Source organism: Pseudofrankia saprophytica (assembly GCF_000235425.2).
GTDB lineage: Bacteria > Actinomycetota > Actinomycetes > Frankiales > Frankiaceae > Pseudofrankia > Pseudofrankia saprophytica.
Map to the genome: position 1 here is coordinate 2,185,560 of NZ_KI912266.1, position 57,671 is coordinate 2,243,230.

Sequence of the window (57,671 nt, forward strand, 5' to 3'; positions counted from 1 at the left end):
CATCGCCGCCACCCCGACCGGTGGCGGGTACTGGTTGGTGGACGCGGCCGGCGGGGTCTACCCGTTCGGCGACGCCGGCGGCATCGCGGCCGGCGTGACGCCCTCGACCGCCGCCACCGGGTCCGCCCGCGCCGTCGGCATCGCCGCGAGCCCGACCGGCTCCGGCTACTGGACCGTCACGGCGGCCGGCGCGGTGGTGGCCCACGGCGCGGCCGGCCAGGTCGGCTCGCCCGCCTCCCCACCGGCCGCGGTGGTCGGTATCGCGGCGACTCCCAGCGGCCGCGGCTACTGGTTGGTGGACGCGGCCGGCGGGGTCTACCCGTTCGGCGACGCGGTCGCCCTGTCCGCGTCGGTCCCGGCGGGCACCCGGGTGGTGGCCGTGGCGGCGGTGCCGTGACCGGTATAGACATATTTCTCACTCGGACGCCGCGCTGCTGGCGTAGCGTCGTCGCTCCCGGTCGTCGTCGGGCGAGCCAGGGAACCAGGTCGGAGGCCGTCATGCCGCGGTTCGGGTCGCCATTTCGGTCTCGGCGGGCACAGCGGTCTCGGCGGGTGCGCGGCGCCCGCGTCGTCGCGCCGGCGCTGGCGCTGCTGGCCGGCGCGCTGTCCGCCTGCTCGGACGGCGGCGGCTCGCCTTCGCCGGAACCGGTCACGACGACCTCGGCCGCCGTGGCGTCCACCTCGGCCGGCGGGAGCGCGACCCCGGCTCCCGGAGCGTCGCCCACGTCGAGCGTCGGAGGGAACGCGCCGACCTGGTCGAGCGGCCCGACGTCGCTCACCCGCTCGACAAGCCCCTCGCCGCGGCTGGTCGAGGTGCGCGCGGCGCACAACGTCGAGGGCGGCCTGAGCTTCGACCGGATCGTCCTGGAGTTCACCGGCGGCCTGCCCGGGTACTCGGCTCGTTACGTCCAGGACGTGGTCAGGCCGGGCGAGGGCTCACCGCTCGCGCTGGCCGGCCAGGCGCACTTCGAGATCGTGCTGCACCCGGCCGACGCCCATGACGACGCGGGCCGGTCGACGCTGCGCTCGCCGGTCACCGGTGGCGGCCTGCCGGCGGTGCGCCAGGTCGCCATGGCCGGCGACTTCGAGGGCTACGTCCACCTGGGCGTCGGCCTCGACGACGTCGTCGGCTACCGGGTCACCGAGCTGACCGCCCCCGACCGCCTGATCTTCGACTTCGCCGCCTAGCCCCTCGGCACCCCTCGGCGGACGCGCTGCCCGCCGCCGGCTGGCGGGAGCTAGCCGACCGGCGGAAACGCGGCGAGGCGGGCGTTCTCGTCGGCTTGCAGGGCGGCGACGGTGTCGGCGTGGAGGCCTGACTTGATCTTGCCGAGCGCCGGCGACGCCTTGGCCGTGAGCGGGCGGGCGACGCCGAGCGCGGCGAGGAGAACGGCGCGCTGCGCGGCGACGAGGTCCGCGGCGTCCGTGAGGGTTCCGGCGGCGACGGCGTCGACGATCCCGGCCTCGAACGCGTCCACGCCGCCGTAGCGGCGGCCGGTGACCATCGCCTCGGCGGCCGTTCTGGCGGGCAGCCGCGCGGTGAGCAGTCTCGTCATCCCGGCGGTGAACGGCATGCCCAGGTCGACCTCCGGCAGGCACCAGTAGCCGCGGTCGGCGCGCATCACCTGCTGGTCGTGCGCGAGCGCGAGCATGGCGCCGGCGCCGAAGGCGTGCCCCTGCACGGCGGCGACGGTGACGAACGGCAGCGTCAGCACCCGGGCGAGCAGGGCCTGCACGGTGTTCAGATAGGAGCCCAGCTCGCTCGGATACGCCAGAATCCTGTCCAGATCGAGCCCGTTCGACCAGATCTTCCCGCGCGCGGTGGTGACCAGCGCCTTGTGCCCGTCGGCGTCCTCGACCTCGGACAGCAGGGCATTCACCGCCGTCAGCCAGGGGGTAGTGAACCGGTTCTCGCCGTCGCCGAGATCCAGCACGTACACGTCCCCGTCGTGTTCCAGGTGCGGCATCGATCGGCTCCCTTGGTCATCGGTCTCGCCATCGTCGCGCCCCCGGCCGCCGCCTGCCCACTGGACGGCGCCTGACACACCGCTCGTCACCTTCACCACTCAAGTGACTACGTTCGGTAATATTCGTGTACTGCTCGTCTGTCTCCGGGGGCTCGACAAAGCGGGGTACCGATGGATCCAACAAAGTTGCGGCCGTCATCGGGCTTGTTCGGCGGCCGGAGCGGTCCGCGACGGCGGGCGTTGGCCGCGGTGACGATGATCCCGGGCCTGGCCGCGGCCGGACTGGTCCTCGCCGCCGCGCCCGCGAGCGCCGTCGCACCTGCCAGCGACGTCACGTATGCCGGCGACGGCACGCCCGTCGACGACGTCACATATGCCGGCGACGTCACGTATGCCGGCGACGCCATGCCTGCCGGCGGCACCGGCCCGGAGCTCACCCTGACGACACACATGGCCTTCGTGGACCCGGGCGCCGTGGACCTCCTCTACACCGTCGGGAATGTCGGCTTCAGTGACCTGATCTTCGTTTCGGTCCAGGACGACCTCGCCGCCGGTGGCCTCACGCCGATCATCTGCCCGAGCTCGACGCTGGCGGCCGGGGCCTCCATGACCTGCACCGCGAGGTACTTCTACGGGGCGACCGACATCCCCCCGCAGGGGACGGTGACGAGCATGGCGACGGCCGTCGGCAGCGACGACGCGGGGACCGAGACCGTGATCTCGCCGACGGTGGCGACGGACATCCCGGTTCTTGACACAGCTGGCGGGCTCGGGTTTTCGGAGCCGCCGCCCTGGCCCACCGACCTCATCCAGCCGGCAACTACCGGCGAAGGTGTGCCTACGGTGCAGATCTACGCCAACGTAATAAACGTCAACATAAATGGCGATGTGCCGCCGTCGCCGGGCCTGGATAGTGGCTTCGGCCCGTCGGATGTCGACTGGGGTGACCCCGATCCGGGATTCCTTGATCCGGATTTCCTCGGCGCTCCGGATTACCCCGCCCCGAGATTCGACTACCAGCCTCTCGACGAGGCGCTCTGACGCGGGTCAGGTGTCGCGGGTCAGGTATGGAGCCGCTCCATACATCTGCTGACATCTCCCGCCTCTCCGGCACATCTGCGCCCGCTCTTCGCGGTTGACGCCGATCCCATCCCTCCAGGGCTGGTTCTGTCCGGACCCGCCGGGTACTTGCGCGACGGGACGAGAACGGCAGGCGAACGGAGGAGGGGCACGATGTCGACTCCATCCGGCGGGCGAGCCGCCAAGGGAACGGACACGCGTTCGAGGCCAGCGACCGGGCCGGCTCGGGGCAGGACCGCGGAGGCGGGCGCGGGCGCCAGCGACGAGGAGATGACCAGGCAGGTCGCCCGCCAGACCGCGTCCGACCGGGCGGTCGAGCCGTTCTTCGAGCGGGAGCGAGGCGGGGCCTCGACCGACGTCGAGGCGGCCAAGGCTGGCGCCGACCAGGTGAGGTAGCGCACCCGCTGAACTCGCGGGCCCGCTGAAGTGGGCGGAAACCTCCGCTGACCAAACGCGCACAACCAGCGTCGATTGGTCGCGCGCCCCTGCGGACCGAGCATTCGTCGTCGAAGGTGGGTGGGGGCGCGGTTTGCGCTGCGCCCGCCGGGAACTCACCGACAGACACCGAGCCGGACGCGCACTTCGATCGCGGCGGTGCGCGACTCGAACAGAGGATGCCCGGGCAGACGCCGGCCTCAGGGCGTGACCGGCGCCTCGGTCGAGCCGGCTCGACCCTCGTCCTGACGACGAGGGCTCCAGCGGAGGTGATGCAGTTGCCTACCAAGCAGATGCCCGCGAAGATGACCCGTACCAGCCCTACCAAGACGACGACTCCTACCAAGACGGCTTCCCGTTCCCGTAAGGCGGAGCAGGCCGACCAGACGTGCGCCGGCGTGCCGTCGACGATCACGCGGTCCGACGGTTTGGCCGTCCGCACCTGGAAGAAAGCCCACGACTCGGCGGTGGGCACCTACGGCGAGGGCCAGCGCGCGCACCGGGCCGCGTACGCCGCGCTGAAGCACACCCACGAGAAGGTCGGCGACCACTGGCGGCCGAAGTCGTCACCCGGGCCGTCCGACGCGCGGGCGAAGCAGAGCGCGCCGGCGAGCGTACGCCGGCCGCGTCCGACCGCCGAGGGCGTGAACGCGACCGCTCCGTTGACCCGGCTGCGCGAGATGGCCCGCGAGCTGGAGATCCCCGGCCGTACCCGGATGACGAGGGACGAGCTGATTTCCGCGATCAAGAAGGCCAACCGGCGCGCCACCGCCGCCGCCCGCAGGTGACCCGGCGCGTCGCGTCGGCGTCGGGAAGTCGCGCGGGGTGACGGCGGGACCGCTGGCAAGCCAGGATTCGCCATGGTCGCGCGCGGGGGTGCCCGATGATCCGCGTCCGTCGATCATCGGGCACCCCTTCAGCTCGCGATGTGAGGTTGGTGACGCGACGCGCGGCTGTGGCGCCCTGCCAGGCGCGACTTCCGCCGGGTGACGTTGCGGGGCGGTTTCGTGGCCGTGGTCGCGGTCGCGCCGCCTGCGCGCCGCCGATAGTCTCGATACAGACCTCTTCCACCTGCTGGCGAGCCGTCCGGTGGTCGGGTCGGCGTCGGCTCGCGGGTCCGCGAACCGGGGTCACAACCACATACTGTGCCGCTCACACCCGTGCGGGAGAGTCCCGGGCAAGCCAGCCCGAGGCGCCGAAGGAGCAAGATCTCCCCACAAACTCTCAGGCCCCCAACCGCCGGGTCAGGCAACTCTGGAAAGCGGATGCCGCTGGGTGTCCCGCCGACGGTGCAAACCGGGCACGAGGTTGCCCGGTGAAGCTCTCAGGCCGATGACAGAGGGGGAGGCCGAGGCGAGCGACCCCTCCGTGGTCGAACGCCTGCCGTGCCTACCGGGGGTAACCCCGGACCCCGAAGCGGGGCCGGTACCAGGCCGGTGCCGCCTGACCTGCGGAGCGACACGTGCCTGACACCACCCCGACCCCGGCCACCACCACGCTCCCGATCGCGGCGCTCCCGGCCCCCGCCTATCGCGCCTTCGTCGACCGCCACATCGGGCCAGACGCCGAGGCTCAGGCGACCATGCTCGCCGCGCTCGGCTACTCGTCGCTCGCCGCGCTGACCGACGCGGCCGTGCCGGCGGCCATCCGATCCACCGAGCTGGAGCTGCCGGCGCCGGTCCCGGAGAGCGCCGCGCTCGACGAGCTGCGCGCGCTGGCCGGCCGCAACCGGCGGGTGACCTCGATGATCGGGCTCGGATTCCACCCGACCGTGCTGCCCGGCGTGATCCAGCGCAACGTGCTGGAGAACCCGGCCTGGTACACCGCCTACACGCCGTATCAGCCGGAGATCTCGCAGGGCCGTCTCGAGGCGCTGCTCAACTTCCAGACGGTGGTCACCGACCTCACCGGCCTCGCGACCGCCGGCGCGTCCCTGCTCGACGAGTCGACGGCGGCGGCCGAGGCGATGCAGCTCGCCCACCGCGTCGACAAGAAGAAGCGCTCGACCTTCCTCATCGACGCCGACACGCTGCCGCAGACGATCGCCGTCGTGCGGACCCGGGCCGAGGCGCTGGGCCTGACGGTGCACGTCGCCGACCTGCGCGAGGGCGTCATTCCTCGCCCGGCGCCAGCCCCGGGCGAGGGCCCGGCCGAACCGCTGCCCGCCGAGCCGGGCGAGGGCCCCGCGGAGGCCGCGGGTGAGCTGCCGGCGGCCGTGCTGGCCGACACGTTCGGCCTGCTGCTGTCCTACCCCGGCGCGAACGGCGAGGTCCGCGACCTGCGGGGCGTCATCGCCCAGGCGCGCGACCACGCCGTGACGGTGACCGTCGCCGCCGACCTGCTCGCGCTCACGCTGCTCGCCTCGCCGGGCGAGCTCGGCGCCGACATCGCGGTCGGCACCACCCAGCGGTTCGGGCTGCCGGTGATGTTCGGCGGCCCGCACGCCGGCTACATGGCGGTGCGCAAGGGATTGGAGCGGATGCTGCCCGGCCGGCTCGTCGGCGTCTCGGTCGACGCCGCCGGGAAGCCGGCCTACCGGCTGACGCTGCAGACCCGCGAGCAGCACATCCGCCGGGAGAAGGCCACCAGCAACATCTGCACCGCCCAGGTGCTGCCGGCCGTGGTCGCCTCGATGTACGCCGTCTACCACGGGCCCGCCGGGCTCGCCGGGATCGCGACGACCGTGCACGCCCACGCCGTCCGGCTCGCCGCCGGGCTGCGCGCCGGCGGGGTCGACGTCGTCCACGACGAGTTCTTCGACACGGTGCTCGCCCGGGTGCCCGCGCGGGCCGGCGAGGTCGTCGCGGCGGCGCTGGAGCACGGCGTGAACCTGCGCCTCGTCGACGACGACCACGTGGGGATCTCCTGCAACGAGGCGACGCTGGACGCCGACCTGCACTCCGTCTGGGCCGCCTTCGGCGTCCCGGCCCCCAGCGAGGCGCCGCCGGCCGTGCCTGGCCTCGACGCGGCCGGCGCGCTGCCGACGGCGCTCGTCCGCTCGTCCGGCTACCTGGAGCACCCGGTGTTCCACAGCCACCGCTCGGAGACCGCGATGCTGCGCTACCTGCGCCGGCTCGCGGACGTGGACTTCGCGCTCGACCGCGGGATGATCCCGCTCGGCTCCTGCACGATGAAGCTGAACGCGACCGCCGAGATGGCGGCCGTCACCTGGCCCGAGTTCGCCGAGATCCACCCGTTCGCGCCGCTCGACCAGGCCGCCGGCTACCTGGAGATGATCGCGGACCTGGAGCGCTGGCTCAGCGAGATCACCGGCTATGCCGGGGTGTCGCTGCAGCCGAACGCCGGCAGCCAGGGCGAGCTGGCCGGGCTGCTCGCCATCCGCGCCTACCACCGCGACCACACCGCGGGCGACGGTTTCCGTGACGTCTGCCTGATCCCGTCGTCGGCGCACGGCACGAACGCGGCGAGCGCGGCGATGGCGGGGATGAAGGTCGTCGTCGTCGCCTGCGACGACGACGGCAACGTCGACCTCGCCGACCTCGCCGCGAAGGCCGCGCAGCACGCGTCGCGGCTGGCCGCGCTCATGGTCACCTACCCGTCGACGCACGGCGTCTACGAGGAGGGCATCGGCCAGGCGTGCGCGATCGTGCACGACGCCGGCGGCCTGGTCTACGTCGACGGGGCGAACCTGAACGCGCTCGTCGGCCTCGCCCGCCCCGGCCGGTTCGGCGCGGACGTCAGCCACCTCAACCTGCACAAGACGTTCTGCATCCCGCACGGCGGCGGCGGCCCCGGCGTCGGCCCGGTGGCGGTTGGCGAGAAGCTGCTGCCCTACCTGCCGAACCACCCGCTCTGCCCGGAGGCGGGCCCGGCAACCGGTATCGGCCCGATCTCCGAGGCCCCGTGGGGCTCAGCCGGAATTCTCATGATCCCGTGGGTGTACCTGCGGCTGATGGGGGCCGAGGGCGTGCGCGCGGCGACGTCGGTCGCGGTACTGAACGCGAACCACATCGCCAGCCGGCTGCGCCACCACTACCTCGTCCTCTACACCGGCCGGGGCGGCCTGGTCGCGCACGAGTGCATCCTCGACCTGCGCCAGCTCACCAAGGAGACCGGCGTGACGGTCGACGACGTCGCCAAGCGGCTCGTCGACTACGGCTTCCACGCGCCGACGATGTCCTTCCCGGTCGCCGGCACGCTGATGGTCGAGCCGACCGAGAGCGAGGACCTGACCGAGATCGACCGGTTCTGCGACGCGATGATCGCGATCCGGGCCGAGGCGGACAAGGTGGGCGACGGCACCTGGCCGGCGGACGACAACCCGCTGCGCAATGCCCCGCACACCGCCGAGATGGTCACCGGCGACGACTGGGACCACCCGTACCCCCGGTCGGTGGCCGCCTACCCGGTGGCATCGCTGCGCACCGCGAAGTACTGGTCCCCGGTCCGGCGGATCGACGGCGCGTACGGCGACCGCAACCTCGTCTGCACCTGCCCGCCGCCGGAGGCTTTCGCCGACGACCTGACGGCCGCGGACGCCGCCACCGTCCCGGGCGCTCGCTCGGCCGCCCGCCCGCTCACCCCCGTTGGCACTGCCGGTTAGCGCCGCCGCCGGAAGATCAGACCTCCATATTCAGGCTATGCTCGATCCGCCTGAATATGGAGGTCATCGTGGCACAGCTCGTGCGGCGCCGCTGGGAGAGTGACCTCGGTGCTGGGCTGTCGAGGAAGGACCGGCTGTCGTGCGAGTACGACGCCTACCTGCCGGATCCCCTCGTCGGGCGCGCGTTCACGCTGGACGGGCTGACCGCGGCCGACGTGGTCGACGCGGAGCATGCGATCGCCGCCCTCAACCGCGACGCGGTGGCGTTGCGCGGCATGGAGGTGCTGGCCCGGATCCTGCTGCGAGCCGAGTCGGTCGGCTCGTCCTGGATCGAGGGGCTCGAGGTCGGCGGTCGGCGCCTGCTGCGCGAAGAAGCCAGCCGCGAGTTCGGAGAGCCGGTGACGGACGTCACGGCCGCCGAGGTGCTCGCCAACGTGGACGCGATGGTCCGCGCGTCGGAGCTGGTGGGGGCCGGCGACCCGATCACGGTGGCGTCCCTGCTGGAGATCCACCAACGGCTGCTCGCCGGGAGCCGGCTGGAGCCGTATGGCGGCAAGGTCCGGACCGAGCAGAACTGGATCGGCGGCAGTAGCTACAACCCGTGCTCCGCGGCCTTCGTGCCACCGCCGCCGGAAGCCGTGCCCGACCTCCTGGAGGATCTTTGCGCGTTCTGCGCGGACGATGGCCTGCCGGCTGTGGCGCAGGCCGCCGTCGCGCACGCGCAGTTCGAGACGATCCACCCCTTCGTCGACGGAAACGGCCGGACCGGTCGGGCGCTGATCCACATGGTTCTGCGTCGGCGGGGCCTCGCGCCTGACGTGCTCCCGCCCGTCTCGCTGGTTCTCGCGACCCGGTCGCGGGACTACGTGGCGGCGCTGACCGCGACCCGGTACCTCGGGCCCTCGGACTCCGAGCAGGCCCGGGCCGCGGACGACGCCTGGATCGGCACGTTCGCCGGCGCCTGCGTTCGAGCCTGTGCCGACGCGGGCGACTTCGAGAGGCGAATCGGCACCCTCCAGGAGGCCTGGCGTCAGCGAGTCGGCCCGGCGCGCCCAGACTCCACCCTGGATCGGCTCCTGCGGATGCTGCCCGCCGCGCCGGTGCTCACAGTGCGCTCCGCGGCCGAGCTCACCGGGCGCAGCGTGCAGACCGCCAATGAGGCGGTGAGCCGGCTGGTGGACGTCGGCGTGCTCCGACAGATAACGGTCGGGCGGCGCAACCGGGCTTTCGAGGCCGCGGACGTGATCGAGGCGTTCACCTTCCTCGAGCGGCGTCTCGCCAGCCCGGGGGGAGACACCATGGCCAGCCCGCCGTCTCGGCGCGTACCGCGACGTCCCTGCTGAGCGGGGCACCCTGCGGGAACCGGGCATCTGGGCGCGAGGGTTGGGATACTGCTCGCCGCGGCGCGCGGCGCCAGGCGCGTGGGTGATGGCCGGGCGAGCCGGGCGCTCGGTGGGAGCTTGGAGGAGACGGATGGTCACGACGATCCAGGGGATCGAGGGCGCCAAGGCGCTGGCCGGGCAGGAATGGGGCAGCAGCGGCTGGATCGAGGTGACCCAGGAGCAGGTCAACACGTTCGCCGACGCCACCGGGGACCACCAGTGGATCCACGTCGACGTCGAGAAGGCGAAGGCCGGGCCGTTCGGCGGGCCGATCGCGCACGGGTTCCTCACGCTTTCGCTGATCCCGGTGCTGTTCCATGACGTGGTCCACGTCGAGGGCATCTCGATGGCGGTGAACTACGGCCTGAACAAGGTGCGGTTCCCCGCGCCGGTGCCGGTGGGCTCCAAGCTGCGCGCGCACATCAAGAACCTGACGGTCGAGGACGTCACCGGCGGCGTCCAGGTCGTCAACCAGGTCACCATCGAGCTCGAGGGCCAGACCAAGCCGGTCTGCGTCGCCGAGTTCATCTCCCGCTACTTCGCCTGAGACGGCTCAGGTGGTCGGGCTGGTGGCGAGGCCTGGAGCGCCTCGCCACCAGCGATCTGGTCAGCTGACGACCGCCGGCTGTTCGTCGGCTTGGTCGGCCTCGTCGGCCTCGTCGGATGGCTCGCCGCGCGGCGCGGGCAGGGCCAGCGCCGGCGCCGCGGACCTCTCGCCGTGCAGGTCGATGCGCGGGAGGATCCGGTCGAGCCAGCGCGGTAGCCACCAGTTGGCACGGCCGAGCAGGGCCATGGTCGCCGGCACCAGCACGAGCCGGATGACGGTCATGTCGACAAGGACGGCGACCGCCATGCCGAGGCCGATCATCTTCACGGTCACGTCCGGGTCCAGCGCGAAGCCGGCGAAGACGGCGATCATGATGAGGCCGGCGCTGGTGATGACCCGGCCGCTCTTCGCGAGCCCCCGCGTCACGCTGCCACGGGCGTCGCCGGTGGCCAGCCAGTCCTCCCGGATCCGGGAGAGCAGGAACACCTCGTAGTCCATGCTCAGCCCGAACAGCACCGCGAACATCAGCAGTGGCAGCCAGCTCGACATCGGCACGGCATGTGGCAGGCCCAGCAGGCCGGTGCCCCAGCCCCACTGGAAGACGGCGACGATGACGCCGTAGGCGGCGGCGATCGACAGCATGTTCATCACCGCGGCCTTCAGCGCGACCAGCGGCGAGCGGAACACCAGCAACAGAAGCAGCACCGAGACGCCGACGACGAAGGCCACGACCTCCCACAGCTGGTCGGCGAGCAGGGCGGAGATGTCGGTGAACGAGGCGGTCCAGCCGGTGATCTCGGCGCCGCCCGGCAGCACGTCGGCTCGCAGGTGGCGGACCAGCGCGGATGCCCTGGGGTCGCTCGGGCCGACCGTCGGCTCCGCGACGAGCAACGCGGTCGAGCCGTCGGCGGAGAAGATCGGGTCGGCGACGCCGGCGACATCCGGAGTCGCCCGGATCTTCGCGGCCAGCGGGCCGAGCTCGGCCTTCGGCAGCGTGCGCAGGTCCGTGGCGATCAGCAGCGGGCCGTTGGCGCCCGGCCCGAACTCGGCCGCGATCAGGTCATAGGCGCGCCGCTGGGTGAGCGACGTCGACTGGCTGCCGGCGTCCTGCGGCCAGGTGCGCATGTCGAGCACCGGGGCGGCGAGGGCGAGCAGCAACCCGAGCGCGCCCAGCGCCCAGGGCAGCGGCCGGCGGCCGACCCGGGCGGCCCAGCGCGCGGTGAGCGGCTCCCTGGCTGAGGTGGCAGCGGGTGCGCCGTCGGTGGTGCCCTGGCCGGCGTCGGCCGTGCCGCCGGCCCCGGCCCCGGCCGCGCCGCCGGCCCCGGCGGTCGCCGCGGTGGCCAGGGCACGGCGGGCCTTTCGGCCGAGCAGCCGTTGACCGGCCAGGCCGCACAGCGCCGGCACCAGCGTGAGCGACGTCGCGACGACCGCGACGACGACCAGGGCCGTGGTGAAGCCGGTCGTGGAGTAGGTCTTGAGGTGGACGAGGCGCAGGCCCATCAGCGCCAGCACGACGGTCGCGCCGGCGAACAGCACCGAGGTCCCGGACGTGGCCGTGGCCCTGGCCGCCGCCTCCCGTACCGGCAGGCCGGCGCGCAGGCCCTCGACGTGCCGGGTGACGAGCAGCAGGGCGTAGTCGATGCCCACGCCGAGGCCGACCATCGTGCCGAGGGTGGGGGCGATGGTGCTGACCTGGGTCGTAGCCGCGATCAGCGTGACGCTGCCGGAGCCGATCCCGAGCCCGATCAGGGCGACGGCCAGCGGTACGCCGGCGGCGATGACCGAGCCGAAGGCGAACAGCAGGATGACCAGCGCGGCGGCGATGCCGATCGCCTCGGCGGTGCCGTCGACCTTCTGGATGTTCTCCGCGACCTGGCCGCCGATCTCCGCGGTGACGCCGCCGGCCCGGCTGGGCCCGGCCACGGCCGCGACCAGCTCGTCGAGTGCCTTCTTGCCGCCCACGTGGGTGACCGGCCGGTCGTAGTAGACGGTGATGAGCGCCGTGTCGCCGTCGGCGGACAGCCGGGGCGGGGTGACCAGGTCGACGTGCTCGACGCCGGCGAGGTTCCTGGAGACGGCGGTCGTGACGGCGGCGTCGAGCGGGCTGTCGCGGTCGTGCAGCACGATGCGCGCGTCGGCGCCCGCCACCTCGGGGAAGCCGGCCCGCAGCAGGTCGGTCGCCGCCTGCGAGGGCAGGCCCGGGGTGTCGTAGTTGTCCTGGGGCGCGCCGCCGAACGTGCCCGCCAGGCCCAGTGTCAGTACCAGCGCTGCGACCCAGGCGCCGACCACCCGCCAGGGGTGGGCGGCGCAGGCCCCACCCAGTCGCTGCAAGAACCCGGACATCGTCTCCTCGTTCCCTTCGGGGTCGCGGTCCCGGACATGACGAGCCGGACCCGGGGACTGTGACATCCGTGGTCATCCACGGGCAGTCGCGTACCCGACCGGTGTGACGCCAGACATCCGACGGGCCGCCGTGTCGGCCGGGTTGTGGTCGGTGGCGTTGGTCCCGCCCGGCTCCCAGGCCGCGTGGGGGCGAATGCACCCTGCAACCGAATGGAACAAATTCTGGACAAGTAAGGCACATGTTCCATGGTGTGATCTATACGAAGAGCGACGACTCGATACTGTTGCGTTGGGGCTCGCGGTGCGTCGGCTCCCGGTGGCAAACAGGCACTACCGGTATGTAGGCGAACGGTTTGCCGGCGCCGTCGCGAGCACTCGCACGGCCGAGATCGCGCGCGCGACACGTCTCCCGGCGCCGCGAGACGGCGTCGCGACGACGTCGGCGGCCGTGTCCCCACGTGCGGCGGCCGCCCTGGCGCGCCGCGTCATGGCGCCCTCTGGCGAAAGGCTGCGCATGGCATCGATCGATGATCTTTGTCGAGCCGGCTCGCCGTCGCCGGCTCGGCTACCCGCGCGGGAACACGGCGCGTCCGGCGACCCGCCCGATGGCACGGCGGGCCTGGCCGGGTGGGCGGCCGCGGGCCGCGCCGCGGTGAGCCTCGTCCGCCTGCCCGTCGCGGCCGTCGAGCGGGTGACCATGCCGCCCCTGCTGTGGGCGGGCAGGCTCTGGCTGGGCTATGTGGCCTTCGGCGCCGTCGCGATCTCCAGCTGCTACATCGGCGGGTACGGCGCGGGCTCCACCACCACCAGCGGCTGGGTGGTCGCGCGGTTCACCGTCTACTGCGCCACCAGCGTTTCGGCCGCCGGCGCGGTGTTCGTCGGGCTCCTGCGGTTCCGCCCCACGCCCCGGTCGCCCTGGCTGCTCATCGGGATCTCCCAGCTGGTCTATGCCGGCGCGGGCATCGCCTTCTGCGTCGATCGTTACCTGTTCGCCTCGACGGCGTTCGTCGCGATCAGCGATGGGCTCTACTTCGCCCACTACCCGTTGCTGGTCGCCGGCCTGCTGCCGATCGTCCGTCGACGGACGCCAGGCGGCGACCTGCCGGGCCTGCTCGACGGGCTGCTGGCCGCCACCTGCGCGGCCACAGTGGCGTACCTGCACCTGGTCAGGCCGCGCCTGGACGGCGAGCTGTCCACCGCGGTCGCCGTCATGTGGGTCGCCTACCCGATCGCGGACCTCATCGTGTTCGTGATCGGTGTCCGGCTCGTTCTGGGCACCGGTAGCCGGCCGCCGGCGTTCAGCCTGCTCACCGCCAGCCTGTTCGTGATCCTCGCCGCGGATGCCGGCTACTCCCTGCGGCAGCTCAGCGATGGGTACTCATTGGGCGGCGGGCTGGAGGGCGCCTGGCTTGCCGGGAACATCGCCCTGGGGGCCGCCGCGCTGCACCCCACGATGGCCGGCATCGCCGAGCCCGCGCACCGACCCGCCGGGCTTGGCCGCGCCCGGCTGTTGGTGCTCTATCTCGCCGGCCTCATCGCCCCGCTCACCCTGGTCCTGCAGGGCGGGCGCGCTGACTCCCACACCGAGCTGGTCATCGCGTTGGCGATGGCCGTGTCGACCGCTCTGATCATGATCCGGATGCGGTGCGCCGAGGCCCAGCAGCGCCGGCTCGCCAACACCGACGTGCTGACCGGCCTGTGTACCCGGCGCTTCCTGGAGACCCGGCTGGCGCTGGCGACGGCGCGAGCGGCACCGCGCGGCTGGGCGCTCGCCCTCCTCCTCGTCGACATCGACCATTTCAAGTCGATCAACGACCGGTACGGCCACCCCGCCGGGGACCGCGCGCTGGCCGAGGTGGCGCTTCGGCTGCGTACCGCGGCCCAGTCCCGGGACGTGGTGGCTCGCTACGGTGGCGAGGAGTTCGCGCTGCTCGCGACCGGAGTCGGCCAGGACGACCTGCGCGCCCTCGGCGAGCTGCTGCGCGCGACGGTCGCGGCCACCCCCGTCCTCATCGCGGACGGAGTCCACCTCACCGTGACGGTGTCGGTCGGCGCCGCCGCGGTCGTGGCGGCACCCGCGAGCCCGGCGGAGCTGGTCGACCGCGCGGACCGAGCCCTCTACGCCGCGAAGGCCGCCGGCCGCGACTGCGTGGTCGTCGCCGACCGCGTCGAGTACGGCCACCTCGGCACCCATGGCCGGCTCAGGGTGTTCGGTTCGTACTGAGGTGAGGTCCGCCCGGCGGAGAGGTCGCGGCGGACGTCGGGCCTGGGATGGCTCGTCCGGGTAGTGCCGGGTATCCGGAAGACGTCAGGTGACGGCGGGGTGTCGGCTGCGCGTCCCGCGCATCGAACCGGCTGACCGCGGGTAATCCGTGTTGGACACTGAAAACTCCGGTACGCCCTGCCCGTCGCCATGAGGCCAACGGGCGTCAAAGTGACGATGTCGCCACCGACCACGACCGTCACCGGGGGTCGGGTGTGAGGGAGCTAACGCCCCGCGCCGTGCCCGGGTGGGAGGAATGGTCGGAAGCGGATACTGCGGATACTTTGACCAGGAGGACCTTTCGATATCGCCCGCCCCGCGCGGGCCACCACCCAGTCATCCGCGCCGCGGCGAGGACGGCTGTGGCGGACCGCGTTGTCAGCAGGGCTGGCGAGTCGCTGTTCGATACCCGTACCGCCACCGGCGGCCGGGACGGATAGAGAGGAAGTGTTCCGGCCGACGGGCGGAGCCGGGCCGGGCGGATGCCCGGGTGAGCTCCCTCGCTGTCGCGACGCACGAGCCGGAGCGGGGTGGTGCGGGTTCGGCGCGACTCGCACGCGGTGGCCGCACCCCGTTCCGACGACGTTCCAGGCGACGGGCGTGACAAAACCCATGGCCGGGTGGAGGGGATGTCCACACCACACTAGGTCACCCGAGAGGGGCGTCCGTGCAAACGCTCGATCCCACCACCCTCGACCTCGACGCGATCGAGGAAGACAGGCTCGCGCGAGGAATCACGCTGAGCCTGCTGATTCCGGCCAGGGGGCCGGAATCCGCGAAAACCCTGGGCAACATGATCGCGCAGATCCGGGATCGATGGATGCGGGACCGGCATGCCGTCGACGAGATCGGCGTGATCGTCGACCCGACCTCCGACGGTGACGAGCACGGCCTGGTAGACATCGCCGAGGACGCCGGCGCCAGCTGGGCGGTGCGCGGCGAGAGCGTGCTCGCGGCGCACGCGGGCGCGGAGGCGCCGTCGCTGGGCGGCAAGGCCGGAGCCATGCGCAGCCTCGCCTATCTCGCCTTCGGCAACCGGCTGATCTTCCACGACTCCGATCTGGAGAACTACGATCCCAACACGGTCGGCCGGCTCGCGGCGGCGGTCACCGCCGACGAGGGCCTGATGTTCGTCAACGGCAGCTCGCCCCGGCTCACCGGGAGCGGCCAGCCAGGCGGGCGCACCACCGAGATGCTGCGCTCGCTCTACTCGAAGCAGCTCTCCGGCCACGTCCCGGCCGTCACCACGACCTACCAGCCCCTGATCGGCGAGTTCGTGCTCGACGCGGACGTCTTCGCCGCGCTGGCGTTCTCCCGGGGCTACGGCGTGGAGACGTCGGTGAAGGTCCTGGCCCTGGATCTGCTGGCGCCGGAGGAATGCGCCCAGGTGGAGCTGCCGATCAAGTACCAGGTCGGCCAGCACTACCTCGACCTGGTCAAGCAGTTCCACGAGATCAGTTTCACCGTCGACGTACTGGAGGCGTACTTCCAACGCCGCCGGGTCGACCCGCGCGTGACGGTCTGCGAGATCGCGGACGACTACGACCTGCTGTTCCCGGGCCGGCAGTACGCGCTGCACCGGCCGTCGGGCTACGACCAGGCCGACTTCATGCCGCGCCTCGGTTTCTACCCGCCGCTGGCGAGCACGCCCGCCTACCAGGCGCGGCTGCCCGAGATCATGACCGCGCGGCGCGCGGCGCTCGACGCGCTCGGCCGCAAGATGCGCACCTCGGCCTAGAGGGCCAAAGGGCGTGCGAAAATGATCTTCTTTCGCACGCCCGGAGGCCGTTGTCCCGGATCACCAATAGGGGTTACCGAGCCGGATAGGCGGCGGGCTGGCTGGTGGGGGTCGAACTGCCCACCAGCCAGCCCGCCGGGGAAGGCGCGGCGGTCGTTGCCATGCTGACCGGGTGTCGGTAGCCGATGCGGATGATGACGTCCAGCATCTGCTGGTCGAACAGGTCGTCGAAGTGGCCGAGCGCCGGTGGCAGGTGGCCGAAGAGCTCCAGCGACAGGAACCCATGCAGCTGGGTCCAGACGATCAGGCAACCGGCGAGGCCCGCGGGAGAGATCGGGGCGCTCTCCTCCACCCCCCAGTCGATCAGCCGTGACCGCAGCTCCGGCTCGAGCTGCTCGTCGAGGTGGGAGGGGTCGACGGCGCCGCTGGCCATCTGTTCGCTCATGCACCGGAACAGCACCGCGGTGCCGCGGTGCATCTCGTCGCCGCAGCGCCCGGACTTGTCCAGCTCCAGGGTGCTCGGCCCGAACAGCAGCGCGTACTCCGGCTTGTTCGCATGTGCCCAGTCGCGGTACGCCCTCGCCAGCAGCAGCCAGCGCCTGGCCTGGTCCGGCTCGCCGACGCCGGCCTCGAAGGCCGCCTCGAGCGTGTCCGCGAGCGAGCCGAACGCGTCCGCGCACAGCTCGCCGATCAGCACGTCGTGGCTGTCGAAGTATCGATACAGCGCCGACGGTGTCATTCCCATCGCCCTGGCCACGCCGCGCAGCGAGACCGCCGCTACCCCGCCCTGCGCGACCTGGTCGCGAGCGGCCTGCTTGATCTCCGCGATCGTCGCCGCGCGCAGCCGCTCGCGCCGCGGTGCCAGTGGGTTCATCGGGGCCATCTTTCCAGCTTCCAGCCGAGATCGGCCACCGCGACGGACCGAGGGCGGTCGCGCGGCAAGCGTTCTTGCCGGCATTTGCTCTTGACAGCATTCGCGCTAGAGAACACTGTTCTCTCTTGAGACTATAGCTCGCAGGAGGCAACGGTGTTCTCGCGTCTCGCCGGGGCAGTCACTGGACGGCCCCGCATCGTCCTGGTCGCCACGTTGGTCTTCGTGCTCGGGGCGGGCGTGCTCGGCGTCGGTGCCTTCGGCAAGCTGCTGACCGGCGGCTTCGACGACCCGAAGTCCGACTCGTCCCGCGCCGCCGACATCGTCGACACCCAGTTCGGCGGTGCTCCCAACCTCGTCCTGCTGGTCACCGCGCGGTCGGGCACCGTCGACGACCCGGCCGTCGCCGCCGCCGGCCGGTCGCTGACCGCACAGCTCGGCAAGGAGCCGGGTGTACGCGGCGCCGCCTCCTACTGGACGGGCGCCGGCCCGGCGCTGCGCTCGGACGACTCGCGCGCGGCGCTGGTCGTCGCCTCGGTGGACGACGACCACTCGGATGACGTCGTCGAGAAGTACGAGGACGCCGTCGACCCGTCCGGCCCGGTCACCGTGCGACCGGGCGGCGCAGCGGGCGTCAACAGGGACATCGGCGTCACCGTGAGCGCCGACCTCGCCACCGCCGAGTCGTTCGCGATCCCGATCACGCTCGTCCTGCTGGTCCTCGCGTTCGCCGGCGTCGTCGCCGCACTGCTCCCGCTGGGCGTCGGTCTGATCGGGATCCTCGGCGGGTTCGCCGCGCTGTCCGTGATCGCCGAGGCGACCGACGTCTCGATCTTCGCGGTCAACCTGGCGACGTCGTTGGGGCTCGGCCTCGGCATCGACTACGCGCTGCTCACGGTGAGCCGTTTCCGCGAGGAGCTGGCCACCGGTAAGGACAGCCGCGCCGCCGCGGTCGCGACCGTCCAGACCGCCGGGCGCACCATCCTCTTCAGCGGTGCCACCGTGATCGTCGCGCTCGCCGTGATGCTGGTCTTCCCGCCGTTCTTCCTGAAGTCGATGGCGTACGCGGGAATCGCCGTCACCCTGGTCACGATGCTCACCGCCGTGGTGGCACTGCCGGCCGTCCTGCTGCTGCTCGGGGAGCGGGTCAACGCGCTGCGGGTGGGCGGCCTGATCAGCCTGTTCCGGCGTCGCCGCGCCGCCCGGCAGAGCATGGCTTCCACGCCCACGGCCGCCGCGGCCGCCGGCCCGCCGCGGGAGGCCACCGAGTCGCCGTTCTGGCGGGCCGTCGCGACCCAGGTGATGCGCCGGCCGCTGCTGACCGGGCTGCCGGTGGTCGCGTTGCTCCTGCTGCTCGCCGCGCCGCTGCTGCACGTCAGCTTCGGCACACCGGACGACCGGGTGCTCAGCGGTGACAGGTCGAGCCGGTCGGTCGGCGACGTGCTGCGGGACGACTTCGGCTCCAACATCAGCGGCGCGCTCGACGTCGTCGTCAACGGCCCGACCACGACCGACACGCTCGCCGGCTATGCCACCTCGCTGTCCAGGCTGCCGGGCGTCGGCCGGGTCGACAGCGCGGCCGGGGAGTTCCGCGACGGCGCGCTGACGACGCCGGCCGGCCCCGCCTCGGCCCGTTTCGCCTCGGCCGACGGCACCTTCCTGCAGGTGGTCCCGTCGATCGACCCGATGTCCGGCGCCGGTCAGGACCTGGTCCGCGCGGCCCGCGCGCTGCCGGTGCCGGCGAACACCGAGGTCCTCGTCGGCGGGCAGCCGGCCTACCTCGTCGACGGCAAGCACGTGATCAGCGCGAAGCTCCCGCTCGCCATCGGCCTGATCGCGCTCGCGACGTTCGTGCTGCTGTTCCTGTTCACCGGGAGCGTGATCCTCCCGCTGAAGGCCATCGTGCTCAACGGGCTGGTGCTCGGCGCGGTCCTCGGCGTCTCGGTCTGGATCTTCCAGGACGGGCACCTCGCCGGGCTGTTCGGCTTCACGCCCGGCCCGTTGGACACGTCGATGCCGGTGCTGCTGTTCTGCATCGCGTTCGGCCTGTCGATGGACTACGAGGTCTTCCTGCTCTCCCGCATCAAGGAGCAGCACGACGCGGGCGTGCCCAACACCGAGGCCGTCGCCACCGGCCTCGCCCGCACCGGTCGGATCGTCACGACCGCCGCGGTGCTGCTCGCCGTCACCTTCGCCGCGTTCGCGACCGGCTCGGTGCGGTTCATGCAGATGTTCGGCCTGGGTACGGCGCTGGCGATCCTGCTCGACGCGAGCCTGGTGCGCGGCGTCCTCGTACCTGCCTTCATGCGGGTCGCGGGCGACCTCAACTGGTGGGCGCCGGCGCCGCTTCGCTGGCTGCACGCCCGTATCGGCCTCAGCGAGGGCACCCCGGCGCCCGCTCCGGCCGAGGCGGGCGTCCCGACCATGGCCGAGATCCCGCGTCCGGGCGGCGAGCCGGAGGGCCGGGCCTCGTCGGCCGCCTCCGCCTCCAGGTCCTGATCTCCAGGTCCCTGATCTCTCGGCCCGGCTCCGCGCCGGCCACCAGCCCGACCGGTGGCCGGCGCGGTGTCCTTCGTGGCCTTGGCCGCCGGCGGCCGGCTCAGGTCGCCGGCGTCGGGCGGGGGGTGGCGGCCGGGGCGGGAGCGGGGGCGGACGCGTGGCCGTCGGGGGTGTGGGCGCGGGTGACGGCCAGGTCGAACCAGAGGTACTTGCCGGAGTCGGCGGTGACCGCGCCCCAGCTACCGGCGAGGGCGTCGAGAACGAGCAGGCCACGGCCGCCCTCGGAGTCGTCGTCGACTGTGCGGCGTTCGGGCAGCGCGGTGGAGGTGTCGGAGACCGAGGCGTGGATCAGGCCGGGGCGCAGCTCCACCAGCAGCCAGACGGGCGGCTGGCCGTATTTCACCGCATTGGTCACCAGCTCGCTGACCAGGAGCTCGGCGACCGAGGCGGCGTCCTCGTCGAGGCCGGCGCCGCGCAGCGACTCGCGTAGCACCTGGCGGGCCCGCGGTACCGCCGAAGGCAGGTAGGGCAGCTCGGCGAGGATGTGGGTCGCCGGTGGGGTGCGCGACGTCGCCCGGCGCACGACGTTCACCGGCGCCACCTCCCCATCCGGTTCCGCGAGCGGAATCGAAGGGGACCCCTGCATCGCGCTCATCGACCACCAAATCGGAACGAGGACATCCAACACGGTCTACCCAGCCGGAGCGATTCGGAAGCCTCGGTCAGGCACCGATTTTTCCGCTGTCGTCCCGTCCCGGAGCCCACGCGACCGGCTCGCCCGCGCCTCCGGCGGCCCGGGAGTGCAGGTCGCCGGCCTGTCGGCGGCGAACCCTTGGTCACGCTCCGGGTCGGTTTGCCCCGAAATGACGGTCGGTCATTACCGGGGGACTGCCGCCAGCCTCCTACCCCGCTACCCGCTGTCGCAACCACCGGGCCTTTTTGGCTACAGAGAGTCACTAGCATGTGCGGACCGCGGTCGTCAAACCGGGCGGACGGGACGGGCGGCGAGCTCGAGGTGGGCGGATCCGGTCCGCCTGCGTGTCGCTGCTGGCATGACGGGTGCCGCTGGCGTCACGTCGCTAGTGGCGTCACGCCGTCGCCAGCGTGGTGCTGGGGACCCGGATGACGACGATGGCCACGTCGTCGCGCAGGTTGCCGCCCGCGAACCGGTCGGCGGCGGCCCGTACCCGGTCGGCGATGCCCTGGGCGGACATCCCCGCGCAGCCACCGACCGCCTCCAGCAGCCGCTGCTCGCCGAGCAGTTCCCGGCCCGCCCTGGCCTCCACCACGCCGTCCGTGTAGAGCACCAACGCGTCGCCGGGGTGCAGCTCGACGTCCGTCGACGGGAACGCGACCTCGTCGTCGTCGAGCACACCGAGCAGCGTCCCGGGCACGCCCACGTAGGCGACCCCGCCGTCGCCCGCCAGCATCACCGGCTGCGGATGGCCGGCCAGGTGCAGCGTCAGCCGGACACCCTTCTCCGACGGTTCGGAGAGGCTCGCCGTCGCCATCGTGCAGAACCTCGGCTGGCCGTGCGGGTAGGCGGTCGCGGTGTCCCGCAGCGTCCTGTTCAGGTCGATGAGGATGCGTCCCACCGGGGTGGCCAGTCCGGTGAGCAGCCGCAGCACGGCCCGCGCGACGCCGGTGACGGTCGCCGCCTCGGCGCCCTTGCCGCAGACGTCACCGATCGCGATCGTCCAGCCGTCGGGCCCGGGCATCAGGTCGAAGAAGTCGCCGCCGACATCCAGCCCGGCCGAACGGGCGGCGCCGTACGCGGCGCCAAGGTCGAGCCCGGAGATCTCGGGCAGGACGGGCGGGCGCAGCCCGGCCTGCAGGCCGTCGGCGAGCTCCACCTGCCGGCTGTAGAGCTTGGCGTTGTCCACCGCGAACGCGGCGCGGCGGGCGAGGTCGGCGAGCAGGTCGGCCTCGTCGGCGGCGAACGTGGCGCCGGGGTCGCGGCCGATGGCGACCATGCCGAGCGCCCGGCGCCTGGCCCGCAGCACCGCGACGAGGACCGGCCCGTCCGGGGTGGCCACCTGCCGCACCGGCGTGGCGCCGGCGCCGCGTACCGCCGCGAGCAGCGGGCCGTCGGGGTCGCTGGCGGCCCTGGTGAGCTCGGGCTCCGCGGCCTCCTCGGCGTGCGCGACCGCCGCGAGGACCGGATTCCCGTCGTCGCGGCGCAGGTAGACGGCGCACCAGCGGCCGATCCGCGGCACCGGCAGGTGAGCCAGCATCGACAGCGTGTGCTCCAGCTCGAGGCTGCCGGCGAGCAGGTCCGAGGCCTCGGCGAGGAACGACAGCATCCCGATCCGGCGTTCCTCGGCCTGGCGCATGTCGCCGCCGCCCAGCGCGAGCGCCATCCAGCGCGCCACCAGCCGGACTCGCTCGCCGTCGACGCCGTCGACGCCGTCGACGGCGTCCGGCTGGCCGCCGTCGACCGGGTGGGCGTGGTCTGGCCAGAGCAGCACCTCGCCGAGGCTGTCCTGGGTGGGGTCGAGCGGGAACGACAGCGCCTTGGCGGGGTCGCCGGTATTGCCGAGGGCGGCGACGATCTCCGGTTCCGGGTCGTCCGGTGACGGCCGGTGGACCAGGCCGCCCGTCACCGGCTGGGTGTCGACGAGCTGCGCGAGCAGCTCGGCCACCTCGCCCTCGGCGGTCAGGGCCCGTGCGGTCGACCGGGAGATGAGCCGCGGGGGCCGCGGGTGGGGCTCCAGTGCCGGTCCGATGGTGGTGGACGGCGCCATCCCGTTCATGGCCGGCGGCGGGCCGGTGGGTATCGCCGTCGGCTGGGTCGGCCCGGCCAGCGAGCCGTCCGCCGCCCGCTGCGCGGACGTCGGAGCCGCGTTGGGCGCCGACGGCGCGGTCACGGGCGCTGATGTGATAGAAATCACATCGGCGGTTGGCTCGGAGGGGGGGGGCGCCGGCTCGGCGGGTGGGGTCGGCGACTGGGCGGGGCCGGCGAGATGGAACCACACGGTCTTGCCGCCGGCGCCGTGCTGGGTGCCCCAGCTGCTGGCCAGGGCGTCGACGAGGGCGAGACCGCGGCCGTCCTCGCGCAGCCCACCCAGGCCCGACTCGCCGAGACCGCCCTCGTGGGAGCCGGCCGGCCCGTCACCCCCGCCACGCCGCGAGGATCCGATGCGCACCGGATGCAGGTCGTGCACCCGGACCGTCAGCTCCCCCGAGGGCGTGGCCGTGACGTCGACCGTGGCCGGCGTACCCGCGTGCACCACCACGTTGGTGACAAGTTCCGTGACCAGCAGCAACGCCGAGTCGAGCGTGTCCTCGTCGATCCGCCCGCGCAGGGCGGACAGCAGAAATCTGCGAGCGGAACGTGGTGACTCCGCCGCGGGTGGCAGTGTGATGGTGTGGTGAGGTAGCCGTTCATCCAGCCCTACGGCGCTCATGTCGGTCAGTCTCTCCTGTGATGTCCCCGCCGAGGCGGATACTGGCGCCGGGTGTGACCTGCCGAGGGACGATTAGCTACCACCGGTGTGCTGCCGTAGACCCCGAGGAGACAGATGAGCCTCGATCGTGACCACGAAACGCCGGATGCGCGCCAAGATGATGGTGCCCTGCCCGGTTCGTCGGCGAGCACGAAGGCCCGCTCGGCATCGGCGGATCACGGGGGGACCACGGAGAGCGCCGGATCCGCGAGCCAGAACGGCGGCGGTCATGGGACGGCGACCGCCGTCCTGGACGGCCCGCCGGCCGACGGGGCGGGGCACGACCTCGCCCCGGGCGCCGTGGACAACCTGCTGTCGGATCTGCTCGCCGGCCTGTCCGGGCTCTGTGACGGCGACTTCGGCGTCCGCCTCGGCGCCCGGGAGGGGCTGTCCGGCGAGGTCGCCCGCCGCTTCGACGAGCTGGCCGCGACCCAGGAGCGGCACGCCCGCGAGCTGGAACGGGTGAGCAACGTCATCCGCCGCGAGGGCCGGCTGACGCAGCGGATGGACGACCTCGGCGGCCGGGACGGCTGGCGCAGCCTCACCCGGTCGGTGAACTCGCTGATCGACGACCTCGCCCGCCCGACGCACGAGGTCGGCCGGGTCATCGCGGCGGTGGCCGAGGGTGACCTCTCCCAGCACATGCCGCTGGAGATCGCCGGCCAGCCGGTGCGGGGGGAGTTCCTGCACATCGGCACCACCGTGAACACGATGGTCGACCAGCTGTCGTCCTTCGCCGACGAGGTCACCCGGGTGGCCCGCGAGGTGGGTACCGAGGGCAAGCTGGCCGGCCAGGCCCAGGTCAAGGGCGTCTCCGGCGTGTGGCGGGACCTGACCGAGTCGGTGAACTCGATGGCGGGCAACCTGACCGCTCAGGTCCGCGGGATCGCCCACGTCACCACCGCGGTGGCGAACGGCGACCTGTCACAGAAGATCACCGTCGACGCGCAGGGCGAGATCGCCGAGCTCAAGCACACCGTCAACACGATGGTCGACCAGCTCTCCGCCTTCGCCGACGAGGTCACCCGGGTCGCCAAGGAGGTCGGCACCGAGGGCAAGCTCGGCGGCCAGGCGACGGTCAAGGGCGTCTCCGGCGTCTGGCGCGACCTGACCGACTCGGTCAACGTCATGGCGGCCAACCTGACCACCCAGGTCCGCGGCATCGCCGAGATGGCGGCGGCGGTCCAGCGCGGCGACCTGACCCGCCAGATCCAGGTCGACGCCCGCGGCGAGGTGGCCGCGCTGGCGCACACGCTGAACACGATGGTCGACCAGCTGTCCTCGTTCGCCGACGAGGTGACCAGGGTCGCCTGGGAGGTGGGCACCGAGGGCAACCTGGCCGGCCAGGCGCACGTGCGTGGGGTCTCCGGGGTGTGGCGGGACCTGACCGAGTCGGTGAACTCGATGGCGGGCAACCTGACCGCCCAGGTCCGCAACATCGCCCTGGTGGCGAAGGCCGTCGCCAACGGCGACCTCTCGCAGAAGATCACCGTCACCGCTCAGGGCGAGATCGCCGACCTCAAGGAAACCCTGAACACGATGGTCGACCAGCTCTCGGCCTTCGCCGACGAGGTCACCAGGGTCGCCAAGGAGGTCGGCACCGAGGGCAACCTGGGCGAGCAGGCGCACGTGCGCGGGGTCTCCGGCGTCTGGCGGGACCTGACCGACTCGGTCAACGTCATGGCCACCAACCTGACCACCCAGGTCCGCGGCATCGCCCTGGTCACGACGGCGGTCGCCAAGGGCGACCTGTCCCAGAAGATCACGGTCAACGCGCAGGGCGAGATCGCCGAGCTCAAGGACACCGTCAACATCATGGTTGACCAGCTGTCCTCGTTCGCGGCCGAGGTGACCCGGGTGGCCCGCGAGGTCGGCGTCGAGGGCGAGCTCGGCGGCCAGGCGACGGTCGCGGGCGTCGCCGGCGTGTGGCGCGACCTGACCGACAGCGTCAACCAGCTCGCCTCGACGCTCACCATCCAGCTGCGCGCCATCGGCGACGTGTCGACGGCGGTGACCCGCGGCGACCTGACCAGGACGATCTCGGTCGAGGCCGAGGGTGAGGTCGCCGAGCTCAAGGACAACATCAACCAGATGATCACCCGGCTGCGCGAGACCACCGAGGTGAACGCGCAGCAGGACTGGCTGAAGTCGAACCTGGCCAGGATCGGCAGCAAGATGCAGGGCCAGCGCGACCTGTACGCCGTCTGCCAGATGATCATTTCCGAGATGACCCCGGCGGTGAACGCCCAGCAGGGCACCGTCTACCTGCTCGACTTCATCGAGGGCGACAAGCTGCGCTACGTCGCCGGCTACGGCTCGGTGCCGCGGCGCCGCTCGGACGGCACCTTCCTGTTCGGCGAGGGCCTGATCGGCCAGGCCGCCGTGGAGAAGACCCGGATCAGGGTGGAGAAGGTGCCGGCCGGCTACCTGACCATCCGCAGCGGCCTGGGCAGCGCGCCGCCGAGTGACCTGGTCGTCGTGCCGGTGCTGTTCGAGAACCAGGTGCTCGGCGTGATCGAGCTGGCCAGCTTCACCCCGTTCTCGGACCTGCACCTGAACCTGGTCGAGCAGCTCGTCGACACGATCGGCGTGGTGCTCAACACGATCATGGCGAACGCCAGGACCGAGGAGCTGCTGGCGCAGTCCCAGCGGCTCACCCAGGAGCTGCGTTCCCAGTCCGTCGAGCTGCAGCGCACGAACGCCGAGCTGGAGGAGAAGGCGCAGCTGCTCGAGGTGAAGAACCGCGAGATCGAGCTCGCCAGGATCGGCCTGGAGGAGAAGGCCGAGCAGCTCGCGCTGTCCTCGCAGTACAAGACCGAGTTCCTCGCGAACATGAGCCATGAGCTGCGCACCCCGCTGAACAGCCTGCTCATCCTGGCGAAGCTGCTGGCCGACAACCAGGACGACAACCTCACGTTCCAGCAGATCGAGTTCGCGAAGACGATTCACTCCTCCGGCTCCGAGCTGCTCATGCTGATCAACGACATCCTCGACCTGTCGAAGGTCGAGGCCGGGAAGATGGACGTCGAGGCGGCGGCGGTGCGCACGGACTCGCTGTGCGACGCCCTCGGGCAGGCGGTCCGGCCGTTGGCCGAGGAGAAGGGGCTCACCTTCGCGGTGACGGTCGCCACCGACGTGCCGACGGAGTTCGTCACCGACGAGCAGCGCATCCAGCAGGTGCTGCGCAACCTGCTGTCGAACGCGGTCAAGTTCACCGACGCCGGCATGGTCCGCCTCGACGTCACGGTCGCGTCCTCCGACGGGCCGTTCATCGTGCCGAGCCTGCGCTCGGCGCCGACCGTGCTGTCGTTCGCCGTGTCCGACACCGGCATCGGGATCGCCGCCGACAAGCTCCGCATGATCTTCGAGGCGTTCCAGCAGGCGGACGGGACGACGTCGCGGCGCTACGGCGGCACGGGGCTCGGCCTGTCGATCAGCAAGGAGATCGCGCGGCTGCTCGGCGGCTCGATCGCGGTGTCCAGCGTCTTCGGGCAGGGCAGCATCTTCACGCTCTACGTCCCGTCGGTGATGCCCACGGACCACGTGCCCTACGGGCTCACGCCCGGCGAGCCGGACGACGTCCTGATCATCATCGGCGACGAGGGCGCGTCGGGCGGCCGAGGGGCAGGGCCGGGCGGCCACGGCGCGTTCACCCCGCCCGGCCAGCCGGGCGCGGGCTACCTGGGTGTGGGCCACGGCGACGCCTGGGCCGCCGACGCCACGGCGCCCCGCCTCGCCCCGCCCCCGCCAGCACTGCCCGCCGCCGAGCCGGGCGAGAGCGAGCCGCCGACCGTGCGGACGCTCTCGAGCGGCGGCGCCGGTACGGGTCCCGCGACCCGGCGCGGAGAGGTGGGCACGCCGGAACCGGGCGGGACGCCGTTCCTCACCGAGACCTCACGGCCGCGCCGCGAGCTCGACCCGGACGAGACCGACCCGTTGCAGGGCACCACGGTGCTGGTCGTCGACGACGACGTGCGCAACGTCTTCGCGCTGACCAGCGCGCTGGAGATGTTCGGCATGCGGGTGCGCTACGCGGACAACGGACGCGATGCCATCAAGCTGCTACAGCAGGAGGCCACCGAGGCCGTCAGGCTCGTGCTGATGGACGTGATGCTGCCCGGCATGGACGGCAACGAGGCGACCTCGGTCATCCGGGCGATGCCGGCGTTCATCGATCTGCCTATCCTGGTACTGACCGCGAAGGCGATGCCGGGCGACCGGGAGAAGAGCATCTCGGCCGGCGCGAGCGACTACATCACCAAGCCGGTCGACCTCGACCACCTCCTCTCCGTCATGCGTTCACACCTGTGAGGCCCGCGATTCATCGCCCCGCGGTCGGAAGTTGTGCGTTGTCAGCCGGCGACCGCCAGCTACCTGGGAAGCCGGTGGGCGTGGCTCACGGGCGATTGTTCGGGGGGCGGTGGTGACCGCTTGGCGGCTATCGGCGATGGTTGGTATGTCGGCGCGCGCGTGGAGGACGATCCTGGTGTCCCGTGCCCGCGGAACCGGCGCGACCTAGGAGCATCACGACAGGAGGAGGAAGGCGGGTGACCGAGCGGACCGGCGGTCCTGTCGACACAGGAGACGGGCCGAGCGCGGAACGGCCACGGAGCAAGATTCTGTTGGTCGACGACCGGCCCGACAACCTCATGGCGCTGGAGGCGATCCTCGCCTCGCTGGACCAGGAGCTCGTTACCGCCTCATCCGGCGAGGAGGCGCTCAAGCGCCTGCTCGTCGACGACTTCGCGGTGATCCTGCTGGACGTGCAGATGCCCGGCATGGACGGCTTCGAGACCGCCCACCGGATCAAGCAGCGCGGGCGGACCAGAGACACGCCGATCATCTTTCTCACCGCCATCGACCGTGAGCCGCACCACGCTTTCCGGGGCTATGCCGTCGGCGCCGTCGACTACATCGCGAAGCCGTTCGACCCGTGGCTGCTGCGGGCCAAGGTCAGCGTCTTCGTCGAGCTGTTCGAGAAGAACGAGCGGCTCGGCGAGCTGGCCCATCAGCGTGTTCGTGACTTCGACCTGATGACCGAGGTCGCGGAGCGGTTGATCGCGCTCGATGTGCTGCTGGAAGGCGCGCGCGACGCCTCGGCGGAGGAGATCATCGCCGCGGCGGGCGCGGAGGTGCGCGGACTGGTGGCACGACTGCAGCCGTTCGCCCGGTCAACGCCCGCCGGCTGATGTCGCTTGGGCGGCCAATGGTCGTCGGCGGGCGGCTCCTCGTTGTCTCTGGTCGGGGTGGCGGCGCGCCGCGGCTGGCACGCGTGGACCAAACGCGCCCGTGGTTCCGTGCGTCCTGCCCAGCCATTCCGACTGGTCATCGGGCCGTGCGGGCGCGCGGATAGCATCCGGCCTGGACAGACGTACCGAACGGCAGACTCGATGACATCTCCCGCGCCCGGCATTTCGATGGCGGCCCGGTTGTCGGGATTGCCGGCGGGCCAGCGATATCGCTGGGGTAACCAGGCGACCGGATGTCGTTCGGCGAGACCGCGTCGTCCACTGGCTGGTCGGCGTTTCCTGGAGGTCGATGCGTGGCCGTAGCCGGTGAGCGCCCGACGCCCGCGCGCCAGAACCGTGGCGGCCGCGCGGAGCGGCCGACGCGGATCGGTCCGTACGCCGTCGAGCGGGTGCTGGTGACCAGCGGTACCGGGACGGTGTACCTGGGCCACGCGGCCGACGGCCGGCAGGCGGCCGTGAAGATCATCGCTCCTGACCTGGCTCGTGACCGCGCCTTCCTGGGGCAGCTGCGCTCGGAGGCGCTGCGCGCGCGCGACGCCGCGCCGGCCTGCCTGGCCGAGGTCCTGGACGCCGACGTGAACGGGTCGACGCCGTACGTCGCGACCGAGTTCCTCGACGCTCCGACCCTCGGCGCGGTCGTCGACGGCGGCGGCCCGCTGTCCGCGGACGCGGTCGGGCGGCTGGGCGCGGCGATGGCGACCGGGCTCGCCGAGCTGCACCACAAGGACCTGGTGCTCGGCGACCTCAACCCGCCGCGGGTCGCGCTTGCCGCCGGTGGCCCCCGGTTCATCGACTTCGGGGTGGTCAGGGCGCTCGGCCGGCTCGGAGCGGGGACCCGCCGCGGCCCGGCCGTGGCGACCTTCGGGGCGCCCGCGTTCATGGCGCCGGAGCTGGTGCTAGGCAACCCGCTGACGGCCGCCGCCGACGTGTTCGCCTGCGGCGCGCTGGTCATCTACGCGGCCACCGGCCGACCGCCGTTCGGTACCGGCTCACCGCGCGCGCTGCTGCAACGGGTCGTCTACACCGAGCCGGACCTCAGAGGGGCGCCGCCGCCGCTCGCGGCGCTGCTGGCCGATGCGATGCGCAAGAATCCGGCCCGCCGGATCAGCGCCCGCAGCCTCGCCGACCGCCTGCTCGAGTTCGCCCACCTGCCCGCGCCGGGCACGGTGGCGATCCCCGTGCGCCCCGTCCGGGCGGCGGCCGATCCGAGCTCGGCGGCCGTCGAGCTCGAGGACCTCTTCGGGGACGCCGCGCCGCGGTCCGAACGCGACGGCACGCGGCCCGCGGCTGAGCCGGCCGCGGCCCCGACGCCCCCGACGGCTCCGACGGCGGTGTCCGAGGAGACGGCCACGGTCGTCGAGGTCGCGGCGGTCGTCGAGGAGCCCGTGGTCCTCGAAGAGCCCGCCGTCGTCGAGGAGCCGGCCGTCGTCGAGGAGCCCGCTGCTCCGGACGGCGCCGGCACGGCCGCGGACACCCAGGTGGCGGCGTCCGACGGCGAGTCGTTGGACGGGGACACCCCACCTGTGCCCGACGAGAAGCCCGATCCGCCCGTGTCGGCGGTGCCCGTCACGGACGGTGGGACGACGCCTGCGGGAGCCCCCGAGCCGCCCACCGACCTGAATTCGGCGGATGCTCCCCCCGACCCCGACCCCGACCCCGACCCCGACCCCGACCCCGACCCCGACCCCGACCCCGAGCCCGAGCCCGAGCCCGAGCCCGAGCCCGAGCCCGAGCCCGAGCCCGAGCCCGAGCCCGAGCCGGAGCCGGAGCCGGAGCCCGAGCTCAAGGCCGAGCCCGAGTCGGAGCTCAAGGCCGAGTCCGAGCTCAAGTCCAAGTCGGATCTCGAGCCGGATCTCGAGCCCGAGCTGGATCGCGGGTCGGATCCTGAGGGGCGGCCCGAGCCGGTGGCCGCCGGTACCGGCCCGTCGGCGGACGCGGACCGCGAGCCAGGGCCGCCCGGCGACCTGCCCCCGGCGGCGGCGCGGGCGGCGGGGCCGGCGTCACCCCGTTACCGGCCGCCAGCCAGGAGCCCGACGACGAGCCGGCCTCGCCGCCCGCGCCGGAGATCGGGTCGGCACGGGCCAGGGGCGCCCGCCGCTGGGGCTCCGCGGCCGTCCGCCGGCTGCGGGCGCTGGTGACACCGGCGAGCACGCTGGTCACCGTCGTCCTGGCCGCCGTGCTGGTCATCGGCGTGATCGCGGTACTCGATCGGGTGCACGCGACCCGCGACGCGGCGACGTCGCGGCGGCTCGCCGCCGAGGCGAGCCAGCTCCTGCCCGCGCGCCCGGACTTCGCCGGTCAGCTCGCCGTGGCCGCCTACCGGATCTCCAGGACCGCGCAGGCCGCGCAGGTGCTCGTCGCCGCCGCGGTGCGCGAGACAGGGCAGGCGGGCGGCGCCGTGCACGACGTCGCGCTGAGCGCCGACGGCGCGACGCTCCTGCAGGCGGGCGACACCGGCGTGGGCGTCTGGGACCTGCGCGACCCGAGCGCGGTCCGCCGGGGCGCCACGTTCCTGGCGAAGACGGGCGCGGTCATGACGGTCGCCTCCGCGCCCGCGGATGCCGAGGACCGGCGGGTGGCGGCCACCGGCGGCGCCGACCGGCTGGTCAGGCTGTGGGATCTCGCCGACCCGGCCCGCCCCGTCCAGCTCGCGGTGCTGCGCGGTGCCACGGCGACGGTCAACGACGTCGTGTTCTCCGCCGATGGCCGGACGCTCGCCACGGCGGAGGCGGACGGCTCCGTGCGCCTCTGGGACGTGGCGGACCGTGCTCATCCGCGCCAGCTCGCCGCGGTCAGGATCGCGGGTCCCGCGCTGTCGGTCGCGCTCGCGCCGGACGGCCGGACGCTCGCGGTCGGGGGCGTCGGCTTCCTGCGGGTCTGGGATCTCTCCGAACGGGCCCGGCCGCGCCCCTACGCCGAGTTCTACGTCTGGACCAAGGCGAGCCAGGTCCGGTTCAGCCCGGATGGCTCCCTGCTCGCCGTCGCCACCACCCCGCTCGACCGGTCCTCCGCCGGCGCCGCGGCCTCCACCGCGTCGGACGGCGGCAACATCCAGCTCTACCAGCTGTCCGGCGGCCGGCGGCCGCGGCCGGTGGCCACGTTCGGCGCCCGCCCCGCCGGCGTCGCGGGCCTGGTCTTCAGCCAGGACGGGCGGACACTCCTGTCCGGCGGCGCCGACGGTGAGATCACGATCTGGGACATGACCTGGCCCACGCGCCCGCGGGCCGGGGGCACCCTGCGCGTGGACGGGACACCGGGTGCGCTCGCCCTCAGCTCGTCCGGCCGCGGCTGGGTGCTGGCCGCCGTGGGCGCCGGCTCGACGCGGGTGTGGGAGCTGGATCCGGCGGTCGCGGCGGAGCAGGTCTGCGCCCGGGTCGGCACTCGTCTCACCCAGGCGGAATGGCTGCGCGCCCTTCCCGGCCACTCCTACCGGGCGCCCTGCCCGTAGCTCCGCCTGCCCGTACCTCCGCGTGCCCGCAGCCCCGCGCCTGGTGGGAGCCCGGCTGGACGGCCGAGATCTGGACGGCCGGGGCGTCAGGAACGGACTAGACGGGCGATGGCGGCGGTGCCGAGACGAGCGGGAAGGTACCCAGCCCAGGGGCCAGGCCCGAACGGTCGTGCAGCGCGGCGCCGACGGCGGCCAGGCGGGCGTCCGATCCGGCCGGGCCGATCAGGCTCACACCGTAGGGGAGACCGGCGGCGAAACCGGCCGGGACCGCGACCGCCGCGAGATCCAGCAGGTTCACGAACGTCGTGTACCGGCCGAGGCGGGCGTTGCGCCGGATCGGGTCGGCCAGCATGTCCGCGACGGAGAACGTCCGCGGCACGGTCGGCAGCAGCAGCGCGTCGGCCGCCCGCCACGCCGCCTCGGTCTGGCGGCGCAGCGTCCGCAGCCGTTCGAAGCCGGTGAAGACGTCGACGCCGCTGACCCGCGCGCCGGGCGCGAGCAGCTCGGCGACGACCGGGTGGACGGCGTCCGGGTGCTCCTCGAGGAAGTCGCCGACCGCGGCGTAGCGCTCGGCGAGCCACGGGCCCTCGTAGAGCATGGTTCCGGCCTCGAGGAACGGCGCGAGGTCGATCTCGACCAGCTCGGCGCCCAGGTCGGTGAGCAGGTCGAGCGCCCGCGCGAACACCGCCTGGACCGCGTCGTCGCAGTCGGCGGCCACCAGCGCCGCGGCCGGGATCCCCAGCCGGACGGGTGGCGCGCCCAACCCCCCGAGACCGGGCGCGCCACCCGTCGCGTTGTCGTCCGCCACGTCGTCGTCCGCCGGGTGGTCGTCCTCGCCGCTCCAGGAGACCCGGCCTGGCGTCGGCGGGGGAAAACGGCGCGACCAGGGGTCGTGTTCGTCGAAGCCGCTGATGACGTCCAGCACGAGCGTGCCGTCGGCGACCGACAGCGCCGAGACCGCCGGGCAGTCCAGCGACCGGCAGGCGGGCACGACGCCGCGGGAGCTGACCAGCCCGCGCGACGGCTTGATGCCGACGGTGTTCGTCAGTGCGGCCGGTACCCGGCCGGAGCCGGCCGTGTCGGTGCCGATGGCGAACGTGACCAGGCCGGCCCCGACCGCCACCCCCGAGCCGGAGCTGGACCCGCCGGCGATCATGGCCGGGTCGAACGGCGAGGTGGGGATGCCGTAGGGGCTGCGCACCCCGGACAGACCGGTGGCGAACTGGTCGAGGTTGGTCTTGCCGACGCAGACGGCGCCGGCGGCGAGCAGCGCGTCGACCAGCGGCGCGCCGGCGGTGGCCGGGTAGGCGAAGCCTGGGCAGGCGGCCGTCGTCGGCATCCCGGCCACGTCGATGTTGTCCTTCACCGCGAACGGCAGGCCGAACAGCGGCGGGAGGTCGCCACCGGACGCCGTCCCGATCAGGGAGGTTCGGAGCACGTCGAGCTCCGCCGCCCTGGCGAGCAGGTCGGCGCGGTCCGCGACGTGGATCCAGACGCCGTCGTCGCCGCGGGCGGTGATGGCCGCCAGCACCGCCTCGACGACGTCGATCACCCGCAGCCGCCCCGAGAGGTAGGCGTCGCGCAGCACGGCGGCCTGCAGGTCGAGCGGCCCTGGCGGGAGCGCCGGCGCTGTCGCCGGCTCGGAGGCTGGAACTGGGGGTTGGACTTCGGGCTGTGTCAGGGCTTCGGGTTCGGGGAAGGTACTGACCATCGCCGGTCAGCCGGCGACCGGGGCGGCCACGGTGGCCAGCAGCGCGTCCGAGGTGGCGACCGAGCCGAAGACACCGCCCTGCATCTTGACCATGTTGAGGGCGGCCTCGTAGTTGCCGTAGTCGGTCGCGCCGGTGCAGTCGGAAAGCAGCAGGCACTCGTAGCCGCGGTCGTTGGCGTCACGCATCGTAGTGTGCACGCACACGTCGGTGGTGATGCCGGTCAGGATGATGTGGGTGATGCCGGCGCGCGCCAGGATCAGGTTCAGGTCGGTGGCGTAGAACGAGCCCTTGCCCGGCTTGTCGATGACGACCTCGCCGGGCAGCGGGGCGACTTCGGGGACGATCTCCCAGCCGGGCTCGCCGCGGGTGAGGATGCGGCCCTGCGGACCCTCGTCGCCGATGCCGGCGCCGATCCGCTTCGAGCGCCACAGCTTGTTCGGCGGGCAGTCGGACAGGTCGGGGCGGTGGCCCTCGCGGGTGTGCACGATGAAGAACCCGAGCGGCCGCAGCGCCTCGAGCAGTCGCGCCGTCGGGGCGAGCCCCGCCCTGGTGAGCTCCAGGTCGTAGCCCATGGTGTCGACGTAGCCGCCCTTGCCGCAGAAGTCGACCTGCCAGTCGATGTTGATCACGGCGGTGGTGGCGGGGGAGAAAGACCCGTTGTACGGCCAGTCGTACGGGTCCGCCTCCACGGTGGCGAAGGTGACGTCGTTGGCGGTCATCGTGGTCCTACCTTCCGGATTCCCCGAACTGCTGGCATAGGTCGATGGCCCGCTTTCCCCGCCGATTCCGTCCGGCCCGGCACCAAGGTCGAAGCTATGGCGCCAGGGCCAGCGGAATCGGCGGGGAAGCGAGGCGGAGAGTCAGGTCGTGCGATTGGTCGTGTCTAGGACTTGGGAAGCTCCCCGACGACGCCGTCGACGAAGTAGTCGATGGTGTCGAGGGTCGCATAGTCCGGGACGGTGCCGGCCGGGATGCGGACCTTGCCCTCCTGGTCGGTGATCGGGCCCTTGAACGGCGAGCCGTCCGTCGCCGAGATCGCCGTCTTGGCCTTCGTGATGGCGTCCTTCGTGTCCTGGGTGACGGACGGCCCGAACTTCGACTGGACGAACGGGTTCTCACCGTTCTTGTAGCCGACCCGGTAGTTCGCGTTGTACTTGCTACCGGTGAAGCTCCCGGCCAGCGACGTCTTCACGATGTCGGTGTAGAGCGGGCCCCAGGCCCACTCGGAGCCGGTGAGCCAGCCCTTCGGCGCGAGCGCCGAGGCGTCCGCGTGGTAGCCCACGGTGAATGCTCCGCCGGCCTCGGTCGCCTTGATGACGGTGCCGGTGCAGTCCTGGTGCTGGGTGATGACGTCGACGCCCTGGGAGAGCAGGCTCTGCGTGGCCTGGGCCTGCTTGGCCGGGTCGCACCAGTTGGAGGTGTTGACGGTGTAGGTCTTCGCGTCCGGGTTGACCGACTTCGCGCCGAGCTCGAAGGCGTCGATGTTCGCGATCGTCTGCGGGATCGGGAACGCGTAGACGTAGCCCAGCTTGTTGGACTTCGTCGCCTTCCCGGCGGCGATGCCGGCCAGGTAGACCGGCTCGTAGACCGTGCCGAAGTAGGTGCCGGTGTTCGCCGTGACCTTCCCGTCGGCGATCACGTTGCCCTGCTGGACGACGACGACGTCCGGGTGCGCGGCGGCGACCTTGAGCGCGGCGTCCAGGTGGCCGTAGCTGGTGGCGAAGATGATCTTCGCGCCCTTCTGGATCATGCCTTCCATGACCCGGGCCGCGTTGTCGTCCTCGGGGACGTTCTCCGCGGTGATGACCTGCAGGTCCGGGAAGGCCTTCTTGACCTCCTGGCTGCCCTGGTACGCGGCCTGGTTGTAGCCGTAGTCGTCCTTCGGGCCGACGAAGATGAAGCCGACGGCCTTGCTGTCCTTGCCTGGCACCGATGAGCCGGTGGCGGCGCCGGCGGAGTCGTGGGACGCCGCGCTGCTGCAGCCGGCGGCCGCGATCGCGAGCGCGGAGGCGAGCGCGGTGAACGCCACCGCGACGCGCCGTGAACGGAATCGCATGGTGAAAGGGTCCTTCCCGGTGGAAGTGAGCCGAGGTTCCCGCGGAACGCGGTCGTTTCGGGCAGGGAGGAATGACGCCGCCGGGGGTCAGTGCGGCGCGCACGGGCAGGGAGAGATGGCCGGACGGCCAAAGGGGGGCAGGGGAGGATCCCGGCCGTCCGGCCGATCGGTGAGAAACCGATGCGGGGGCTTTGTGGCCCGCGCGGCGCGGGTCTCGCGCCAGGCGGCGCGGGGTCTCGCGCTAGGCGGCGCGGGTCTCGAAGACGCGGCGCAGTTCGTCGGGCGCGGCGAGCAGCGTGCGCTTGCCCAGCACGGCGAGCACCAGGATCGTCACGACGAACGGGATCGCGTCCAGGGCGAACTGGTTGATGCCGTAGCCGCGAGCCTGCAGCGCGGGCGAGAGCGCGAGCGCCGCGCCGAACAGGTACGAGCCGGCCATGACCCGCAGCGGGTTCCAGGTCGCGAAGATGACCAGCGCCACCGCGATGAAGCCGCGACCGACCGTCATGTTCTCGAACCAGGCGTTCGAGTAGGCGATCGACAGCTGCGCCCCGCCGAGCCCGCACAGCCCGCCGCCGGCGATGACGGAGACGTAGCGCACGGCGTTCGTCGAGTAGCCGTGGACGAGCAGCACCTCGGAGTGCTCGCCGGCGGTGCGGATCAGCAGGCCGACCCGGCTCTTGTAGAGCAGCCACCACACCAGCGGGGCGACCGCGAACGAGAGGTAGGTCAGCGGGTCGTGGTCGAACAGGATCTGGCCGACCCAGGGGATCGACGACAGGCCCGGTACCTTCCACGGGTCGAGCGCGTGGATCTGCCGCCCGACGTAGGCCGCGCCGAACAGGGACGTGAGGCCCAGCGCGAAGAACATCACCGTCAGCCCGGAGGCGAACTGGTTGGCCTTGCGGGCCACCACCAGTACCGCGTGCACGGCGGCGAGCGCCGCGCCGGCGCCCATGCCGGCCAGCACGCCGACCCACGGGCTGCCGGAGGTCGCGGTGGCCGCGTAGGCCGCCAGCGCCCCGCCGAGCATGCTGCCCTCGGTGCCCAGATTGATCACACCCGCGCGCTCGGAGATGGTCTCGCCGAGCCCGGCGTACATGATCGCCGTGCCGCCGCCGACGGCGCCGGCCAGGACGTCGACCACCAGGCTGCTCATCGCGCCTTCCCCCCGCTCTTCTTGCGTGTCGTCCAGCCGAGGACGGCGATGAGCACGAGGCCCATCAGGATGTTCACCGTGGCCGCGGGCAGCGCCGAGTCGAGCTGCAGGCTGTCGCCGGCGACCGTGATGGCCGCGAGCGCGAGCGCCGCGAGCACGACGCTCACCGGGTTGTGCCGCGCGAGCCAGCTCGCGAGGAACGCGATGTAGCCGAAGTTGGTGGTGATGCCGGTGCGCAGCTTGTACTCGACGCCGGCGTAGTGGACCATGCCGCCGAGCCCGGCGAGCGCCCCGCCGACGAGCATCGCCGACAGCAGCAGCAGCGCGACCGGGAGCCCGGCGCGCCGGGCCGCCTCCGGGTTGCCGCCGATCACCCGCAGGCGGAAGCCCCAGGTCGTGTAGCGCAGCAGCAGCCACACGACCGCCGTCGCGATCAGTGCGAACACGATCCCGACGTGGACCGCGGTGGTGCCGATGTAGGGCAGCTTCGCCGTGTCCGCGAGCGGTGCGGTCGTCGGCTGCCCGGTACCGTGCGGGTCCTTCCACGGCGAGTAGATCAGGTAGAGCAGCAGGTCGAGGGCGATGTAGTTCATCAGCAGCGTGCTGACCGCCTCGTTGATGCCGACCGTCAGGCGCAACACCGCGGCGAGCCCCGCCCAGGCCGCCCCGGCCGCCATCGACGCGACGACCATCAGGATCATGACCAGCCCGCCGCCGAGCCGGTCGCCGAGCGAGATGCCGATCCCGCCGGCGGCGACCGCGCCGATCACGATCTGCCCCTCGCCACCGACGTTGACGAGCCCGGCCCTGGCCGGCACCACGACGGCGAGCGCGCCGAGCAGCAGCGGCGCCGCCTTGATGAAGATCTGCTCGATCGACTGCTGGTGGGTGAACGTCGAGGTCCACACGTTGGAGTAGACGCTCGCCGGGTTCGCGCCCTTGAGCAGCAGGAGCACGGTGAAGATCGTGATCGCGCCGGCGAGCGCGGCCGCCCACCGGGCCACCCCGCGGCCGATCCCGGTCAGCCGGCTCTCGACGGCCGGCATGACCGGTGCCGCGGACGCACCCGGAGTCCCGGGGGCGACCGGTACCTCGGGAGCAAGGGTCGCCGTCGCCACGGCGCCCGTCCCGCCCGCCGCGTCCTCCGGCGCGAACTGCGCCGGAATGGTCGTGTCGCTCATGCCCCTTCGTCCCCCTCTGACGTCGGGCCGCCCGCCGGCGCGTCGGCCGTCGCCGTCTCGGCCGCGGCGGTCTGCTCCGTGGGACCAGGCGCGCCCGTCATCAGGGCGCCGAGCTCCTGGCGGTTCGTGGTCGCCGCCGGCACGACGCCGGTGAGCCGGCCGGCGCAGAACACCGCGATCCGGTCCGCGACCGACATCAGCTCGTCGAGGTCCTCGGAGACCACCAGCAGCCCGGCGCCGTCGGCGCGGCGGGCCAGCAGCAGCTCCTGGGTGCGCCGGGTGGTCGCGATGTCCAGGCCCCTGCTCGGGTAGGCGGCGACCACGAGGCTCGCCTCCCGGCCGAGCGCCCGCGAGAGCATCACGCGCTGGATGTTGCCGCCGGACAGGTCGGCGACTCGGCGGTGCGCCGGCGCCATCCGCAGCTTGACCCGGTCGTTGATCTCCGTCGTGTGCCTGCCGATCCGGCGCCAGTCCACGCCGATCCGGCGCAGGAAGGCCCGCAGGTTGCCCAGGGCCATGTGCTCGAGCACGGTCAGCGTCGGGACGACGGCGTCGTTCACCGGGTCCTCCGGCACGTCGACGGCGCCGGCGGTGATCCCCGCGGTCGGGCCGCCGCGGCCGAGCTCCTGGCCGCTCACCCGGACGGTGCCGGCCGACGTCGGCCGGGCGCCGACGGCGACCTCGCACAGCTCCCGCTGCCCGCTGCCGGCCACGCCGGCCACACCGACGATCTCGCCCGGCTGGACGGTCAGGGTGACCTCGTGCAGCGCGGTGACCCCGCGGTCGCCGAGCGCGCTCACCCCGACCAGTTCGAGCGCCGGCGGCGCCTCCGAGGCGACCGTCGGCCGTTCCGCCGGCAGGGGCGCCACCGTCTGCCCGACCATCGCCTCGACCAGCTCGGCGTCGGTCATCGGCTTCGGGTCGACGCCGCCCAGCACGACCCGCCCGCCGCGCAGCACCGTCACCCGGTCGGCGATGGCCCGCACCTCGGCCAGCTTGTGGGTGACGATCACGACGCCGAAGCCCTGCGCCTTCAGGCCGTTCACCATCGCGAACAGCGCGTCAACCTCGGACGGCGCGAGCACGCTCGTCGGCTCGTCGAGGATGACGATCCGGGCGCCCGTCATCAGCACCTTGAGGATCTCGGTGCGCTGACGCTCGCCGATCGACAGGTGGCGCACCAGCGCCGTCGGGTCGACGGCCAGCCCGTAGGACTCGCTCGCCTCGGCGATGCGCCGGCGCAGTTCGCCATGGCGCAGCGTGAGCCCGGTCCTGGCCAGCGCCAGCGCGTAGTTCTCGGTCACGGTGAACGCGGGCACCAGCCGCAGGTCCTGGAAGACCATGCCGATGCCGAGGGCGCGGGCCTGTGTGGGCGAGCCGACGGCAACCTGCTCGCCGGCCACCCGCATCTCGCCGGAGTCCGGCCGGTACATGCCGTAGACCAGCTTGAGCAGGGTGGACTTTCCGGCGCCGTTCTCACCGATGAGGGCGTGCACCTCACCCGGTCGAACGTCGAAGCTCACGTCCGTGTTGGCGAGCACCTCGCCGAACCGCTTGGTGAAGCCGGTGACGGCGAGCAGCGGCTCGGCGGTGGTGGTCGCGCCGGGCGCTTCGACGGTCACCGTGGACATGGCATGCCCGCGGGTATTGCCGGGATCGACGGCCGCCGGGTGTGCGAAAGAAGATCATTTTCGCATACCCTTTGGCCCTGTGTTGCCGGGATCGACGGCCGCCGGGTGTGCGAAAGAAGATCATTTTCGCACACCCTTTGGCCCTGTGTTGCCGGGATCGACGGCCGCCGGGTGTGCGAAAGAAGATCATTTTCGCACACCCTTTGGCCCTGCGTGGCTCCGGGCGCGCGCCCGGACAGTTCTGACATCGCGGCCTTCCGGTTCCTCGGCCCGGGAGGATGCGTCCTCGTCGGGCCCGTCGGGCGGTGCTGGATCTGTGCCTTCGAGGGCATGCTCGAAGGCACGAAGGAAGGGTGGACAAAAGCGCGCGTGACAATGGCGATGTCTTGTGCGCGGAGTCCGGGTGACCCGTCCTTCGGCAACGCCCGACCGTCCGGCCGCGTGGGCCCGCCGCGCGCGGCACCGGCGAAGACGGTCAGCGGGAGAGCTGTCTCCCGCGGGCCGACGACGGCGGCGAGCGGCGTGGCGGTGTCACGGGCCTTGGCGCGGTGAGCGGCCTCGGCGGAGCACCATCTGGGTAATTGCGCGGGCGGCCCGCTTCTCCACGACCTCCATCGACTCGCCGACATGGCTGCGCAGCTTGCGCACCGCGTCGGGCAGGTCGCCGGTGAGCACGGTCTCGACGATGCCGAGATGCTGCTCGATGGTGAGAAGGATGCGGTCCTCGGTGAGGAAGTCGTGCATGCGGACGGGCCGGATCCTGGCGTTTATGGCGTCGAGCAGGCTGGCCAGCTCGAGGTTGCCGGACGCCCGGGAAAGCGTGAGGTGGAAGTCCTCGTCGAGGGCGACGAAGGAGGGGTCAGGGTCGGGAGGCGCCGTACGCAGGGCCCGCCAGCTGTCGCGCAACGGTTCCAGGAGTGCGGCCTCGTGCGGGACACCGGACTCCAGTGCCCTTTCCAGGCCGCGCAGCTCCAGCACCACCCGGATCTCGTAGAGGTCGCGCAGGCCGGTGAGGTCGGGCTCCGCCGGGTAGTAGCCCCCGTCCTGCCGTTTCTCGACCAGGCCGTCGCCCGCCAGCCGGGTGAGCGCCTCCCGCACCGGTGTTCGCGAGACACCGAGCAGTGCGGCGAGCCGTTCCTCGGTCAGTCGGTCGCGGAAGGAGAACTCGCCCTCCATCAGCCGCTGGCGCAGGGCGACGTAGGCGTGCTCGCGCAGGTTTCCGACCGGCACGGTCCTGGCCGGCGACCGGCGCGCCACGGTGCGCGGCTGCGCGCCCGGTGGCTGCGCCCCCGGCGGCCGTGCTGCGGGCGGCTGCGCTGTCGGCGGCTGCGTCGGTGTCATGCAGCCGAGCATCCGCCATGGGCCACAGCCGTGTCCCAGGCCCCCACCCGATCCTGGCCCTGAGCGGGCACGACGCTGAGCATGGTCGTACCTCCTAGGGCGGACGGCGGTCGGCGGCCGGCAGTGAACCTGGCCGTGGCGGGGAAGGGAGGGTGGCGCGCCAGGGCGGCGGACGGGCGGTGCCAGACACCTCGCGACCTCCTTCCCCCTCTGAATACGAGCCTGTATACAGGCTCGTGTACATGCAGGTGACGGTAGAGATTCGCGTGTTTCGGATCAACGCGCCGCTTGTTACGTTCCTGGGTCGCGGCCGCCGCCGCCGGCCGCCCGCGGCCGTGGCGGACCGATGATGGCGGCCGGACCGCCGGACCGGGCGCGGCGGCTGGACCGGGCGCGGCGGCTGGCCGGCGACCACGCCATCACGATGGAGGTGACCGCGACGATGAGGACGGCTGAGCCGGCGCCCGCGCCGTCGTTCCTGCTGCTGCACGGGGCGGCGACGACCGGCGCCATCTGGGCCGGGGTGCGCCGGGAGCTGGGGGAGCGCCAGGTGCTGGCCCCCGACCGGCCGTCCACTGGCGATCTCGCGCGGGAGCTGGCCGCGGTGCGCGCCGCCGTCGAGCACGCCGGACGGCTCGGCGTCCCGGTGCCCGCCCCGGCGAGGCCCAAGGCCTCAGAGCTCGAGGCGGCGCGGACGGTGGTGTTCGGCGGGGTGAGCGGTGGGGCGACCCTGGGCCTGGCCGCGCTGGCGGCCGGGGTACCGATCGGGGCCGCGGTGCTGCACGAGCCGGCCGTCGGGTCGCTGCTGCCCGGCCTGCTCGCGCCCATGGCGGCCGCGTTCGAGACCGGCGGGGTGGCGGCCTTTGGGCGGACGCTCTACGGGGATCGCTGGCGGCCGTCGGACGCGCCGCTCGACCCGGGCGCGGTCGCGCGCGACCTGGCGATGTTCCTGCGCTTCGAGCCGGCCGCGCCGGGGCCGACGCCCGGCCCGGTGATCGTCACGGTCGGTGAGCGTTCCCCGGACGTCCGCCACCGCGCCGCCGAGCTGTTGCGGCGCGAGCTGGGCGTGACGGTTCGGGTGCTTGCCGACTGCGGCCACGCGGCCCACCTGGAGGCGCCGGCCGAGTTCGCCGCGCGGCTCCTGGATGCCGCGGGAAATCTGCGCTGACGACGACAGTCCTTCCAGCCCTTCCCACGCGGCCCCTCAGTGATCCAGACGACAATGGCCTCCGGGTGCGCGAAAGAAGATCATTTTCGCACACCCTTTGGCCCTCTAGTCGACGTGGTGCGGGGGCACGTCCGCCAGCAGGCGGGCGAGGTTGTCGCCCCCACCGCGCAGCGAGTCCTCGGGGTCGACGCCCTGCGCGGGCTCGCGTTCCCAGTCAAGGTCGAGGTGACGCCGCGCCACCCGCGGTGCTGACGGCGCGGGAAGAGCGGGCGGCGCGGAAGCGTCCGCCGGAATCCCGTCCTCCGTTCGGCCATCCTTGGGCAGGCTTTCGCTTGTCATGGTTCGATCCTGCTCCCTGTGCGTGTGCTCGGGCTCGGTGCGTGGTGCCAGTCGCCTCCGGTTCGCTCGCGCGATGAGGACCGGATTCATCCGCAACTTATCGCTGGAAAGCAAAACAGCCCTAGTGTCTATCTTGCGCGAGCAAAGTGGCTACGATGTCCGCCGTGGACGACGGTGAGCAGTTGGTCGGTATCGGGGACATCGCGTTCCAGCTCAAGATCACGCGTCAGGCGGTGGACTACTGGACTCGTAAGGACCCAAAGTTCCCCGACCCCTTGCAGGTCATCAACGCACCCGCGGGCAGTGGGGCCAAAGGAACTCGGGTCTGGCGCAAGCGAGAGGTCGATGCGTGGATCATCGATCACTACCGAAGGCGCAAGTCGTAGCGGTCCGGACCGTCAAACGCCTGGCGCTTCACCCGTTGGTGGCGTCCGGGTTGTCTTCCGCCGACGCTTTGATGGCACTGGGTGCCTTATTGCTGCCGGTTAAACGGAACGTCCGTTACCAAACTGGGCTAGATAGGCCGCATCGCCCTTCCTCGCCGATTGACCGGTCGGTCCGCGCGTACGGGGCGCCAATCGGAGACCAGTCAGCAGGGAGACCAGTCGGCAGGGAGACCAGTCGGCAGGGGTCCCATCAACAGGGGTCCCGTCAGCAGAGGGTCCCGCCCCGATCGGGGCGGGACCCTGGCGCGACCGTGGCGGAGGCGCGGAGCCGGGCGGCAGCGGCGAGGTCAGGCGGCGTTGGCCGCGCTGCCACCACCGCTGGCGGACGAGGAGGAGGCACTCGAGGCGGCCGGCGTCGCGGTGGACTTCGCCGCGTCCGAGCTCGTGCTCTTGCCGCCGCTGTCCGCCGCGGTCTCCTTGCCGCCGCCCTCGGCCGCGGCCTCCTTGGTGCGCTGCGCCGGCGCGGTCGCGGACGACCCCGAGCGGCTGTCGGTCTTGTAGAACCCGCTGCCCTTGAACACCAGGCCAACCGAGCTGAAGACCTTGCGCAGCCGACCCTGGCAGACCGGGCACTCGGTCAGCGCGGCGTCGCTGAAGCTCTGCACGGCCTCCAGGTCATTGCCGCAGGCGGTGCAGCGGTACTGGTACGTCGGCACGGTCTCCTCCCCAGGAGTTGGCACTCGACAGTAACGACTGCCAACTGTAACCGGTTGGCCGGCGTCACGTTCCCGCCGGAGCCAGCGAACGGGTATCCGAACCGTCACACCGGTCCGCGGCGTACGACCTGGGTGGGCGTCACGATGACGGAGACAGACAGGTCGTGCGCGTCGACGGGCACGCTGTCCACGATAGCGAGGTCGTCGACGACGGCGACCAGCGTCGCCTCGGGACGGACCCGGCGCAGGGCGCGGTCGTAGGAACCGCCGCCACGGCCCAGGCGGCGGCCGTGCCGGTCGACGGCGACCGCCGGGACGAGCACGACGTCCGCGGCCGCGAGCTCGACGGCCGGCGCCGCAGGGGGTGGCTCTCGCGTGCCCAGCGCTCCCGGGACGAGGGCGCCGGTGAACTCGCGGAAGTCGAGGTCGAGATCCTCCCGGACCGCCGGCAGCAGCACCCGGGCGCCGCGGGCGCGCAGGGCCGCCAGCAACGGTCGCGTGTCGGGCTCGCCCGGCAGGCCGACGAACGCCGCCACCCAGACCGCGTTGGTGACCTCGGGCAGGGCGAGCACCCGGCCCGCGATCCCGGCGCCGCCGGCCCGGGCGGTCCGTGGTCCGGTGCCCGCCGACGGACCGAGCCTGGCGTCGGGCGCCGGCCGTGGCTCGGCGCCGCTCCGGCGTGCCGCGACCAGCCGACGAAGCTCCGCCTTCGCGTGGGCCGTCAGGTCGGCGCCGTCCAGCGCCCTGCCCCACTCCGACACGGGTCAAGACTGCCCGAAGACGGTGCCTGACGGGAGGCGTCGGCGCATGCGGATCACCGGCGCCCACGGCGGCGGTCAGAACGAAGGCATGGCCGTCGGTCGACGCGCTCCTGGTGGCCGGCCGCCCGTCGGCCACCGGACGGCAACCTCGCGGACGGTGTGGTGTTTACCGAGCCGTGCGGCCATGGCTGTGCCTCCGACAGTTGGGGCCACTAAGGTTTCGGCTATGCCAGTGACGAAGGCGGTAATTCCGGCTGCGGGCCTCGGGACCCGGTTCCTTCCGGCGACGAAGGCTGTGCCCAAGGAGATGCTGCCCGTCGTCGATCGGCCGGCCATCGAATACGTGGTCGAGGAGGCGTCGCGGGCTGGCCTGCGGGATGTCCTGCTCGTCACGAGTAGGTCGAAGAAGGCCATCGAGGACCACTTTGACCGCGACGCCGAGCTGGAGCTGGTGCTCGAACGCAAGGGCGACGCCACGAGGCTCGAACGGGTCCGTGCCTCGAACGAGCTGGGCGAGGTGCATTCCGTCCGGCAGGGCGCGCCGCGGGGCCTTGGACACGCGGTGCTCTGCGGTGCCGGTCATGTGGGCGACGAGCCGTTCGCCGTGCTGCTCGGCGACGACCTGATCGACGAACGTGACCCGCTCCTGCCGGAGATGCTGGCCGTGCAGGAGCAGTTCGGCGGCAGCGTCGTGGCGCTCATGGAGGTCCCGGAGGAGATGGTCTCGCTGTATGGCGTGGCCACCGTGGACCCGGAGCCGGTGCGGGCCGATGGTCGCTACGAGACGGTGCGGATCCGCGACCTGGTCGAGAAGCCGCCGGTCGCCGAGGCACCGAGCAACCTCGCCATCATCGGGCGCTACGTGCTCTCGCCGGTCGTCTTCGACGTGCTGCGACGCACCGGGCCCGGCCGCGGCGGTGAGATCCAGCTGACCGACGCGCTGCGCGAGCTGGCGATGGCGGCGGACGAGGCCGGCGAGCCGGTGCACGGCGTGGTCTTCACGGGCCGCCGCTACGACACCGGCGACCGGATCGACTATCTGAAGGCGATCATCCGGCTGGCCTGCGAGCGGCCTGACCTCGGCCCCGAGCTCTACCCCTGGCTCGAGGAGTACGTCGCGGGTGGCGGCCCGAAGGCCGACAGCTGACCCGGCATCCCCCAAAAGAGCCGGAGGGGAAGATGCTCGCCGGGCCGTCAGGGCGCGGTGCTTCTTTCCCACTGACCGCCCGCCACTCACTATCGCGGACGGGCGCGCCGCGGCTGGGTAGCCCTGCGTGCCGGAGCCGCGCCGGCCGGGGTCTCGTCAGGAATCGACGGCGGTCGTCGGCGGCGCATACTGGTGACCATGAGTGATTGGCCTGGCGGCGTGGGTCGTGGCCGGGCCGCGCCCGGTGCCTCGATCCGGCGTAGCCCGAGGGTGCCTGTGCACAAACCGGCGGCGATCGCTTGACGCCGGTGGTGTACCGCCGGAACGCTGCGGGGTCTGGGACGTGTGAACGCCAGGCCCGCCGGTCGGCGGCCGGTCGTCGGAGAGGCTGGACGCCGTCGGCCGAGGTGCTCGGCGTCCGGACGTCGGGCCAAGGCTCGTCACAACTCGCGACGGAGGACGCGGGTTGATCGGGCCGTCCGTGGAACGCGTTCCACGGGTTATGGAGGTCAAGCGCCGATGAAGACGGTCGACGAGCATATTTCGGACATTCTGCGCACGGTCGAGGTGTTGCCGGCGAAACGCATTCCCCTGGCCGAGGCCCATGGCTGTGTGCTGGGGGCCGATGTACGGGCGACCATGGCGATTCCCAGGTTCGACAACTCCGCGATGGACGGCTACGCGGTGCGTTCGGCTGATATCGCGGCGGCCTCCGAGCACGCCCCGGTGCGCCTGCCGGTGACCGGGGAGATCGCCGCGGGCGCGGCGCGGCCGGGCGAGGTCGCCGCGGGCACCGCGGTGAGGATCATGACCGGCGCGCCGTTCCCGCCGGGCGCCGACACCGTCGTCCAGGTGGAGTGGACCGACGGCGGCACCGAGACGGTGACCGTCTACCAGCCGGCCCGCCGGGGCCTGCACATCCGCCGCGCCGGCGAGGACGTCGCCCCCGGCACCCTCGTGCTCACCGCCGGGACGCCTCTCGGCGCCGCCCAGATCGGCCTGCTCGCCGCGATCAACATCGCCCGTCCGCCGGTTCACCCGCGCCCGCGAGTCGCGGTGCTGTCCACCGGCAGCGAGCTCGTCGACGTCGGCGAGCGGGTCGGCCCCGGCCAGATCGTTGACTCGAACAGCTACGCGGTCGCCGCGGCGGCCCGCGAGACGGGGGCCGAGGTTCGCCGCCTGATCGGCGTGCCGGACGACCCGGCCCGGTTCGAGGCGGCGCTGCGCGCGGTGCTGCCCATGGTGGACGCGGTCGTCACCACCGGCGGGGTGAGCGTCGGCGCGCACGACATCGTCAAGGAGGTGCTCGCCGCCACCGGCGAGGTCACCTTCGACCGGATCGCGATGCAGCCGGGCAAGCCGCAGGGGTTCGGCGTGATCGACGGTGTGCCGGTCTTCACGCTGCCCGGCAACCCAGTGAGTGCCCTGGTGTCGTTCGAGCTGTTCGTCCGGCCGGCGCTGCGCAGGATGCGCGGACTGGTGGGGCCTGGCCGTCCGCGGCTGATCGTTACCGCCGCCGAGGCTCTGGCCTCGCCCGCCGGGAAGCGCTCCTACTTGCGGGTACGGGTCGGCCGAGGGGAGGACGGTGGCCTGGTCGCGTGGTCGGCCGGCGGCCAGGGATCGCATCAGCTGTCCGCCGCGGCGGGGGCGAACGCGCTGCTGGTCGTCCCCGAGGACGTGACCGAGGTGGAGCCGGGCAAGCCGCTTACCGCCATCCTGCTCGCCACCGACCCGGCGGACGCCCTGCTCGCCGCCGCGGCCGTCACCGACACCCCGGAGATCGACATCTAGATGGCCACCCCGCCGCCTACTCCCCGGCTGACCCATGTCGACGAGACCGGCGCCGCCCGGATGGTCGACGTGTCCGCGAAGGACGTCACCGTTCGCACCGCCACGGCTGGCGGCCGCCTGCTGGTGAGCCCGGCCGTGGTCGAGCTGCTGCGCGGCGAGGGCGTGCCGAAGGGAGACGCGCTGGGCACCGCCCGGATCGCCGGGATCATGGGCGCGAAGCGGACCTCGGAGCTCGTGCCGCTGTGCCATCCGCTCGCGCTGTCCGGGGTGACCGTCGACCTGGCCGTTCGCGACGACGCCGTGGAGATCACCGCCACGGTGCGGACGACCGGCCGTACGGGTGTCGAGATGGAGGCGCTCACCGCGGTCGCGGTGGCCGGCCTCACACTGCACGACATGGTCAAGGCGGTGGACCCGGCGGCGGAGCTCACCGGCGTCCGGCTGCTGGCGAAGTCGGGCGGCCGGCACGGCGACTGGCGCCGCCCGGAGGCGGCGGCCGTTACCGCGACGACCGCCGGCCTTGATAAGAAGGCCAGCATCGATATGAAGGCCGCCACCGCGAAGAAGGACGACGAGGAGCAAGGTCAGCCGTGAGCGGGACCGCTGGGTTGCCGGAAGGCGCGCGGGCCAGCGTCGTCACCGTCTCCGACCGGGCGTTCCGTGGCAGCTACCCGGACCGGTCAGGTCCGGTGCTGGCCGAAGGGCTGGCCGGGATGGGCTTCGCCGTCGACGGCCCGACGGTCGTGCCGGACGAGCGCGCCCAGATCGTCGCGGCGCTGCGGACGGCGATCGCCGCGGGGGCCGACCTGGTCGTCACCACCGGCGGCACCGGGCTCGCGCCGCGCGACGTCACCCCGGAGGCGACGGCCGACGTCATCGAGCGGGCGGTGCCCGGCCTCGCCGAGGCGCTGCGCGCGGCCGGGCAGGCCAAGGTGCCCACCGCGGTGCTCTCCCGCGGGCTCGCCGGCGTCGCCGGCCGGACGCTCGTGGTGAACCTGCCCGGCTCGACCGGTGGCGTGCGCGACGGCCTCGCCGTGCTCGGCCCGGTCGTCGGCCATGCCGTCGACCAGCTGCGCGGTGCCGGCGACCACCAACCCGGCGGCCACCAGCCCAGTGGCCACCAGGCCGGCGGCCACCAGGCCAGTGACCATCAGCCCGGTGGCCGGCAGGTTGGCGGCCCGGGCGTCGACGGTCCCGACGCCGGTGGCGCGGGCGCGGAACCGGCAGCGAGCCCGTGAACGCGCCGGGCTGGCCCGCGCGGCTGGTCGACGGCCCGATCGAGGTGCGCCCGCTGCGGGTCCGCGACGGACCGACCTGGGTCGACATGCGCCGGCGCAACGGCGACTGGCTGGCGCCCTGGGAGGCGACCCCGCCGAGCGTGACGTCCTTCCGGCTCAGCTGGGCGCAGCGCCAGACGCTCAACATCTACAGCCAGATGCTGCGCCGGCTGCGCCAGCAGGCCAGGGCGGGCATCGCTCTGCCGTTCGCGACCTTCTACGGCGGGGCGCTGGTGGGTCAGGTCACGGTGTCGACGATCGTGCGCGGGGCGTTCAACAGCGGGCACGTCGGCTACTGGGTCGACCAGGGGCACGCCGGGCGCGGCATCACGCCGACGGCGCTCGCTCTCGTCGTCGACCACTGTTTCGGGCCCGTCGGACTGCACCGCATAGAGGCGAACGTGCGACCGGAGAACGTGGCGAGCCGTCGCGTGCTGGAGAAGCTGGGATTCCGCGAGGAAGGTATGCACCGGCGCTACCTGGCCATCGACGGCTTCTACCGCGACCACGTCGGTTACGCGCTCACCACGGAGGACGTGCCCGAAGGGCTGCTCAGCCGGTGGCACGCGCTTCGTTCCGCCCGACCCTGACGGCCCGATCCCGACGGCCCGATCCCGACGGCCTGGCCCAGACGGCCAGGGCCAGACGGCCAGGGCCACGCTCCGGCGTGCGCGTTTCGCCCAGCTGGCCTGTGCGCTTCGCCTAGCCGGCCTAGCCGGCCCGCCGGCGTGGTCCTGAGTCGCGAGTCGCGCCGTCGTGACGCGGCGAGAATGCGGCCCGGTCGCCGAGATGCGGCCGCGTGCCGGTCAGGTGGGTACTCAGACGGCGGGTTTCGCGCCCCCGCAGGGGGTGTTGGGGCTCGCGCGCTTGACGAGTGCCAGCTGTTGCGCGACACGCGGGTTGGTGGTCGGTGACCGGACGGATTTCCCTCACTAGCGTCAAGCAAGAAATCGGAAACCCACCGCCAAAGGCACACCACGACAAGGAAGGTGTTACATGGCCGGCACTCCCGCGCTCCGTGCGCGTTCGGCGTCGCCCAAGCGCCGTCGCCACGGCTGCCGGGTGGTTCCGGCGCAGGTAGTCGCCGGCCGCCAGGGATGCCGGGGCACCCGTGTGTGCCGCGGCTCGAGCTGGGCGGTCACCGTATGAGCGCACTGATCTGGCTCGCGATCGTCGGCGTCTGGGGTTTCGTCCTCATCCCGATGTGGCTGCGGCATCATGACGGCGCGCTCGAGCAGCGTTCCGCCGACCGCTTCTCCACCGCGATGCGTGTCCTTTCCCGCCGGGGCGGGCGCGCTCAGCCCGCGCCGGCCACCGTGCGCGGAGTCATCGATGTCGACGTCGATGTTGATGTCCATGTGGACGTGGACGATCTGGACCGTGTGGACCGTGTGGACCGCGTGGACCTTTCCGGGCAGCCTGAGACCGAGGGCGTGGACGAGGCGGCGGACGCGGACGACGAGATGATCGGGACGGCGCCCGAGAGCGCGCCGGTGTCCCGGTTGAGTGGGCCGCGCCTCGACACCGGGCCGGCCGCCCAGGCCCGCTCGGCGCGCCTCGCCGCGACCAGCGGCACCGCGTCGGGATCGGGCCGGCTGACTGGCCAGGGCCGCCACCCCGGCGGGCAGGCAACGCCGCCTCGCGCGGGCACTCCCGCGGCGGACGGCGTCGCCCTGGGCGACGGCGAGCCGGACGAGACCGCGCACACGGTGGCCGTGGGGCCGACGCGGCCGGTGCCACCGGCGCGGATAGCCGACCCACGGCGTCGCGCGCTGCTGCGGCTGCGTCGTCAGCGGCTCCTGGTTCTGCTGGCCGCCGTGCCCATCACGATCGGGCTCGCCGCCGGTCTCGCCGGCATGTGGATCGTCGTGCAGCTGCTCGTCGACGTCGGGCTCACGGTCTACCTCGCGCATCTTCGGCGCTCCACCCGGGCCGAGCGGCGACTCGCGGCGTCCCGCGCCGCCCGCGACCGCCGGATCGCCACGGAGCGGGCCGCGCGCCGCGCGAGCCGGCAGACGGGGGCGCCACCCGTGTCGGCGGGCCGGCCCACGGCCGGGCGTGGCTCGGCCGCCGCCACCAGCAGGGCCGCCGCCGATCCGCGTCAGCGCATGGCCGGAGGAGGCTCGTCGGCGCCCACCTCCGCCCGGGAGACTTCCTCGGCGTCGCGCTCGGGGGCGGGCCACCGCGCCGAGCCCGCCGACGGCGACTTCGCCGGGCGGCCCCGCGTCTCCAGCGGCCAGGCCGGCCGGCTGGCCTCGCCGGAGTACGCCCCCGTCCGGCTGTCCGGAGACGACGGGCCGCCGCTGACCGAGGAGGAGCTGGCGACCGCGCACGCGCAGACCGTCGACCTCGGCGGCTATGTCGCGGCCGCGACCGTGGTCGCGGGGGCGTCCGGCGGGGCCGAAACGAGCCCACCGGCCACCGGCGAGGATGAGACGTACACCAACAACGTGCGGGTGACGGGCGCGCGCCCGGCCGCGCGCCCCAATGCCCGCCCGTCGACCTCACGGCCCGGGCGGGTGCAGGTGAACCCGCCCGGGACCCACGGCGGCCTCACCGCCCCGCCGGCGGCGGCGGTACCGTCGTCGCGCCCCCGGCCGTCACGTCCGCGAACGCGGGCGCCCGGGCTCCACCGGCGCGCCGGCCGTCGGCGAGCCGGCGGTGGCCGGCCGCGAGGAGGGCGGCGCCGCGGTCCACGTCCTGCGCCCCGCCGTCGGCAGCTGACCCTCCCCACAGCCCCCGCCACGTGGCGGGGGGCGCAGTCCCGTGCCCCGCGCCGCCTCACGCCGCGTGGCGCGCGTCTCAGATAGGTGTCTGGCTGTCCGGCAGGCTCGGAAGCCGTCAGGACGAGGTGTCATGGCGGGCTGTCCGCGGTCCGGCGGCTGCCGGCTGAGACGTCGGATGGCCCCTGTTTGTGCTGGTAGCGGGTGAAGGACCGGTTCGGCGGCGGCAGCTTGCACGGGGCGTCGCGTGGGCGGAACGTTGGAGCGCGGACGTGCATAATGGGCTCGTGACCCACCGTGTGCAGCCGAGCCTCACGCCCCTTGGCGTGGCGGCCGGCGCGCGCTGTCCGCGGTGTTGTCGTTGTCGACGCCCTCGCGTCCGCTGACGCCCGCGTTCGTTCATCCCGCGGCGACGTCTAGCGCCGCCGGCCAGCCAGGTATGGCTGGTGGCCCGGGACGCGAGGGGTTCCGAGCTGGCTGATCCTGACGCCTTGCCGATGGTCGCGACCGCGCTCCGGGAACACCCCGACATCGAGCCCGATTCGACCGGCGGTGCCCGGGGCTGATCGTCCGACCGAGGGTGATCGTCGTCCCGAAGGTGATCGCTTGTCCGAGGGTGATCGTCCGACCCGAGGGATCGCCTGGCGACAGGCAAAGCCATCGCACACTCGCCAGCTCTGCTGTCCACCGCGCCGCGCGGTGCACGCCTCATCGCCATTTTCGTGGACCGTCGCTGCTCACGGGCCGTCGCTGTTCGCGGGCCGTTGCCGTGCCGTTTGGGTGTCGGCCCACGAAGCGACGCCCACAGGCGGCGGGACGCCCGAGGACGGCCGGGCTGGGCGGACACCGACCACCACCATCGAAAGGCAGCCGCCGTGACGTTCGAAGCCTGGCTTGCCCGGCTCCGGAACGACGGATACCTGCTCTGCCCGGCCAGCACGGCTGTGCCCGTGGAGCTGCGCGCCGTGCGCCCCGACGGCTGGGGCCTGCACCTGCGCTGCCGCGGCGTCCGCGTCCAACTTGGTCTCTACCGGCCTGGTCGTTCTGCCTGGCAGGTGCCGCTGTGGGATCGCGACGTCCTGCCCGAGGACAGCCTGGAGCTGTGGGAGCACCGGCCACTGCCCCTGACCGGGGTGGCGGTGCCCGAAGGCACTCGCATCGCCTTCACCGGCGCCCACGAGGCGCCGGACCATCTGGTCGTCTTCGACGGCGCGCGCGAGCGCGGCTGGCGGGGCTACGAGGCAGGCCTGCTGCGTTCCGGAGACGCTGCCGAGATCTTCGCCGCGCTGCTGGCCGCGGCGGAACCCGAGCTCGTCCACTGGGGCCCAGCCGCTTCCGAACGCCCCCGTCACGCCCTGGCCGGTGCGGTCGCCGTCGCCGCCGAGCTCCTTCCCGGCGGCCTGGTGCCGTCCGCCCGGACAGCCTTGCGGGAAGGCCGTCCCGCGGCGGCGACCTCGTCGCGTTGACCACCGGTTCCGGCGCTCGTGGCGCCCTTCGCCGCGTTCCCGACCGACCCGCCAGCTGGCCGGATTGTCCTGGAAGATCCCAGTCGCCCTCTCAACCACATCCGTGCGTCCGTCCTGTAAGCTGCGAAGTGCTTCCGGGGGTGTAGCTCAGCCTGGTAGAGCGCCTCCCTCGCACGGAGGAGGCCAGGGGTTCGAGTCCCCTCACCTCCACAAGAGTTGCCACGTTCGAAACATGATCTTGGCTGCTTTGTACCCCTGAAGCCATTTCGCCGTTCGGGCCGAGCCCGGACGGCGTTTTGTTTTGCCCGAGAACTGTCCGCAGCCGGCCTCGCGTCCTGACCGACGACGTGCCGTTGGGCGGTTCTAGAACGGGCAGAAAACGTCGGTCGCGGACCGCGTGTTCGGTGTGGCTGGTCGTGTCGTGGTTCGGGTGGTGGGTGTCGTGCTGGCTGGGTTGGTGGTCCAGGTGTGGGGGTCTTCGTGAGGGAGGAGACCTTCTTCTTCGGTGGTGGTGGTGGTGGTGTCGTTGCGGTGGGTCCGGCCGGTGGGGGTGGTCCAGATGAACATCCCTGGTTCGGGCTGGTCTAGTTGCCATCCTGGGCTGTGGTCAAGGCCTACATGTGTGGCTTGACGCAGAGGACTGTGACGTGCGAGTTCCCGACTGCGGCCCCCGACAGTCGGGCCTGCGGCTTGATCGCTGTTTGTGCACTCGGGTGGTCACGATCTGGCCTCGCCGGCAACCACGGCAGTGCACAAACCGCGATCACCGAGGCTGACACGTCGGCCGGTGCGTTCGCCGTCACAGAAGTGCGGATCGACTTCTCCGTCTGATCGGCTGGCGGGAAAATCGGAGCAGCGCGCCAATCCGCACCCATGATCCCACCAGATCGCCGGGCAGTTCATGATCTGGTGGGATTTTCGGAGTCCCAGCTCCGAAAATCCCACCAGATCATCGACTGTCATCGGTGGCCACCGCTGCCGGCAGGCTCATCACCGTCAACGCTGTGCTCTTCAATCGGAAGAAGCGGCCTGGCGCGGGAGATCGACACTTCGCCTGCGCAACCACACCAATCGCCACCCTCGGCCTTGGGTAAGGCCTCCACCTGACTTGGCGGCGACGACTACGACCTGCGGGCCTGCCTCCAATGGCCGCCCGGCCGAGCGAGCGCGCCGGTGATCTTCGACCATACGGCTGCCAGCACCCCCGGGCGGTTCAGCTCCTTGGTGCTGCTGTCGTGCTGGTTGGTCGGGCGGTCGGGGCTGAGCTGTTGACGGCCGCGTCGAGCTGCTCGCGGCACGCCTGCTGGACAATCGCCCGAATCTGATCATCGGTCGGGCTCTCCAGGAACTTCCACTCGTCGGCGAGGAGGTACAGCTGGCCCAGTGGCAGGCTGGCGACCGACTCATCAATAACCGACACAAGCCTCCTATCGGGGTCAAGCATCCTGTACACCGTGCGCAGCACCCATTGTTCGGTCGCGCGTCCCTGGGCGTGTAGTTCGGCGATGGCGGTGAAGGCGGTCACGGCGGCCGCGCGCCTGCGATCCCGTTGCGCGGTGCCGAGATCGGCCCCGTCCAGGCCGCAGCCGCCCAGGGCTGCCCCGAGCAGTTCGTGGACGGGGCCAGGGTCACGTCCGCTGAGCCCCGCGAGTTCGACGAGAGCCTCGCCGTCGTAGCCAGCAACCAGCCAGTGCGCGGCCCAGAGAGGGACCCGCCGTGTCGGCACGGTGTCCAGTACCCGCCAGGCGGCGACGAGCCGCGGAGACGGGACTTGATCCGGCCAGTCATCCACGCCCGCATCATCCCGAGGCTCGCCGCGCCCGTCGCGCCAATTAGCCACGATGGCGGACCCACGACCACGGCCCACCTCTGCACGAGTGCGGGAAATGACATTCCTGACCATGTTTCATGACGTGGTGGCGGCGGCAGAGCGGGCCCAGATTGTCCAGCGCGGTGCGGCCACCGTCGGCCCTGGCGATCGTGTGGTCGAGGTCGCAGGCGACGGCGGGCATGGCGCAGCCGGGGTAGACGCAGCGGGTGTCGCGGTGGCGGACAAGCCTGGCGAGTGCAGGGGTCGGGACGCGGCGGTGTCTCAGGTCCAGGACGGTGCCGGTCCGGGGGTCGGTCAGGACTCTTCGCCAGTGGGCGTCCGCGGCCAGTACCCGGCCGATGTGCGCGGGGATCGGGCCGTGGCCGACCAGCTCGGCGGGGTTGTCGTCGAGTCCGGTGAGAGTGCCGACGGGGGGCGATGACCTGGATCTCGACCGTGACCCGCTCGTGGCGGTTCCCGAGGAGCAGGGCGGTCAGGACGTCGGCCCGCCGGGCGCCGATCGGTCGGGTGTCGCCGTCATGGTGGGCGTCGTTCCTGGCGATCCGGTCAACGAGATCGAAGACCGCTCGGGCGTCCTCGGCGGGCAGGGTCGCCGACAGCAGTGCCATGCCGTCCTCGGCGGGTTCGAGCGACACCTCCCGCCGGGCCTTCGCTTCCTTGTGGCGGCGGGTGGCCGCGTCGGGGTCGAGCCTGCCGATCATTCGGTGGATCTTGCGGCGCCACTGGGTGGGTGACCTCAGCCGGCCGCCGGCCAGCATCTGTGCCTCGACCGTCGCCCGCTGCCCGTCGGACAGAACCTGGGTGAGTGCGTGCAGCGCGCGTGGCCGGGTCTGGTCCAGCTCGCCGCCCGTCAACGCGTCGAGGGCGGCTGGGAGGCGGTGGGCGAGGTCCCAGGCCTGGTCGAGCCGGCTGGTCATCGTCCGCGGTGACTGGCCCAGCTCGGCGGCCAGTTCGTCACCCAGATACGGCGAGGACGGCTCACCCTCCTCACCCTCCTCCCCCTCCTCACCGTCCAGACATCCCCCGACAGCCGGATGCAGCTCCGCCAGCCGTACCTGCGCCCGGACCGTCAGCCCCTCCAACCGTGACGCCAGCCGCGCGAGCCCGACCACCAGATCGAACGCCTCCGCCTCGGCACACCCAGCCAGACCCGCCAACACCTCGTCGAAGACCGCGCCCACTGCCACCAACCGAGCCGCCAACCCACCAGTGGCCTCGAGCCCCCCGTCAACGGCAGGCCCGTCAACGGCAGGCCCGTCAACGGCGCGGCCATCGGCCGCGGACCCACCGGCGGTCGACTCGCCAACCGCAGGTCCGCCGACGGTGAGGTCGGAGTCAGAGACCCTCACCGAATCCGCGGCGCCTTCCGCTGGCCCCGTCCTGGCTCGTAGCGCCCGCGTGCCGGCACGCGACGACGAGCGTCGTGCAGTCCCTCGCGAGGCTGTGACCGGCCACGGCCGGAATTCGCTGGCCGCGGGGGCCGGCCTGGCCGCGCGCCGACGGCCGCGGCCGAAGGGTTCCGGAATGACGGCACGGCGCCATCTCCTGAATCCCTTGAGTCCTCGCCGTTTGTTTCGAACATGCGTTCACTCTGGTCGGAAATGCGGAGTCACGCAAGCCGTTTACTGGGCGGCTAAACCCCATGATTGAGCCTTCTGTATTTGCCATCTCCTATTTCATGGATAGATGCTGGCGGGTCGAATGCGGGATCTATCGAGAGGGGGGCTGTCGGCATTGTATTGCGCATGTGAAAGCCGGTAGACGCAGTGTCGGAACGCGATGGAGATGATTACCTTCCAAAGGCTCGTGGGACTTTGTTTGGCCTTGCAAGGAGCTTGGATTCGAGCTGGTGGCGATGGATCCGCAACCGACGTCTGTGCCCCGTCCATCGGCGGTTGCTGCTCAGACGGCCTCGGCGTCAGCGCCCGTGCCCCGCCCGCCTGCTCGCCCGCCCGCTGCCCCGTCACCCGACTGCCCGGTGGCCCGTCGCTGGGTCGGCAGCCCGACGTGGTTCGCTGGTGAGGGGGTACTCGACCCCGCGGTTTGCCCGGTTTGACTGATTGGGAGCATTGGGTCGAGTGTGGCGCCGTGTCCGTGCCGTCCTGGTCGCGTCGACCGGGGCCTCGGCAGGTGCCCCTTGGGGGAGCGGTTGCTCGTCGCGGCGTTGAGGACACACGGGCCCGAGCTGGCTGGGCCGCTGCGCGGTCGGCGACACCCTCCCACGGCGTTCGGCGTGGACACCAGGTAGGTCCTGACTGGCGGAGGTAACTGCGTGACCCCGGATGAGCTGCTCGCGTCGGCACGCGAGACCACTGGCCTCGACGACTTCGGCGACGACGAGCTGTTCGGCGGGGACAGCTGGCGCGACGGGCTGGACGTCCTGCTCAAGAGCCTGGAGAACGACGGGCGGCTGACCGAGTTCGGGCAGATCGCCGTGGCGGGTGAGCTCGGCGGGTATCTGGCCAACCGGCTGCGGATCATCGCCCATCACCGCGCGCACCCGGAGATCAGGGATCGCGACGTCGCGCCGCCGATCGTCATCATCGGGCAGGCCAGGACGGGCACCACGATGCTGTTCGACGTCCTCGCCCAGGACCCGGCGCACCGGGCGCCGCTGACCTGGGAGGTCGAGGCCCCGCTGCCGCCGCCGCGGACCGAGACCTACGAGACCGACCCCCGGATCGCCCAGGTCGAGGAGCTCATCGGGCTCGTCGACATGTTCATCCCGGAATTCCGGTCCATCCACCAGCTCGGCGCCGGGCTCGCGCAGGAATGCGGCCGGATCGCCGGTAGCGCGTTCACCAGCGCCATCTTCGCGACCCAGTATCGCGTTCCCGGCTACCTGCGCTGGTGGTCACACGACGCCGTGCGCGACGGCCACGTCGCCGCCTCGTACACCTGGCACCGCCGCTTCCTCGAAGTGCTGCAGAGCGGGCATCCTGGCGAGCGTTGGCTGGTGAAGTCGCCGGCGCACGTGTGGACGCTGCCGCAGCTGCTCGCCGAGTACCCGGACGCCCTGCTGGTGCAGACCCACCGCGACCCGGCCCGCATCATGGCCTCCACGGCCAGCATGCTGGCGTCGCTGCGCCACCTCTACACCGACGACGTCGACGTGACCGAGATCAGCGCGGAGTTCGCCGAGCTGATCCTGGAC

General features: G+C 72.5%; 42 protein-coding genes, 1 tRNA gene, 2 pseudogenes and 2 riboswitches (1 of these 47 only partly in view). Of the genes and pseudogenes, 26 read left to right on the top strand and 19 right to left on the bottom strand.

The window, feature by feature from the left end:
- Positions 1-397: pseudogene (locus tag FRCN3DRAFT_RS54945) on the top strand (hypothetical protein); the annotation flags it as partial.
- Between the two features lie 155 nt (positions 398-552).
- The gene (locus FRCN3DRAFT_RS0209150) at positions 553-1,188 is read left to right on the top strand and encodes an AMIN-like domain-containing (lipo)protein (protein WP_035924550.1); all 636 of its coding nucleotides are present in this window, start codon (positions 553-555) and stop codon (positions 1,186-1,188) included.
- 50 nt (positions 1,189-1,238) lie between these two features.
- Here the strand turns inward: FRCN3DRAFT_RS0209150 and FRCN3DRAFT_RS0209155 are convergent, their stop codons facing one another.
- Positions 1,239-1,967 carry an enoyl-CoA hydratase/isomerase family protein gene (locus tag FRCN3DRAFT_RS0209155; RefSeq protein ID WP_007514938.1) on the bottom strand — a complete coding sequence of 243 codons (729 nt, stop codon included), beginning with the start codon at positions 1,965-1,967 and terminating at the stop codon, positions 1,239-1,241.
- 255 nt (positions 1,968-2,222) lie between these two features.
- Here FRCN3DRAFT_RS0209155 and FRCN3DRAFT_RS0209160 point away from each other — a divergent pair, with 255 nt between their 5' ends.
- The 6 genes from FRCN3DRAFT_RS0209160 (at position 2,223) to FRCN3DRAFT_RS0209185 (ending at position 9,975) form a co-directional block, all read left to right on the top strand.
- On the top strand, positions 2,223-3,008 hold the full coding sequence (locus FRCN3DRAFT_RS0209160; RefSeq protein ID WP_007514939.1) for a DUF7507 domain-containing protein: 786 nt from the start codon (positions 2,223-2,225) through the stop codon (positions 3,006-3,008).
- 192 nt (positions 3,009-3,200) lie between these two features.
- Positions 3,201-3,443: a hypothetical protein gene (locus tag FRCN3DRAFT_RS0209165; protein ID WP_007514940.1), complete on the top strand. Its 243-nt coding sequence runs from the start codon at positions 3,201-3,203 to the stop codon at positions 3,441-3,443.
- Between the two features lie 317 nt (positions 3,444-3,760).
- A complete protein-coding gene (locus FRCN3DRAFT_RS43530) occupies positions 3,761-4,270 on the top strand; it encodes a ChaB family protein (protein WP_007514941.1) in 510 nt (169 codons plus the stop codon).
- Between the two features lie 365 nt (positions 4,271-4,635).
- A riboswitch (glycine riboswitch) is annotated at positions 4,636-4,731 on the top strand.
- Positions 4,732-4,828, top strand: a riboswitch (glycine riboswitch). It abuts the riboswitch before it with no gap.
- A 116-nt stretch (positions 4,829-4,944) separates the two neighbouring features.
- A complete protein-coding gene (gene gcvP, locus FRCN3DRAFT_RS0209175) occupies positions 4,945-8,046 on the top strand; it encodes an aminomethyl-transferring glycine dehydrogenase (protein WP_007514942.1) in 3,102 nt (1,033 codons plus the stop codon).
- A gap of 68 nt (positions 8,047-8,114) precedes the next feature.
- Complete coding sequence (locus FRCN3DRAFT_RS0209180) at positions 8,115-9,389, top strand: Fic family protein (RefSeq protein WP_007514943.1); 1,275 nt, start codon at positions 8,115-8,117, stop codon at positions 9,387-9,389.
- 130 nt (positions 9,390-9,519) lie between these two features.
- Positions 9,520-9,975, top strand: coding sequence for a MaoC family dehydratase (locus FRCN3DRAFT_RS0209185; protein WP_007514944.1), 456 nt, complete (start codon positions 9,520-9,522; stop codon positions 9,973-9,975).
- A 60-nt stretch (positions 9,976-10,035) separates the two neighbouring features.
- On the opposite strand, the gene FRCN3DRAFT_RS0209190 is transcribed toward FRCN3DRAFT_RS0209185, so the two are convergent.
- Positions 10,036-12,318 (bottom strand): MMPL family transporter, encoded by a 2,283-nt coding sequence (locus FRCN3DRAFT_RS0209190; protein ID WP_007514945.1) that lies wholly within the window; start codon positions 12,316-12,318, stop codon positions 10,036-10,038.
- A gap of 514 nt (positions 12,319-12,832) precedes the next feature.
- On the opposite strand from FRCN3DRAFT_RS0209190, the gene FRCN3DRAFT_RS0209195 reads away from it, so the two are divergent.
- Positions 12,833-14,542, top strand: coding sequence for a GGDEF domain-containing protein (locus FRCN3DRAFT_RS0209195; RefSeq protein WP_007514946.1), 1,710 nt, complete (start codon positions 12,833-12,835; stop codon positions 14,540-14,542).
- Positions 14,543-15,248: 706 nt separating this feature from the next.
- Complete coding sequence (locus FRCN3DRAFT_RS0209200; protein WP_007514948.1) at positions 15,249-16,319, top strand: glycosyltransferase family protein; 1,071 nt, start codon at positions 15,249-15,251, stop codon at positions 16,317-16,319.
- Positions 16,320-16,392: 73 nt separating this feature from the next.
- Here FRCN3DRAFT_RS0209200 and FRCN3DRAFT_RS0209205 read toward each other — a convergent pair whose 3' ends face one another.
- Positions 16,393-17,193, bottom strand: coding sequence for a TetR/AcrR family transcriptional regulator (locus tag FRCN3DRAFT_RS0209205; RefSeq protein ID WP_106410163.1), 801 nt, complete (start codon positions 17,191-17,193; stop codon positions 16,393-16,395).
- A 153-nt stretch (positions 17,194-17,346) separates the two neighbouring features.
- Between FRCN3DRAFT_RS0209205 and FRCN3DRAFT_RS0209210 the strand changes: the two genes are divergently transcribed.
- Entirely contained in the window at positions 17,347-19,689 is a 2,343-nt protein-coding gene (locus tag FRCN3DRAFT_RS0209210) for an MMPL family transporter (RefSeq protein ID WP_007514950.1), read from the top strand.
- Between the two features lie 100 nt (positions 19,690-19,789).
- Here FRCN3DRAFT_RS0209210 and FRCN3DRAFT_RS0209215 read toward each other — a convergent pair whose 3' ends face one another.
- On the bottom strand, positions 19,790-20,281 hold the full coding sequence (locus tag FRCN3DRAFT_RS0209215) for an ATP-binding protein (RefSeq protein ID WP_007514951.1): 492 nt from the start codon (positions 20,279-20,281) through the stop codon (positions 19,790-19,792).
- A gap of 496 nt (positions 20,282-20,777) precedes the next feature.
- Entirely contained in the window at positions 20,778-23,096 is a 2,319-nt protein-coding gene (locus tag FRCN3DRAFT_RS0209220; protein ID WP_007514952.1) for a SpoIIE family protein phosphatase, read from the bottom strand.
- Between the two features lie 114 nt (positions 23,097-23,210).
- Here FRCN3DRAFT_RS0209220 and FRCN3DRAFT_RS0209225 point away from each other — a divergent pair, with 114 nt between their 5' ends.
- The 4 genes from FRCN3DRAFT_RS0209225 to FRCN3DRAFT_RS43540 all read left to right on the top strand — a co-directional run bounded on the left by FRCN3DRAFT_RS0209225 (position 23,211) and on the right by FRCN3DRAFT_RS43540 (position 31,832).
- Complete coding sequence (locus FRCN3DRAFT_RS0209225; protein WP_007514953.1) at positions 23,211-27,446, top strand: HAMP domain-containing protein; 4,236 nt, start codon at positions 23,211-23,213, stop codon at positions 27,444-27,446.
- Positions 27,447-27,682: 236 nt separating this feature from the next.
- Entirely contained in the window at positions 27,683-28,324 is a 642-nt protein-coding gene (locus tag FRCN3DRAFT_RS0209230; protein WP_007514954.1) for a response regulator, read from the top strand.
- A 353-nt stretch (positions 28,325-28,677) separates the two neighbouring features.
- The gene (locus FRCN3DRAFT_RS49340) at positions 28,678-30,522 is read left to right on the top strand and encodes a serine/threonine protein kinase (RefSeq protein WP_007514955.1); all 1,845 of its coding nucleotides are present in this window, start codon (positions 28,678-28,680) and stop codon (positions 30,520-30,522) included.
- Positions 30,519-31,832, top strand: a complete 1,314-nt coding sequence (locus tag FRCN3DRAFT_RS43540) for a WD40 repeat domain-containing protein (RefSeq protein ID WP_007514956.1) — start codon at positions 30,519-30,521, stop codon at positions 31,830-31,832. The genes FRCN3DRAFT_RS49340 and FRCN3DRAFT_RS43540 overlap by 4 nt, the downstream gene beginning before the upstream one ends.
- 97 nt (positions 31,833-31,929) lie before the next feature.
- Here the strand turns inward: FRCN3DRAFT_RS43540 and FRCN3DRAFT_RS0209245 are convergent, their stop codons facing one another.
- The 7 genes from FRCN3DRAFT_RS0209245 to FRCN3DRAFT_RS0209275 form a co-directional block, all read right to left on the bottom strand.
- On the bottom strand, positions 31,930-33,543 hold the full coding sequence (locus FRCN3DRAFT_RS0209245) for an allophanate hydrolase (RefSeq protein WP_007514957.1): 1,614 nt from the start codon (positions 33,541-33,543) through the stop codon (positions 31,930-31,932).
- A 6-nt stretch (positions 33,544-33,549) separates the two neighbouring features.
- A complete protein-coding gene (gene biuH / locus FRCN3DRAFT_RS0209250; RefSeq protein ID WP_007514958.1) occupies positions 33,550-34,263 on the bottom strand; it encodes a biuret amidohydrolase in 714 nt (237 codons plus the stop codon).
- Between the two features lie 164 nt (positions 34,264-34,427).
- Entirely contained in the window at positions 34,428-35,600 is a 1,173-nt protein-coding gene (locus tag FRCN3DRAFT_RS0209255) for a BMP family ABC transporter substrate-binding protein (protein ID WP_007514960.1), read from the bottom strand.
- 241 nt (positions 35,601-35,841) lie between these two features.
- The gene (locus FRCN3DRAFT_RS0209260; protein ID WP_007514961.1) at positions 35,842-36,759 is read right to left on the bottom strand and encodes an ABC transporter permease; all 918 of its coding nucleotides are present in this window, start codon (positions 36,757-36,759) and stop codon (positions 35,842-35,844) included.
- Positions 36,756-37,940 (bottom strand): ABC transporter permease, encoded by a 1,185-nt coding sequence (locus FRCN3DRAFT_RS0209265; RefSeq protein WP_007514962.1) that lies wholly within the window; start codon positions 37,938-37,940, stop codon positions 36,756-36,758. Before FRCN3DRAFT_RS0209265 ends, FRCN3DRAFT_RS0209260 begins: the two co-directional genes overlap by 4 nt.
- Positions 37,937-39,571 (bottom strand): ABC transporter ATP-binding protein, encoded by a 1,635-nt coding sequence (locus FRCN3DRAFT_RS0209270; protein WP_007514963.1) that lies wholly within the window; start codon positions 39,569-39,571, stop codon positions 37,937-37,939. Before FRCN3DRAFT_RS0209270 ends, FRCN3DRAFT_RS0209265 begins: the two co-directional genes overlap by 4 nt.
- 531 nt (positions 39,572-40,102) lie before the next feature.
- Positions 40,103-40,912 (bottom strand): GntR family transcriptional regulator, encoded by an 810-nt coding sequence (locus FRCN3DRAFT_RS0209275; protein ID WP_083401755.1) that lies wholly within the window; start codon positions 40,910-40,912, stop codon positions 40,103-40,105.
- Between the two features lie 346 nt (positions 40,913-41,258).
- On the opposite strand from FRCN3DRAFT_RS0209275, the gene FRCN3DRAFT_RS43545 reads away from it, so the two are divergent.
- Complete coding sequence (locus tag FRCN3DRAFT_RS43545) at positions 41,259-42,080, top strand: alpha/beta fold hydrolase (RefSeq protein WP_007514965.1); 822 nt, start codon at positions 41,259-41,261, stop codon at positions 42,078-42,080.
- Between the two features lie 105 nt (positions 42,081-42,185).
- Here FRCN3DRAFT_RS43545 and FRCN3DRAFT_RS53950 read toward each other — a convergent pair whose 3' ends face one another.
- Positions 42,186-42,419 carry a hypothetical protein gene (locus tag FRCN3DRAFT_RS53950; RefSeq protein WP_007514966.1) on the bottom strand — a complete coding sequence of 78 codons (234 nt, stop codon included), beginning with the start codon at positions 42,417-42,419 and terminating at the stop codon, positions 42,186-42,188.
- 155 nt (positions 42,420-42,574) lie between these two features.
- On the opposite strand from FRCN3DRAFT_RS53950, the gene FRCN3DRAFT_RS0209290 reads away from it, so the two are divergent.
- Positions 42,575-42,805, top strand: coding sequence for a hypothetical protein (locus tag FRCN3DRAFT_RS0209290; protein WP_007514967.1), 231 nt, complete (start codon positions 42,575-42,577; stop codon positions 42,803-42,805).
- A 347-nt stretch (positions 42,806-43,152) separates the two neighbouring features.
- Here the strand turns inward: FRCN3DRAFT_RS0209290 and FRCN3DRAFT_RS0209295 are convergent, their stop codons facing one another.
- Both FRCN3DRAFT_RS0209295 and FRCN3DRAFT_RS0209300 read right to left on the bottom strand, forming a co-directional pair.
- Positions 43,153-43,521, bottom strand: coding sequence for an FmdB family zinc ribbon protein (locus tag FRCN3DRAFT_RS0209295; protein ID WP_007514968.1), 369 nt, complete (start codon positions 43,519-43,521; stop codon positions 43,153-43,155).
- A 104-nt stretch (positions 43,522-43,625) separates the two neighbouring features.
- Positions 43,626-44,282 (bottom strand): 5-formyltetrahydrofolate cyclo-ligase, encoded by a 657-nt coding sequence (locus FRCN3DRAFT_RS0209300; protein WP_007514970.1) that lies wholly within the window; start codon positions 44,280-44,282, stop codon positions 43,626-43,628.
- Positions 44,283-44,508: 226 nt separating this feature from the next.
- Between FRCN3DRAFT_RS0209300 and FRCN3DRAFT_RS0209305 the strand changes: the two genes are divergently transcribed.
- The 8 genes from FRCN3DRAFT_RS0209305 (at position 44,509) to FRCN3DRAFT_RS0209340 (ending at position 52,896) form a co-directional block, all read left to right on the top strand.
- Positions 44,509-45,429 carry a UTP--glucose-1-phosphate uridylyltransferase gene (locus FRCN3DRAFT_RS0209305; protein WP_027140399.1) on the top strand — a complete coding sequence of 307 codons (921 nt, stop codon included), beginning with the start codon at positions 44,509-44,511 and terminating at the stop codon, positions 45,427-45,429.
- A gap of 519 nt (positions 45,430-45,948) precedes the next feature.
- Complete coding sequence (glp, locus tag FRCN3DRAFT_RS0209310; RefSeq protein ID WP_007514972.1) at positions 45,949-47,220, top strand: molybdotransferase-like divisome protein Glp; 1,272 nt, start codon at positions 45,949-45,951, stop codon at positions 47,218-47,220.
- Positions 47,221-47,814, top strand: a complete 594-nt coding sequence (gene moaC / locus FRCN3DRAFT_RS0209315; RefSeq protein WP_007514973.1) for a cyclic pyranopterin monophosphate synthase MoaC — start codon at positions 47,221-47,223, stop codon at positions 47,812-47,814.
- Positions 47,811-48,458 carry a MogA/MoaB family molybdenum cofactor biosynthesis protein gene (locus FRCN3DRAFT_RS43550; protein WP_007514974.1) on the top strand — a complete coding sequence of 216 codons (648 nt, stop codon included), beginning with the start codon at positions 47,811-47,813 and terminating at the stop codon, positions 48,456-48,458. Before moaC ends, FRCN3DRAFT_RS43550 begins: the two co-directional genes overlap by 4 nt.
- Complete coding sequence (locus tag FRCN3DRAFT_RS0209325; protein ID WP_007514975.1) at positions 48,455-49,087, top strand: GNAT family N-acetyltransferase; 633 nt, start codon at positions 48,455-48,457, stop codon at positions 49,085-49,087. The genes FRCN3DRAFT_RS43550 and FRCN3DRAFT_RS0209325 overlap by 4 nt, the downstream gene beginning before the upstream one ends.
- Before the next feature lie 555 nt (positions 49,088-49,642).
- A complete protein-coding gene (locus FRCN3DRAFT_RS0209330; protein WP_007514976.1) occupies positions 49,643-51,307 on the top strand; it encodes a gephyrin-like molybdotransferase receptor GlpR in 1,665 nt (554 codons plus the stop codon).
- Between the two features lie 788 nt (positions 51,308-52,095).
- Positions 52,096-52,686, top strand: a complete 591-nt coding sequence (locus tag FRCN3DRAFT_RS43555) for a hypothetical protein (RefSeq protein ID WP_007514977.1) — start codon at positions 52,096-52,098, stop codon at positions 52,684-52,686.
- 136 nt (positions 52,687-52,822) lie between these two features.
- Positions 52,823-52,896: transfer RNA gene (locus FRCN3DRAFT_RS0209340), tRNA-Ala, on the top strand.
- Between the two features lie 507 nt (positions 52,897-53,403).
- Here FRCN3DRAFT_RS0209340 and FRCN3DRAFT_RS53955 read toward each other — a convergent pair.
- From FRCN3DRAFT_RS53955 to FRCN3DRAFT_RS57400, 4 genes and pseudogenes are all read right to left on the bottom strand, one after another.
- Complete coding sequence (locus tag FRCN3DRAFT_RS53955; protein ID WP_131803584.1) at positions 53,404-53,649, bottom strand: hypothetical protein; 246 nt, start codon at positions 53,647-53,649, stop codon at positions 53,404-53,406.
- Between the two features lie 250 nt (positions 53,650-53,899).
- Positions 53,900-54,478 (bottom strand): hypothetical protein, encoded by a 579-nt coding sequence (locus FRCN3DRAFT_RS43560; RefSeq protein WP_007514978.1) that lies wholly within the window; start codon positions 54,476-54,478, stop codon positions 53,900-53,902.
- Between the two features lie 40 nt (positions 54,479-54,518).
- The gene (locus FRCN3DRAFT_RS57395; protein ID WP_342435683.1) at positions 54,519-54,887 is read right to left on the bottom strand and encodes an HNH endonuclease signature motif containing protein; all 369 of its coding nucleotides are present in this window, start codon (positions 54,885-54,887) and stop codon (positions 54,519-54,521) included.
- 139 nt (positions 54,888-55,026) lie between these two features.
- Positions 55,027-55,866, bottom strand: a pseudogene (locus tag FRCN3DRAFT_RS57400) (DUF222 domain-containing protein); the annotation flags it as partial.
- Between the two features lie 923 nt (positions 55,867-56,789).
- Here FRCN3DRAFT_RS57400 and FRCN3DRAFT_RS0209370 point away from each other — a divergent pair.
- A protein-coding gene (locus tag FRCN3DRAFT_RS0209370) for a sulfotransferase family protein (protein ID WP_007514982.1) crosses the window boundary here: on the top strand, positions 56,790-57,671 show its 5' portion. The gene runs 303 nt beyond the window's last position; 882 of the gene's 1,185 nt are visible here — the first part of the coding sequence; it begins with the start codon at positions 56,790-56,792; its stop codon lies beyond the right edge, outside the window.

Bases quoted from the DNA above. Each gene is read 5' to 3' on its own strand.
- FRCN3DRAFT_RS0209155 (WP_007514938.1), bottom strand. From the start codon at position 1,967: ATGCCGCACCTGGAACACGACGGGGACGTGTACGTGCTGGATCTCGGC.
- FRCN3DRAFT_RS0209160 (WP_007514939.1), top strand. From the start codon at position 2,223: ATGATCCCGGGCCTGGCCGCGGCCGGACTGGTCCTCGCCGCCGCGCCC.
- FRCN3DRAFT_RS0209165 (WP_007514940.1), top strand. From the start codon at position 3,201: ATGTCGACTCCATCCGGCGGGCGAGCCGCCAAGGGAACGGACACGCGT.
- FRCN3DRAFT_RS0209185 (WP_007514944.1), top strand. From the start codon at position 9,520: ATGGTCACGACGATCCAGGGGATCGAGGGCGCCAAGGCGCTGGCCGGG.
- FRCN3DRAFT_RS0209190 (WP_007514945.1), bottom strand. From the start codon at position 12,318: ATGTCCGGGTTCTTGCAGCGACTGGGTGGGGCCTGCGCCGCCCACCCC.
- FRCN3DRAFT_RS0209195 (WP_007514946.1), top strand. From the start codon at position 12,833: ATGGCATCGATCGATGATCTTTGTCGAGCCGGCTCGCCGTCGCCGGCT.
- FRCN3DRAFT_RS0209205 (WP_106410163.1), bottom strand. From the start codon at position 17,193: ATGAACCCACTGGCACCGCGGCGCGAGCGGCTGCGCGCGGCGACGATC.
- FRCN3DRAFT_RS0209220 (WP_007514952.1), bottom strand. From the start codon at position 23,096: ATGAGCGCCGTAGGGCTGGATGAACGGCTACCTCACCACACCATCACA.
- FRCN3DRAFT_RS0209225 (WP_007514953.1), top strand. From the start codon at position 23,211: ATGAGCCTCGATCGTGACCACGAAACGCCGGATGCGCGCCAAGATGAT.
- FRCN3DRAFT_RS0209245 (WP_007514957.1), bottom strand. From the start codon at position 33,543: ATGGTCAGTACCTTCCCCGAACCCGAAGCCCTGACACAGCCCGAAGTC.
- biuH (WP_007514958.1), bottom strand. From the start codon at position 34,263: ATGACCGCCAACGACGTCACCTTCGCCACCGTGGAGGCGGACCCGTAC.
- FRCN3DRAFT_RS0209255 (WP_007514960.1), bottom strand. From the start codon at position 35,600: ATGCGATTCCGTTCACGGCGCGTCGCGGTGGCGTTCACCGCGCTCGCC.
- FRCN3DRAFT_RS0209260 (WP_007514961.1), bottom strand. From the start codon at position 36,759: ATGAGCAGCCTGGTGGTCGACGTCCTGGCCGGCGCCGTCGGCGGCGGC.
- FRCN3DRAFT_RS0209265 (WP_007514962.1), bottom strand. From the start codon at position 37,940: ATGAGCGACACGACCATTCCGGCGCAGTTCGCGCCGGAGGACGCGGCG.
- FRCN3DRAFT_RS0209270 (WP_007514963.1), bottom strand. From the start codon at position 39,571: ATGTCCACGGTGACCGTCGAAGCGCCCGGCGCGACCACCACCGCCGAG.
- FRCN3DRAFT_RS0209275 (WP_083401755.1), bottom strand. From the start codon at position 40,912: ATGACACCGACGCAGCCGCCGACAGCGCAGCCGCCCGCAGCACGGCCG.
- FRCN3DRAFT_RS43545 (WP_007514965.1), top strand. From the start codon at position 41,259: ATGATGGCGGCCGGACCGCCGGACCGGGCGCGGCGGCTGGACCGGGCG.
- FRCN3DRAFT_RS53950 (WP_007514966.1), bottom strand. From the start codon at position 42,419: ATGACAAGCGAAAGCCTGCCCAAGGATGGCCGAACGGAGGACGGGATT.
- FRCN3DRAFT_RS0209290 (WP_007514967.1), top strand. From the start codon at position 42,575: ATGTCCGCCGTGGACGACGGTGAGCAGTTGGTCGGTATCGGGGACATC.
- FRCN3DRAFT_RS0209305 (WP_027140399.1), top strand. From the start codon at position 44,509: ATGCCAGTGACGAAGGCGGTAATTCCGGCTGCGGGCCTCGGGACCCGG.
- glp (WP_007514972.1), top strand. From the start codon at position 45,949: ATGAAGACGGTCGACGAGCATATTTCGGACATTCTGCGCACGGTCGAG.
- moaC (WP_007514973.1), top strand. From the start codon at position 47,221: ATGGCCACCCCGCCGCCTACTCCCCGGCTGACCCATGTCGACGAGACC.
- FRCN3DRAFT_RS0209330 (WP_007514976.1), top strand. From the start codon at position 49,643: ATGAGCGCACTGATCTGGCTCGCGATCGTCGGCGTCTGGGGTTTCGTC.
- FRCN3DRAFT_RS53955 (WP_131803584.1), bottom strand. From the start codon at position 53,649: ATGACAGTCGATGATCTGGTGGGATTTTCGGAGCTGGGACTCCGAAAA.